Here is a 56985-nt window from a genome sequence, read left to right as displayed (position 1 = left end):
TCAGGACTACAACAGCTTTCCGCTGGGGGTTTTCACACCCCACCCCGTGCGTGACCTCTCCAAAGCGACGCTTGCCGATTTCTGGCATTTCGTGCGCACGGGCCAGACCCCGAACCTGCCCGTGCGTTCCTGGCAGGCGCAGTACGTGATCCTCGACCTCAAACGCCCCTGGTTCGTCCTGGACCAGGGCTGCGAATATCAAAACGGTGCCTGCCGCGACGAGGAAGTGGCCCGGGAATTCAATTCCCTGGTCATCCGCGCCCGTCAGGAGCTGGAAATCGTGCATGACGAAGGGGGGCTGCTCATCTTGCGCCGGCCGCAACCCGCCACGCCCGCGCCGGCCTCCGCCACGCCGGCCGAGCAGCCGGCTCCGGCGGCCGGGACCGCCCCTGAAGGCGCGCCCCAGCCGACAGCGCCCGTTGCGCCGGCCGTGGTTCCCGGTGTTGCGGGACAGGCCCCGCAGTCCGGCCAGCCACAGCAGCCGCCCTCTCCGGCGACACCCGGCGCGCCGCCGGCCGTGTCTTCCTCGCCGGCCCCGGATGCGGGTGATGTCGAGGTCGAGGTGCTCGACCGCTTTCCGAGCAATTATCCCGGCAAAAAGGGCCGGACCGCCGCGCCCATGACCCATGAGGGCCAGCCGGCTCCGGGGCAGGCCCCGGCCTCGGGCGCGCAGCCCGCTCCGGCCGCTCCGGCCACTTCGGGCGTCGCGTCGCCCGACGCCGCCGCGCCCGAGGCACAAGGCGTGCCGAAAAAGGAGCGCCGTTCCCGCCGCCATGAAGTCCCGGCCTCGGGCGTGCCGGCCACGGATGCGCCGGCGGCAGGCGCGCCGGCCGCGCCGGGTGCCGGCCTTGCGCCGACGACCGGGAGCCAGGGCGAAACCGTCGCGCCTGACGCTACGCCCGACGCCGCGCCGAAAAGGGAGCGTCGCTTGCGGCGGCAGAAAGCGCCGGCAGAGGCCGCGCCGGTCGAAGCCGCGCCCACCGATGCCGGACAGGTCACGGGCGCGCCGGCCGGCGAGACGCCGGCGGCCGAAACGCCGCCCCGCAGGGAGCGGCGCAGTCGGCATAAGGCAGCTCCCACCGAGGTTCCGGCCGGAGCGGACACCCCGGTCACTCAGGGCCCGGGCGAGGGGCAGACGGTCGCCCCGGCGGGCGACGCCACGGACGCGCCCAAGCCCGAGCGCCGCGTGCGGCGGCGCAAAGCCCCGGTCGAGGTCCCGGCCCCGTCGCCGGCCCCGGGCGAAGGAGGCGAGCGTGCGCCTGCGCCGTAGCCCTCTGCCGCTGCTTTCCTGGCTTGCGGCGGGTCTGCTCCTTTTGGGAGCCGCGCCGGCTGCGGCCATGCATCTCGATCCCAAACCCGAGCGCGCCCCGGTGCGTCTGCCGGACGGGCTTTTCGCCGCGCAGGGCGACGTGGAAGGACTCCTTCGCGTCAAGCTCTTCACCAAGAAGGTCAAATACTCCCGCGTGCTGGAGACCGCGCCGCTGGCCTGGGCGCAAAAAACCTCCCCGGACGGCTCGCTGGCCCTGAGCACGGCCCAGGGCAGGGAGGCCATCGCCTTCGGGCACTTCAACGAGGTGGCGCTCGACGTGCGCGACGCAAACCCCGGCAATCCCACCCTGGCCGCGCTCACCGTGCGCGCCCCGGACGGCCGGACGTTCGCCAGCGATCCCCTGGAATGCGTGGACCGCCTCGGCGCGGCCTACCTGGAAAGCGTCGCAGGCAAGGACGCTTCCGTACCCGTGGCCCGGGCCGAGTGGGCCGACAAGACGCCGCTGTACCTCCTGCGCCGCCTGCTCGACCTGCCCCACGACGCCGTCTGGCGCACGGCCGAGGACGGCCCCTCCACCTTCTTGCAGCGCCGCTTCGACCGCGACCTCCTCGACATCGGCGCGGTGGACCTCATCCTGCGCCGGCCGGCCCCGGTGCAGGTCAATCTCGTGGCCGCGCTGGACCCGGCGCAACCCCGCCAGCGCACCGTGCTCGACTGGTACGCCCTGGCCAAGCGCAGCTTCGAGCTGCCCGACGGCCGCACGGTGCTGCGCGTCTACGTCGGCCGCTATCTGCGCGCCCGCTATCCCGGGCTCAAGGCCGCCAAACTCAAGGAAATAAGCCTGATGTTCTTCCGCCAGGGCGAGGCGGAGGTCCGGCGCGACCGGGTGGTGGAGCGTCTGGTCTTCGTCCCCACGGGCCTCGACCCGGCCTGGATCGCGGCACACGGCCTGCCCGGGCGCTTGCCGACGCGCGTGCGCGAGCCGTTTCCCGGACTGCGCCGCGTCTTCGTCAACATCGCCCCGGCGGCCGCCGCCCTGGGCAGTGCCCCGGACGCGACGGCCACGACCGCGCTGCGCCTGACGCCCATGGCCCCGGGCCTCTCCGGCGGCGGCGCGCTCGAAAGCGCGGCCCTGGTCCTGGTTTCCCCGCGCCGCGACACCCCGGCGTTCCTGGCCGCCGCCGACGAGCTGGCTACCGGGCTCGGCGCGGCCCCGGACATCGACCGCGCCGACGGCGGCGTGACCGTCCAGGCGCTGTGGAGCCTCGCCTCGCCCTTCGAGGCGGTTTCCGGCCGCTCCCGCGTCGGGCAGGTCCGCGACGCCACGCCGGTTTTTCTTTCCGGCGGCGAGGGGCTGTTCAAGGCCCAGGGAGGGGTGCGCCTTTACCGCGAGCCGCGCGGGCTCGTGATCGAGGGCCGGGCCAGGGAACTGGCCATCCCCGTGGACGCGGCCTTTGCGCCGGCCCATGACGCCGCATACTTTTTTCGCCTGGACATCGGTGCCTGTCCGGGTCTGGCCGGTGTGAACCTCGACGTGTTCGCGCCGGGCTCCGGCGCGCCCCAAACCTACGCCCTGCGCCCGGGCGCGCCCACGCCCCTGCCCGATCTTCCGGCGCGGGTGGCCCGGGCCGAACTGCGTTTCACCTTCACAGGCCGGGAATTTTCCCTGCCGCTGAGCCGGGCCGTGCTCGCCGCCGTGCCCGCGGTCGCGCCCCACGAGGGGCTTTACGAAGCCAAGCTCCCCTGGCCCGTGGCCACGGCAGGCATCCTCGAGCAGACGGGGGAGGGGCGCTACGCGGCCACGCCGCTGACGCCGTTCGGCCGTTTTTCCTGGCTGACCGCTGCCTACGGCCTGATCGGCAATCCCGTGGCCATTTCCGTGGACGGCGGCGCGCCGGCCGTACCCGACACGCGTTCGGGCATCGTCGCCGGCCGGCTCCCGGACGGGGACGGCGCGGCGACCCTTGCCGTCTCGGGCCTGGGCGGCCGGGCCGCGAGCATGCTGGAACTGGCCGATCCGGGCTTTTCCGGGCAGGCCGCGGCGGGGTGGAAGGACTTTTTCGCGGCCGCGCCCCTGGCGGCGCTCGATGGCAGGCCGTACCGGCCGGGGCCGGTCTCCGGGGAGGAAGCCCGCCGCCTGCACGAGGCCGACGACTGGTTCTCCCTTGGTCAGGCATCCCTTGCGCCCAAGGCCGCTTCGGCGCGCTTTTTCGCCCATCCCTGGTACGGCGTGTCCGCGCTGTGCTTCGAGACGGACCGGCCCGTGGACCTTGCCCGTTTCGCGGCCGCGCCGCGCAGCGGATCGGGCGGTGGACCGGGCACGTTGTCGCGCGCGGTCGTCGCCCTGGTCGCGCTGCTCGCCCTTGGCCTTGGCCTGCGGCTTGCCGGGCGAGAGCGCCTTACGGCCCTGGCGCGCCGGCCGGCGGTCTGGCTGGCCGCGTTTCCGGGCAAGGGCCCGCGGGCGAGGCGGCAGTTTGCCTGGGGCCTTGGCGCATGCCTGTGCCTGGCCGCCGCCGGCCTGCTCCTCGGGGCCGTGCCGGGCAGGGTGGTGCTGGGGCTTGCGGCGGCCTGCCTGGTTCCGGTATGGCGGGTTGTCGCGCCGCTCGCCGCCGCGCGCGTGGCCGGAAAGTTGCCCGCTCTCGGCGGCTGGTTTTGCGGCGAACCGGGCCGGCTCTATTTCGGCGGCTTCGCCCTGTCCCTGATCCTGGCCGCCGTGCTGCGCGAGGCGATGCTGGCCCGGGCCTCGGAATTTCTGGTCCAGGCAGGGCTCTACTGTTTCCTGGCCGGCCTTTATCTCCAAGCCGTCCCAGGCCGGGACGCATCCCAGGCGGCCTCCCGCGCCGATACCCGCCCGTAAGGACGTGCACGCGTGAAACGCTTTCTTCGGCAGAACATCGTCATCCTCTTCCTGCTCAACTCCGGCAACCTGTTCAATTACCTGTTTCAGCTGGTGGTGGGCCGCAACATGAGCCCGGCCGATTTCGGCGGCTTCAACGCGCTCAATTCCACCATGGTCATCTTCGCCGCGCCGCTGGCCATCGTGCCCCTGGTCATGGCCCGCTTCACGGCGCGCTTCGCCATCGCCGACATGGGGCTCGTGCGTTCGCTGTTGTCCCGGGCCGGGCTTTGCGCCACGCTGCTCGCCATGGTGGCCTACGGCATCGGCGCGGCCTGCCTGCCGCTGCTCCAGGCGTTTCTGCACATCGACTCGGCCACGCCCGTGCTGCTCATGCTCGGGGTCATGGCCGGCTCGTTCGTGCTGCCCGTGCCCTGGGGCATGTTGCAGGGCTTGCAGCGCTTCACGGGCTACGGCATCGCCGGCGCGTCCAACGCGCTCTTTCGCCTCCTGGGCGCGCTCCTTTTCGTCATGGCTTTGTCGTGGGGCATCAACGGCGCGCTGCTTTCGAGCCTTGCCGGCATTGTCGCGGCCATCGCGGTCAACTGCGTTTTCTTGCGCGACGTCTTCCCCCTGCGCGGCTCGCCTCTGCCCAAGGGGCTGCTCAAGGAAGTGGGCACGTATTCCGTGGGCATGCTCGTCTCCTCGGTCATCGTCATGATCCTCGGCAACCTCGACCTCGTGCTCGTGCGCCACTACTGCGACGCCGAGGGGGCGGGGCTCTACGCCACGGCCGCGATCCTCGGGCGCATCGCCTTCTACCTGCCCTCGGTGCTCATGAGCGTGCTTTTCACCGAGGCGGCCACGGCCAAGGAGTCCGGACGCAACGACCTGTCGTCGCTGTGGATGTCCATGGGCCTCACGGCGCTTCTGGGCGGCGGCTTCGCGCTCTTCTGCCTTGTCGCGTCCTCGTTTGTGGTCAAGATTCTCTTCGGCGCGAGCTACACCGCGGCCGGGCCGCTGCTGACCGTCATCAGCGCGGCCATGGCCCTGCTCGCCGTGGCCAATATCCTCTTCGTCTATTTCCAGGCCCGCTCCGAATTCGGCTTCGTCTGGTTCCAGGTGGCCGGGGTGGGACTTTTCCTGGGGCTCGTCGCGGTCTACCACGACACCCCCATGACCGTGGCCTGGCTGCTTTTTTCCGGCATCGCCGTCATGCTCCTGGGCTCGCTCGGCTGGCTGCTGCTGCGCGTGCGCGCCCGCAATAAAACCAAGGAAGTCTCCCATGCAGGTTGAGTTCTACCGCCACAGCCTCGACGACAAGGACGTGGACAACGTCCTGTCCGTGCTGCGTTCCGTCTTCCTGACCTCCGGCCCCGTGGGGGCGAAGTTCGAAGCCAAGTTCGCCGCCTATACCGGACTGCCCCACGTGGTGGCGCTGTCCTCGTGCTCCGGGGCCATGCACCTGGCGCTGCTCGCCCTCGGCCTCAGGCCCGGGGACGAGGTCATCACCACGCCCATGACCTTCATCGCCACCTCCACGGTCATCATGCACTGCGGAGCGAAGCCCGTGTACGTGGACGTGGAGCCGGACACGGGGCTCCTCGACGCCGCGAAGGTCGCCGCGGCCGTCACCCCGCGCACCCGGGGCATCCTGCCCGTGCACCTCTACGGGGCCATGTGCGACATGCGCGCCCTGGCCGCCGTCGCCGAGGAGCACGGACTTTTCATCGTGGAGGACTGCGCCCACGCCATCGAGTGCTCGCGCGACGGCGTGCGCCCGGGCGAGCTCTCCGCCGCGGCCTGCTACAGCTTCTACGCCACGAAAAACCTCACCTGCGGCGAGGGCGGGGCCATCGCCTGGCACGACGCGGACAAGGCCGCGCTGTCGCGGCAGCTGGCCAACCACGGCATGAGCAAAAACGCCTCGGGCCGCTACCACGGCAAGTACGAGCACTGGGACATGGTGGCCGAGGGCTGGAAGTACAACCTCGACGACATCCGCGCGGCGCTGCTCGTGGACCAGCTCGACCGTCTGGACGGCCTGCATGCCCGCCGCCAGGAGATCGTGGCGCGCTACGACGCCGGTTTCGCCGGCGCGCCGGGCATCGTGCGGCCGCGCGCGCCCGGCGTTTCCGCCCACCACCTCTACACCTTGTGGGTTGATCCCGAGCGCCGTGACGCCATCCTGCACGAGCTCAAGGGCCGGGGTGTGGCCGTGGCCGTCAACTACCGCGCCATCCACACGCTTTCGTTTCTGCGCGACGCCCTGGGTCACGCGCCCGGGGACTTCCCCGAGGCCGACCGCATCGGGCGCTCGACCATCACCCTGCCCCTGTACCCCAAGCTCACGGACGAGCAGATCGACTACGTTGTTGAAACCGTGCGCGACGTGGCCAAATAGCGCGTTCCCGGAGGCACCATGCACGGCAGCACGTTCGGCGACCTTTTCCGCCTCACCACCTATGGCGAGTCCCACGGCCCCGCCCTTGGCGGCGTTATCGACGGCTGCCCCCCCGGCGTGCCGCTCGACGAGGCCGTGATCCAGCGCGACCTCGACCGCCGCCGCCCCGGTGCGGGCGGGCTCACGGGCACGGCGCGCAAGGAGCCCGACGCCGTGCGCCTGCTTTCCGGCGTGTTCGAGGGCGAGACCACGGGCACGCCCATCGGTTTCGTCATCGAAAACACCAACCAGCGCTCCGGGGATTACGAGGCGGCGAAAAACCTGCTGCGCCCGGGCCATGCCGACGGCACCTACCTGGCCAAGTACGGCCGGCGCGACTACCGTGGCGGCGGCCGGGCCTCGGCCCGGGAGACCGCGGCCCGGGTCGCGGGCGGGGCCGTGGCCGGGGCCATGCTGGCCGCGTGCGGCGTGACGGTCGTGGCCTACACGGTGGAATTCGGCGGCATCCCCTGCGCCGTGGCGGATGCCGACGGCGCGGCCGGGCGAGCCTTTTGCGCGGCCGATCCGGCCGTGGTTCCGGCCTGGGAGGCGCGGGCCAGGGAAGCCATGGCCTCGGGCGACAGCCTGGGTGGCATCGTCGAGGTACGGGCCACGGGCGTGCCCGCCGGGCTTGGCGAACCGGTCTTCGACAAACTCGACGCGCGGCTCGCCTACGCGCTCATGGGCGTGGGCGCGGTCAAGGGCGTGGAGATCGGCAACGGCTTCGCCGCGGCGCGCCTGACCGGCTCGACCAACAACGATCCCATCGTCACGCCGCCCGAGTCCAACAACGCCGGCGGCATCCTGGGCGGCATCTCCAATGGCCAGCCCGTGATCGCGCGCGCGGCGATAAAGCCCATCCCCTCCATCGCCGTGCCCCAGCGCACCTCGGACGTGGCCGGCAATCCGGCCGAGATTGTCGTCGGCGGCCGCCACGACCGCAGCGCCGTTCCGCGCGTGGTTCCGGTGCTGCGGGCCATGGTGCTGCTGACGCTGGCGGACATGGTGCTTCTCCAGCGTCGCGTGCGCGCCTGAGGCTTGCCTTGGATTCCCTGTAGACCATGCAAACATCTTGCGTCTCAGCGTCGCGTGCGGGCCCGAAGCTCGCCGGCCGGGTGCGAAATACGAAGCTGGCGTTCGTGTTCCGGTTCGGTGTCTTTTCCTGGAGCGGGCTGTTTCTTTTTGACCCGCAGAGGACTCCTTCTGCCCCAATTCTCCCCATATCTGATATTTTGTTGTAATAATTAACTATTATTTGTTTTCCCCGCATGCGTGTGCCTTCCTGAAGTCCCTGATCGTGCGATTTTGGCTTGAATTTTCTGCCATATTCTTCTAAGATTACAATAACCATCAGGTTTTGTGCAATTTTTTTCGTGGTGCGATCCTTGCTTGCTGTCTGAGGCATTCACACGAAAACGTTGCTCCGGGACTCCTCAGCGGGTCCAGGCCAGGTTCGGCCGTCGCGGGTTGGGTCGCAACGGAACGGGATTTCACGTAGAAGGAAGATCGCGCTGCCGCATAATGAAGGAGGCGAATATGGATGTACCCAGCAAGAGCAATCAGGCCTGGAAAGACATCATCACTGGGAAAAAGACGTATCAGCTCAAATTTCTGGCTGCGAAGATACTGCTTGGCAGGCTGACCAGAGCGGTCAAGGAAGATCCCTCGCCTGACAATATCAACGCCAGCGTCGATCAACTGTACGCGATTTTTGCCAACAACGTGAACATGCCGAGCGTTCAGGACGATCTGAAAACTATTTTCGGCTAGGAGGGCGATATGCGACAGACCATTTCCAGCGTAGCAGACGTCAAGCAGATGATCGAGTCGGGACGCAAGCTCCTTCTGGCCGGCGACGAGGACGCGTTGCAGCAGCTCCCCAAGGGCGATTGGATTGCCGGAACCATCCCCTATTTCATCTCCGCCGAGAAGGGCGGCATGGTCAGTCGTGACATGATCTGCGCCACCGATATCACCGATATCGTGGCCTCCATCGACATCGTCGCCTACGACGAAAACAGTCTGGCCCGGGTCTATGCCGAAGGACCCAAGCACGGCTTCAGCTTCATCATCATTCCCGCCGCCAGCAAGACCCATTTGGCCTTTGCGCTCAACGGCCCCAACTACAAGGATTTCGGCGTGCGTCCCCTCATCGGTTGGATCGCGGGCGTGCATCTGAGCGACCTCGGCAAGAAGACGCCCAAGGTCGTCAACGGCCAGACCGGCGAGATGCTGGAAGAAGGCGCCCTGGTGCTTCAGGCCCAGCTGCCCGAAGGCAAAGTGGCCGAGATCGGCATCATCAATCTCTTCGAGCAGGGCGACGGCGACATCCTCACCTTCAACGCCGACGGATTCGCCGCCAAGGAAGTGATGGTCAACGGCGAAAAGCGCAACTTCGCCGCCTACATCGTCAAGAACAAGCTCGACACCAAGCTGCCGCTCGTGGCCGACTACTACGGGGCCATGGTCAACATCAGCTTCCAGGACGTGGACGAGGTGGAAGGCCAGGTGAAGTTCTACGCCCCGGTCTTTTCGGGCATCCGCTACAAGCATGCCCGGCCCGTGGCCGACTACGTCAAGGGCTTCAACGACCGCCTGAGCAAGGAATGCTCCATCGAATCCAGCCGGGTGGCCTTCTCCTGCAACTGCATCCTGAACTACCTCTATTCCGAACTGGAAGGCAAAAAGACCGATCCCTTCACCGGGCCCGTGACCTACGGTGAGATCGCTTACCAGCTGCTCAACCAGACCCTGGTCTATCTGGAGATCATGGACGTCTAGCGCCTCCGAACGATGGCCCGGCCGGCACCTCGGCCGTCAGGGTCCGTTTCAGACGCTTTAGCCCAAGCCGCCACCGCCACCGGAAGGCGGGCCGACGTTTCCGCGGCGTCGGGGCGGTTGCCGGGCCAAGCGAGAGCCCTCGAGGAGTGGGAGGCTGGAACCCCGGTTGGCAGACCGGGGAGCCGGCCTCCCCTTTATTTGGTCCTGCGTGCGGTTCGCGGAGGGGGATTCAGGACGGGGATTCGTCGCGGCGCAGGGCGTTGATCTTGTCCACGAGGTAGTTCTCGAGCTCGCGGCGATCCTTGCGCAGGCGCACCAACTCCGTTTCGAGCAGGCGCATCTTCTCCGAAAGCGACGCGTTTTCCGCGCGCACGGCCGCCAGTTCCGACTCCAGGGCCGCCGCTTGCGCGCCGGAAAGGCCCGGATGGACGGGCGCGGCCAAGTCCTTCAAATGTACCGCCAGCGAGCGCGCGATTTCCGCCCCGATATGCGCGGCCATGGCCAGGGCGGCGTCCCTCGCGGGCGGCGTGGCCATGGCCGCGGGCTCGGAAACGGCCTCTGGCGCCGCCCCGGGCTCCACGGCGACGTTGACGGGATAGGTGCGCGCCAGGGTGGCGCGCACGTCCGCCGAGGACATGCCCTGGGCGAGCATGCGGCCGATGGCCCGAAAAATGTCCAGGGCTTCGGCCCGGAACCGCTTGCCCCGGCCGCGACCCACGCTCGGCAACACGTCGTCGAAACGGTTCTTCCAATAATGCAGGGTGGATTCCGGCACATCCAGCGCCTTGGCGATGGCGGCGATCGAATACAGGCGAGTCTCGGCCACGCAGCGTTTCCCCCTGGTGCAGACTGGGCGGGCGGCGGACACAGGCCGCGCCCCGTGCGCGTGGCCTGTGTCCCTTTCTGGAAAAAAAGAAGCTGTCGGGCCTGTTGTCGGCGAACAGGATTCCGTGCCCTTTGCCCCGCGCAACTTTGGGGACGGCCGGCGGCGGTGTCAAGCAGGTTGCCTGTTGCCTGGCGCGCGCGGAAGGGGTATGGGGGCAGATGTAACAAATCCGCCGCATGTGTCACGGATGCGCGTGTTGTCGTCCGCGATCGCCGCGCAATCTCCATGGGCTCGTAACCGGGACCGGCTAGAAGACGGAAGGTTTACTTGAAGGAAGTTTCCCCGTCGCCACGACACCGTCCCATGAGGTGATGCCATGGATGCCGCCTGCCGTTCACGTATTTTCGCGCTCAAGCCGCCCTTTGGCGGAACCCTGGCCCGACGCGCCCTGTCCCTGGTCGAGCCCGCTCTGTCCCGCCTGCTCTCCCTGGAGCCCATCGAAGCCCTGTACCGGTCCATCCCCCGGGGTCTGGCCGGCGGCGCATTCGTCGACGCCGTGCTCGCGGCCATGGACGTGCAGGTGCGCCTGGCACCCGAAGAGCTGGCGCGCATCCCCAAGACCGGACCCGTGGTCGTGGTCTCCAACCATCCCTTCGGGGGCCTGGAAGGCCTGATCCTGGCCAAGATGCTCCAGGCCGTGCGCCCGGACGCCCGGATCATGGCCAATTTCCTGCTCGCGCGCATCCCGGAGCTGCGGGAGCTCTTCGTCTTCGTCGATCCCTTCGGCGGCGCTTCGGCCACGGAAGGCAACGTGCGCCCGCTCAAGGAAAGCCTGCGCGTGCTGCGCGCGGGCGGCCTGCTCGGTATTTTTCCGGCCGGGGCCGTGTCCCATCCGTGCCTGCAAAACGGCCGCCTGACCGTGGCCGATCCGGCCTGGAACACCACCGTGGCCCGGCTGGCCCGCCGCACCGAGGCCACGGTCGTGCCCGTGCACTTCGATGGCCGCAACAGCCGCCTGTTCCAGGCGCTCGGCCTCGTGCATCCGTTGTTGCGCACGGCCATGCTGCCCCGGGAATTCATCAACAAATCCGGGCGCACCATCGTCGCCCGCGTCGGCAGCCCCATCACCCCCGCCCGTCTGGCCCGGGTCGCCTCGTGCGAAGCCGAGGCCGACGCCTGCGTCACGCGCTACCTGCGCCTGCGCACCGACCTGTTGCGCGACCGTCCCAACCGGCCCCGCCGCCGGCCGCCGCTTTTCCCGCACAAGAGCGCCGCGCGCCAGGAAGCGCTCATCGCCCCCATCGCGCCGGAACTGCTCGCCGACGAAATCGCCCGCCTGCCGGCCGACGCCGTGCTGCACCAAAGCGGCGAGTTCGTCGTCATCGAGGCCAAGGCCGAGGCGATTCCCCTGGCCCTTCGCGAAATCGGCCGCCTGCGCGAACTGACCTTCCGCCGCGTGGGCGAGGGCACGGGCAAGGCCTGCGACCTCGACGCCTACGATCCCTTCTACCGCCACCTGTTCCTCTGGAACGCCGAGAAAAAGGAGATCGCCGGCGCGTACCGCATCGGCCGCACCGACGAGCTGCTGGCGCAAAAGGGCGCGCAGGGCCTTTACACCAGCACGCTGTTCGTGCTCAAGGCCGAGTTCTTTTCCCGCATCAGCCCGGCGCTGGAGATGGGGCGTTCCTTCGTGCGCCCCGAATACCAGAAGAGCTATTCGCCGCTGCTGCTGTTGTGGAAGGGGCTTGCGCAGATGGTCGTGCGCGAACCGCGCTACCGCGTGCTGTTCGGGCCGGTCAGCATCACCAACGAATACAAGCACGCCTCGCGGCGGCTCATCGCCAGCTATTTCGAAGGCAACGTCAACAATCCCAACCTCGCCCGCCACGTGCGGCCCAAAACGCCCCTGCGCGGCCAGGGCTGGCTGGCCCGGGCGTCCCAGACCCTGGTCGGCGACCTCGACGACCTGCTGGCGCTGATCGACGACATCGAGGCCGACCGCAAGGGCATTCCGGTGCTGTTGCGCCAGTACCTGAAGCTCGGCGGCAAGGTGCTCGCCTTCAATGTGGACAAGGATTTCGCCGACTGCCTCGACGGCCTGATCGTCGTGGACCTGCTCCAGGCCGACCGCCGCCAGCTCGAACGCTACATGGGCAAGGGCGGACTCGCGGTCTTCAATGCCTACCACAAGGCCCGCGCCCAGGTCGAAACCGAGGACGCGGCCGAGGCCCCCCGCGGCACAGACGAGCGCTGCGCCTAAGAAAGCCCCTCGCGCTCCCCCGCCAAGCGGCCGGATACCGCCATTTCCCCGGCACCCCCCTTCGGGGAGGTCCAGGAGGGGATCATCCCCTCCTGGCCGTCGGAGGCATCTTCATCCTCTTTCTTCTCTCCCCATTCCCCCTTACAGGAGCCTGACCGCGACTTCCATGCCGCCGGGGAAGCCTTCGCGGTCGGCCGGGATGACGATGCAGCCGTCGGCGAGCAGCAGTGTCTTGAGCAGCCCGGATTTGCCGAGCACGGGGTGGGCCAGCGGCAGCTGGCCGGGTCGCGCTTCCAGGCGCACGCGCACGTGGTCTTCGCGGCCCTGTTTGGAGGCCACGTTTCGCGACAGCTCGGCCGGGAAGGTCCGCGGCGGGCGGTCGAAGGCGGCGGGATCGCCGGCGAGGTGGGCGAGCAGCGGCACGCCGAAGGCGAGCATGACCATTTGCGCCGAGGTGACCTGTCCGGGCAGGCCGATGACCGGCCTGCCGCCGAGGCTCGCCAGGATCGTCGGCTTGCCGGGGCTTATGGCCACGCCGTGGGCCAGGATGTCCGCGCCGAGCGCGCGCAGGGCGTCCAGGGTGAAGTCGCGCGCGCCGACCGAGCTGCCGCCGGAAAGGAGCGTCAGGTCGTTTTCCGCCGTGGCCGCGGCCAGGGCGGCGGTGATTCCGGCGAGGTCGTCGGGCACGAGGGCGTAGGTTCTGGGCGCGGCCCCGGCCGCGGCGACCATGGCCGAAAGGGTGTGGCTGTTGACGTCGCGGATCTGTCCGGGCCTTGGCGTCGCGGCCACGGGCACGAGCTCGTCGCCCGTGGAGAGCACGCCCACGCGGGGCCGCCCGCCGACGCCGGCGCGCTCGTGGCCAAGGGCCGCGAGCATGCCGATCTCCTGCGGCCGCAGCCGCGTGCCGGCGGGCAGCACGCACTGCCCGGGCGCCGCGTCCTCGCCGGCAAAGAGCATGTTGTCGCCAGGCGCCACGGAGCGGCGGATTTCCACGGCTCCGGCCCCCATGTCCTCGGTGTATTCCACCATGACCACGGCGTCGGCCCCTTGCGGCAGCACGGCCCCGGTAACGATGCGCGCGCAGCGCCCGGGGGGCAGCGGCGCGTCCGGGACCATGCCGATGGGGATGTCCATGGCGAGGTCGAGGTAGCCGGGGTTCGAATCCGTGGCCCCGAAGAGGTCGGCGGCGCGCACGGCGTAGCCGTCCATGGCGGCGCGGGGATTGGCTGGCAGGTTTTCGGTGGCCGTGACGTCCGCGGCGAGGAAACGGCCGCGCGCGGCGAGGAGGTCGACGGTTTCCGGGGCAAGCGGCGCGAAGGCGCGCAGCAGGTCGGTGAACTGGGCCGTGGACACGGCCCGGAAAAAGCCTTCGCGCATGGCGATGTTCCTTGTTCAGGCTGACGGTAAGAGATCCAGGGCGATCCGGGCCGCGCCGAAAAGCCCGACATGTTCGTGCCGGACCAGGCGTACCGGCGTTTTCCGCAAGAGTCCGCCATAGGTGGGGGAATCGTGAAATTCCCGGGAGAATTCCGGGTGCGTGACCAGCAGGGGGGTTTTGGCCGCCACGCCGCCGCTGACGTAGAGACCGCCCGCGGCCACGAGGCCAAGCACGTATTGCCGCGCCGCCCGGCCGTAGAAGCGGGCGAAGAGCGCCGTGGTCGGGTGCCCGGGCGTGAGGCGCGCGCTGATTGCCGCGGGGGAGAGGTCCTCGCCCGTGAGGAAGCGGTGCAGGCAGGCCAGCCCCGGCCCGGACACCACGGAATCGCCCCGGGCGTAGGATTCGCCGGTTGCCGCGCACAGGAAGCGGCCGAATTCGCGCTCCTGTCCGTCGGCAAATGGAAACGCCGCCTGGCCGGCCTCGGACGCCAGGGCCAGGACGCGCCCCCCTTCGACGGGGACCAGGGCGGCGTGCCCCAGGCCCGTGCCCGCGCCGATGACGGCCCGGACGAGCTGCGGGTTCATGCCCCCGGGCAGGACCGTTTCGGCCGTGTCGCCAAGGAGCAGGCAGCCGTGGGCCTGGGCCAGGAAATCGTTGACGCAGGCGCTTGCGGTCAGGCCGAAGGCGGCGGCCAGGACGTCGAGGTCGAGCGCCCAGTCGATGTTGGCGAAGGTGACGCTGCGGCCGACCACGGCCCCCGGCACGGCGAACACCGCGGCGTCGGCGGCGTCCGGGCGCAGGTCGAAACCCGCCTGGGGCAGGCGGCCAAGCAGGTCCACGAACGATTCCGCCGCAGCGGTTTCCAGCCGGGCCACGGCCGCAAGGGTGATCGAGCCGTCCGGCGCGGCGAGGAAATGGCCGAAGCGGCTGCTCGTGCCGCCGATGTCGGCGGCCAGGATATGTCGGTCATGTCGGTCGTGGCGGGCATGGCGAATGGGCCGTGCGGTGCGGTCGCCGGGACGGGGCATGCAACGCTCCTTGAAATGCGGCGGGGTTTGCGGCACGTTGCCTCACGCGCCGCCGGCAGTGTAGCCGGGGCCGGACCGGAAACGCAAGCAATGGCCCAATCCCTTCCCTCCCTGGCCCTGGCCGCCGCCGCGCTCGGGCTTTCCGCCGGGTTTTCGCCGGGACCGCTTTTTTCCCTGGTGCTGTCGCAGACCCTGCGCCACGGCACGGCCGAGGGCGTCAAGGTGGCCCTTGCCCCGGTCGTCACCGATGCGCCCATCATTCTCGCCTGCTGGCTCGCGCTGTCGGAATTTTCCGGCGCGCCCACGGTGCTCGGGCTGGTGTCCCTGGCCGGGGCGGCGTTGCTTGTGCGCTACGGCATCGCCTGCTTCACGACCGCGCCGCCCGCGGCGGAGGCGACGCGGGAAGCGCCCCGGTCGCTCTGGCGCGGCGTGGCCGCCAACTTCACCAATCCCCATCCGTATCTGTTCTGGACCGCCGTGGGCGTGCCCCTGCTCCTGGAGGCGCGGGCCGCGTCGGGCCTTGCCGGCGTGTGCGTCTTCCTGGCCCTTTTCTACGTCGCCATCGTCGGGGCCAAGGTCGCGGCCGCCGTGGTCACGGGACGGTGCGGCCGGTTCCTGTCGGGGCGGGCGTACAGGCTGCTTATGGGCGCGCTCGGGGTCTCGCTGCTCTATTTCGCCGCGACGTTCGTCATGCAGGGCGTCTCCCTTCTTCGTGGCGCATAATGCCGCATTGTTCTTTGCCCGGAAGCCCCGTATCATGCTAAACTGCACCGGTCGCAACGCATACCGCTTCGAAGGAGTCCCCATGGCCGCGCCGTTCACCCTTGGCCTTGTACAGATGTCCCCGGAAAAAACCGTGGCCGCTTCCCTGGAAAAGGCCGCCGCCCGCGTGACCGAGGCGGCCGGGCGCGGCGCGCAGGTGGTCTGTCTGCCGGAACTCTTCGCCACGCCCTATTTTTGCCGCAACCAGGACCATGCCGCCTTCGACCTGGCCGAGCCCATCCCCGGCCCGACCACGGACGCCATGGCCGCCGCGGCCAAGGCCGCCGGCGTGGCCGTGGTCGCGCCGCTGTTCGAGCGCCGCGGCGCCGGCTGCTACCAGAACTCCCTGGCCGTGCTCGGCCCGGACGGCGGGCTTCTCGGCATCTACCGCAAGATGCACATCCCCCACGACCCGGGTTTCGAGGAAAAATTCTACTTCGCCCCGGGCGACCTGGGGTTCAAGGCTTTCGCGACGCCTTTTGGCCGCATCGGCACGTGCATCTGCTGGGACCAGTGGTTCCCCGAGGCCGCCAGGGCCACGGCGCTGGCCGGGGCCATGGTCCTGCTCTATCCCACGGCCATCGGCTGGCATCCCTCGGAAAAGGCGCAGTACGGGGAGACCCAGCGCGATTCCTGGATCACGGTCCAGCGCGGCCACGCCATCGCCAACGGGGCCTATGTCGCGGCCGTCAACCGCGTGGGCGTCGAGGGCGGGGGCGCGGGCTACGGCGAAACATTGGAATTCTGGGGCTCTTCCTTCATCGCCGATCCTTCAGGGCGCATTGTGGCCCAGGCCGGCCTTGCGGAAGAGGAAATCGTCACCGCCGTCATCGACCCGCAGGTGGTGGAAACCACGCGGCGGCACTGGCCCTTCCTGCGCGACCGCCGCGTCGACGCCTACGGCGGGCTGTGCCGGCTGTACGGCGAGGAAACGGGAGGCAAGGCGTCGTGAAACGCAATATCTACCTGCGCACCATTCCCATCGAGGACGCCCTGGCCAAGGTCAAGGCCGTGCTCGACCGCAAGGCCCTTGTCGGCGTCGAGCGCATCGGCGCCGAGCATGCCGCCGGCCGCATCACGGCCGAGCCGGTCATCGCCCGCTATTCCTCGCCCACCTTCCACAGCGCGGCCATGGACGGCATCGCCGTGCGCGCCGCGGATACCTTTCTCGCCCGCGAGGGCGCGCCCGTGCGCCTGGCCCCGGGCGAGGGCTTCGTGTTCGTCAACACCGGCCACCCGCTGCCCCTGGCCTTCGACGCCGTGGTCATGATCGAGAATGTGGTCATGGACGGCGAGGTCGCGACCATCGAGTCCCCGGTGGCCCCGTTCGCCCATGTGCGGCGCATCGGCGAGGACATCGTGGCCACGGAGATGATCCTGCCGCGCCACAGGCGGGTGACGCCCTACGACGTGGGTGCGCTGCTCTCGTGCGGGGCATACGAGATTCCCGTCTACGAGAGGGTCCGCCTGCGGGTCATCCCCACCGGCGACGAGGTCATGGACTTCACGGCGCATCCCGAGCCCGGTCCCGGGCAGGTGGTGGAGAGCAACTCCATGTTGTTGCGCGCCCTGGCCGAAAGCTGGGGCATGGAGTGCACGCGCGTCGCCCCGGTGCGCGACGATCCCGAGGCCCTGGCCGCCGCCCTGGAGGAGGGGCTCGCCTCCGACGCCCACGTGGTGGTGATCGTGGCCGGCTCGTCCGCCGGCAGCAAGGATTTCACCCGGGCCACCATCGAGCGCGTGGGCGAGGTGCTGGTCCACGGCGTCGCGGCCATGCCGGGCAAGCCGTCGCTTCTCGGCCATGCCCGGGGCAAGCTCGTCGTGGGCGCGCCGGGCTATCCGGTCAGTTCCGTGGTCTGCTTCGAGCGGCTGCTCTACCCGCTGGCCTGTTGGCTCAGCCGGTCCGAGCCGCAGTCGCGCCAGAGAGTCCAGGCCACCCTGGCGCGCAGCGTGCCCTCGCGCATCGGCATGGTGGATTTCGTGCGCCTGGCCGTGGGCCAGGTCGGCAGCGCCTACGTGGCCCTGCCCCTGTCCCGGGGCGCGGGCAGCATTTCGAGCCTGACCAAGGCGCAAGCCGTGACCCAGCTCGCGCCCGAGGCCGAGGGCCTGGAATCCGGGGCCAGGATCACGGCGGAACTGCTCGTCGACGCCGGGGAGCTTTCGCGCACGCTCGTGTGCGTGGGCAGCCACGACAACACCCTGGACCTCCTGGCCGACATGCTCATGCGCCGCGACCCGTCCGTGCGCCTGGCCTCGAGCCATGTGGGCAGCATGGGCGGACTCATCGCGCTCAAAAACGGCGCGGCCATGCTGGCCGGCTCCCATCTGTTCGACCCGGCCACCGACGACTACAACTTCCCCTTCCTGGCCAAGTACCTGCCGGGGCTTGCCGTGACGGTCATCAACCTGGCCATCCGCCAGCAGGGGTTCATCGTGGCCCCGGGCAACCCCAAGGCCATCCGCGCCACGGCCGACCTCGCGCGCGACGACGTGCGCTTCATCAACCGCCAGCGCGGCGCGGGCACGCGCATCCTCCTCGACTACCACCTGGGCAAGGCCGGTCTTTCGCCCGAGCAGATCCAGGGCTACGGCCGCGAGGAGCACACCCACATGGCCGTGGCCGTCAACGTGAAGACCGGCGCGGCCGACTGCGGCCTGGGCGTTTTCGCGGCGGCGCGGGCGCTCGGGCTCGATTTCGTGCCCCTGGCCCGGGAGCGCTACGACCTCGTCATCCCGCAGGCCTTTGCCGCGGACGACAAGATCGCGGCCGTGCGCGAGGTGGTGGGCGCAACGGCCTTCCGGGACAGCGTGGAGGCCCTGGGCGGCTACGAAACCGATTGGACGGGCCGCGTCATGGAGCCGGGAATGGGCCTGCCCGGCGCGTAAGCGGCAGCCGGTCGCGGCTGCCAAGAGGGATGCATGGACTGGAAACTGCTTTTCACCACTTTCGCCACCATTTTCGTGGCCGAACTCGGCGACAAGACGCAGCTGGCCTGCGTGCTGACGGCGGCGGATTCGCGCAAGCCCTGGATCGTCTTCGCCGGCTCCTCGCTGGCGCTCGTGGCCACGAGCCTGCTCGGGGTCATTTTCGCGGAATTCATCTGCAACTTCGTCTCGCCCGACATCATCAAGAAGGTCGCTGCCGTGGCCTTCGTGGTCATGGGCGCGCTCATCTATTTCGACAAACTCTAGGGGACTGCCATGGACGACAAGCGCCTGACCCTCGATCTGCGCGACAAGTGCTGAGGCCTGGGCCTGGAGATAGGGTGGTATCTCCGTTTATCCCGCGCCCGGGAACTGGAATTCCTGGTTGCGCCGAGCGCGCGGGGCGTGCTCGAGGACCAGCTGGCCACGGTCTCGGGCTGGCGGCTTGAGGTCGCCGCGGAGGAGGGGTTCCTGCGGGCGCGCTACAGCCGCCTGCGGCCCGGCGGCGCAGCCGGGTAGAACCGCGCGGCAGGTTTCTTTCGCCTGGACTTTTGCCCCGGAATCCTGTCTATGACGGCAATGGGGAAACTGCTCGCCGGATTGCGGCGTTGGGTCTTCGGCCGCTCTCTCGCCACGCTCTTGACCGGCATCGTGCTTATGGCCGGGTTGCCCGCCATCGCCATCATCCTGGGCATGAGCTTCGAAAACAGGCGCGCCGGGGAACTCCTGGTCCGGGAGGACATGCGCAACCTGACCCAGGGGCTCGTCGCCATCCAGGACGGCGTCGGGAACCTGTCCCAGGCGCTGCTCGTCGCCCTGGCCCATACCGGGGAAATGCGCGGCCACAACCTGCCGGCGCTCAACCGCATGTTCGCCTCCCTGCTCGACGACCACCCGGAAATGTCCAACATTTTTCTGACCGATGCCGCCGGCAGGGTGGTGGCGTCGGGGCTGCCGGCCTTTCTCGGCGTGGACCTTTCGGATCGAGATTACTTCAAGGCCGCTCAGGGCAGCCGCGGCCTGGGCGTCAGCCGGTTCATCCTCGGCCGGGCCACGCACAAACCCATCGTGGCCTTTGCCCTGGCCCGCACGGACGCCGAGGGCGCCTTCGCCGGCGTCATCGGGCTGTCCTATTATCTCGAGGGCTACGAACGGTTTCTCAGAGGCCTCGAGCTGCCGCCCCACGCGCGGGTCACGCTCCTGGACACCGATGGCCGGCGCATGGTCGCCTATCCGACGGATTCCCGTTTCCCCCTGGGCGAAACGGCCACGCCCCACATCTGGGAACGCTGCAACGAGGCGGCGGAAGACGTCGGATTCTTCGTCGGCACGCGGCGCAGCGGCGAGGAGGGGCTGTTCAGTTTCGCGCGCCTGCGCCTGCAGCCGGACCAGCCGCCCTATATGACCATCATTGTGTCCAGCACCCGCGGCGAAGCCTACGCCCAGGCCGACGCGCAGTTGCTCCGGGGACTGGTCCAGGCCTTCCTGGCTCTTGTCCTGGCCCTTGTCATCGCCTGGGCCGCGGGCAGATACGCCATCGGCCAGGGCCTCGCCCGCCTTTCCGCCGCCGCCGCCCGGTTGGCCACAGGCGACCTGGAGGCCCGGGCCGGCGCGGACGGCGGAAGCCTGGAGGTCCGCCGCCTGGGCGCGAGCTTCGACGCCATGGCCGGGGCCCTGCAACAACGCGACCGGGAACTGGAGCAGGCCGTGACCGCGCTGGCCAAGATGCGCTCCATGCTGCACAACATCCTGGAATCCATGCCCTCGGCGATCATCGGCCTGGACGGCACGGGGCACGTCACCCACGTCAACGACACGGCCAGCCGCCTGTTCGGTCTGAACAGGGAAACGGCCATGGGACGCGACGTGGTCGCCTCCCTGCCGCTTTTGGGCGACTACATGCATGCCGTGGAACGGGCCCTGCATGAACGCCGGGCCCTGGTCGTGGAAAAGCTTTCCCTGCCCCAGGCGGGGGACATGCATTTCCTGGATATGCTGCTTTATCCGCTCATCGCCAACGGCGCTGACGGCGTGGTCATCCGCTTCGACGACGTCACGGACCGCGAGCGCGCCCTGGAGGAAAAGACCGTCCTGCTCAAGGAGATCCACCACCGGGTCAAGAACAACCTGCAAATCATCCTGAGCTTCATCGGCCTGCAGGCCGACGACGCCGAAAACCCGGCCGAGCGCGACCGGCTGCGCCGCCTGGAGATCCGCATCCGCTCCATGGCCCTGGTCCACCAGCAACTCTACAGTCACGGCGACTTCGCCGCCATAGACCTGGCCGAATACCTGCGGGTCCTGACCGAGGGCGTGTGCAACGTCTACGCGGACGTCGCGACCCGGGTGCGCCTGCGCCTGGAAACCGAGTCCGTGCGCCTGCCGCTGGACAAGGCCGTGCCCTGCGGCCTGCTTTGCAGCGAACTGCTCACCAACGCCTGCAAGCACGCCTTTCCCGGCGAGCGGACAGGCCACCTGCGCGTGGGCTGCCGTCAGGAAGGCGGGGTCGCCCGCATCTGGGTGGAGGACGACGGTCAGGGGCTGCCGCCGGGCTTCGATGCCACAGGGGCCGCCGGCATGGGCATGACGCTCGTCACGGAACTCACCCGCCAGCTCGAGGGCGAGGCATCGTTTACCACGCCGCCAGGCGGAGGGGTGCGCTTCGAGGCGACCTTTCCCGTGGAGCCGCCGCAGGACGCGGAAGAGGTGGTCCTCGCTACTCCTTGAGCGGCTCGATGTGCCAGATGTTGCGGGCGTATTCCATCACGGCGCGGTCGCTCGAGAAAAATCCCATGTTCGCGGTGTTAAGGATGGACTTGCGGCTCCAGGCGTCGGGGTCGAGGTAGAGGGCGTTGACCCGGTCCTGGGCTTCGATGCAGGCGCGGTAGTCGGCCGTGACGCAGTAGTAGTCGCCGCGGTCGAGCAGGCTTTCGATGACGGGCGTGAACAGCCCGGGGTCGTCCGGGGCGAAAAAGCCGCGCCCGATCATGTCCAGCGCCTCGGCCAGTTCGGGGTCGTCGCGCACGCGGCTGCGCGGGTCCACGCCCCGGGTCCGGGCGGCGGCCACTTCGTCGGCGGTCAGGCCGAAGATGAAGATGTTGTCTTCCCCCACTTCCTGCATGATCTCGATGTTGGCCCCGTCCAGGGTGCCGATGGTCAGCGCGCCGTTTAAGGCGAACTTCATGTTGCCCGTGCCCGAGGCCTCCATGCCGGCGGTGGAAATCTGCTGCGAGAGGTCTGCGGCGGGGATCACCTTTTCGGCCTGGGACACGCAGTAGTTGGGCAGGAAGAGCATGCGCAGGCGGCCGCGCATGGCCGGGTCGGTGTTTACTTTCTCGGCCACGGCCGTGATCAGCCGGATGATGCGCTTGGCCATGAAATAGCCCGGCGCGGCCTTGCCGCCGATCAGCACCGTGCGCGGCGGCACGGCGAGCCCCGGGTCGCGGCGCAGGCGGTTGTAGAGGGTCACGACGTGCAGGACATTCAGAAGCTGGCGCTTGTACTCGTGCATGCGCTTGACCTGGACGTCGAAGAGCGTGTCCGGGTTGATGCCGAGCCCGGCCTTGCGCAGCACGTAGCGGGCCAGGCGCTTTTTGTTGTCGCGTTTGGCCGTGCGCCAGGACTGGCGGAAGGCCGCGTCCTCGGCCAGGGGCGCGAGCCTGCGCAGCTCCGTCAGATCCCGGACCCAGTCCGGGCCGATGGCCTCGGTGATGAGCGCCGACAGGATGGGATTGGCCTGGAGCAGCCAGCGCCGGGGCGTGACGCCGTTGGTCACGTTGGTGAACTTGCCGGGATAGAAGGCGTCGAAATCCGGAAACACGTGCTCGCGCAGGATGTCGGAATGGAGTCTGGCCACGCCGTTGACGGCATGGCTGCCGACAATGGCCAGATGGGCCATGCGCACCCGGGAGCTGCCCCGGTCGATGATGGCCATGCGCGCGAGCTTGCCGCCGTCGCCGGGATGACGCGCGGCCACCTCGGCCTGGAAGCGGCGGTCGATCTCGACGATGATCTCCAGGTGGCGCGGCAGCACGCGCCCGAGCAGGTCCATGGGCCAGGTCTCGAGCGCCTCGGGCAGGACCGTGTGGTTGGTGTAGGCGAAGGTCTCCCGGCAGATGGCCCAGGCCTCGTCCCAGGGCAGGAATTCCTCGTCCACGAGGATGCGCATGAGCTCGGCCACGGCGATGGTCGGGTGGGTGTCGTTGAGCTGGATGGCGACCTGGTCGGCGAATCCCTCGAAGGCGGCCGGACCGGGTCTGCGGTGGCGGCGCACGATGTCGCGCAGCGTGGCCGCGACCAGGAAATACTGCTGCTTGAGGCGCAGTTCCTTGCCGGCCACGGGTTCGTCGTTGGGGTAGAGGACCTTGGAGATGTTTTCCGAGAGGATTTTCGCCTGCATGGCCCCGACGAAGTCGCCCTGGTTGAAGTCGCGCAGCGAAAATTCCTGGGACGAGGCCGCGGCCCACAACCGCATGTTGGTGACGTGGCCGCCGCCGTGGCCGGGCAGGAGGATGTCGCAGGGCATGGCCATGACCGTGTCCGCGTCCACCCAGCGGTAGCGCAGGTTGCCCTTGTCGTCGGTGTAGGCCTCGCTTCTGCCGTGGAAGCGCACCTCGTAGAGGTGCTCCATGCGGTCGATGACCCAGGGGCTGCCGTGACGCCGCCAGTTGTCGGCCTGTTCCTCCTGCCAGCCGTTCACGATGGTCTGGTGGAACAGGCCGTAGTCGTAGAGGATGCCGTAGCCGCAGCCGGGAATGCCGCAGGTGGCGATGGAGTCCATGTAGCACGAGGCCAGCCGCCCGAGGCCCCCGTTGCCGAGCCCGGCGTCGCGCTCCTCCTCGGCCAGGTCGTCCAGGGAAAAGCCCAGATCGGCCACCGTCTCCCGGCATCCCTGCTCCATGCCCATGTTGATGATGGCGTTCATGAGGAAGCGGCCGGGCAGGAACTCCATGGACAGGTAGTACACGCGCTTGCTCATGGAGTCGTAATAGGCGGTTTGCGTGGTCAGCCACATGCGGATGAGCCGGTCGCGCACGGCGTAGGCCAGGCCGCTGAAGTAGCGGAAGGGGTCGGGCGGGTAGAGGTCGTTGCCGAGGTTGGAGAGGATGTGGCGGCGGATGTCTTCGCCAAGCGATGCGAGGTCGTGGTAGTCCGTGACGCTTCCCTTGCCCATGGCGGCTCCCTGGGGACGGGGAAGGCGGTCCTGCGGACGCGTCTCTTCCCGCTTTTTCCCGTGGCTCGTGCATTGGTGCGCCAGGGCGCGGGAAGCCTTGCCCGGCAGCCATTTCCGGCGCTTTACAGTGTCTACGGAATGGGGCGGGCGTTGTCAAAGCGGCCCGGGGGAGGGCGGGGCCGCCGCTTTGCGGGCGCAAAAAAAGCCAGGGGGCGTTAGCGGCGGACGCCCCCTGGCTTGCCCCCGACCGTCCGTGTGGGTCGAACGGGTGGCCGGGAATCGGACGGCGGTGTGCCTATGCCGCCGCCCGGAGACGGTAGTTGCGCAGGGCGATGCGCAGGGCGGCCACGCACCAGTTGTCGCAACCGAGCTTCTCGATGACGCGGGTCATGCGAGGCTGGAAATCTTCGCTGGACACGGCCTGGGCGTCATAGGCGTTCATGCCCACGACCGTGGCGATGAGCGCGGCCATGCATTCGCGGCTGTAGCTACAGCTTTCGACCGTGCCGCCGGCATTGACGATGATGTCGTTTTCGATAAGCAGCTGGATCTTGACGGCCCGGCCGCATGCGGAGCATTCGCTCACGCCTTCGATGGTGTAGTGATCCAGGGGCGTTACAACCGGGCGGACCTTGGGGGTGTTCGGGGTGGCGTCCATGGTGGTCTCCTTGTATGTAAAAGGCAGTGGATTTCGGGTTTGGCCATTCGCTTTGTCTCTCTAGTAGCAACGTGCGTGCCATGTTTTTAATATACTGAAATTTCAGGATAAAAATAAAATGGTCTGATGAAAGCCGCAAAAGAAGCATGCCATGTTGCAAATTCGCACAGGGTTTCCCCACCCTTTGAGGATGGAAATGAATAAAATCAGCGTGTTGGCAAATTTGCAACATGTTGCATCTCTGCCACGAGTTGCGGTATTGCACAGGTGCGTTCGGGCGAGTTTGGGAAAAATGTGACGAACTCGAGGCAAAAAGGGGCCCGTAATGAGAAAAAAAGAACAACACCCCCCCGATCCCGTGGCCCGGCACCTCGACGCCATCCTCGACAGCATCGAGGATGGCGTGTTCATCGCCAACCGCGACGGCTACGCCCTCAAGGTCAACGCCGCCTACGAGCAGCTCACCGGCATGACCAAGGCCGAGCTCATCGGCAAGAACGTCGAGGAGCTCAAGAAGGCCGGCCTTTTCAACATCGCGCCCATCACCCCCGAGATCGTAGCCACGGGCCGGCCCGCCTCCTCCATCCAGGTCACCCGCGACAACCGCTCCATGACCATCGACGGCAAGCCCGTGCGCGACCCGGACGGCACCGTGAGCCTGGTCGTGGTCTACGCCCGCGACATCACGCTCATGGCCCGCATGCGCGAGCGCATCTCCCGCCAGCAGGAGCTGATCGAGACCTACCAGCACCAGATGGATTTCTTCATCCGCGAGGGCGGCGGCATCACCAATTTCATCGCGGAAAATTCCGCCATGAAGCGGCTGATGGACCTGCTGCGCCGCGTCGCGGCAACCGACGCCGTGGCTTTGGTGCTCGGCGAAACCGGCGTCGGCAAGGAGCTTTTCGCGCGCATGATCCACGAGGCCAGCCCCCGGCGCGAGAAGCCCTTCGTCAAGGTGGACTGCGCCTCGATTCCGGAGAACCTGATCGAGTCGGAGCTTTTTGGCTATGCGCCCGGGGCGTTCACCGGCGCGCATCCCAAGGGGCGGGTGGGTTTTTTCGAGATGGCCGAGGGCGGCACCATCTTTCTCGACGAGATCGGCGAGATGCCGCTTCTGTTGCAGTCCAAGCTCCTGCGCGTGCTCCAGGACCGGGAACTGACGCCCGTGGGGTCGAGCAAGGCGCGCAAGACCGACGTGCGCGTCATCGCCGCCACCAACCGCAACCTTGAGGCCGAGGCCCGGCTCGGCACGTTTCGCAGCGATCTTTTCTTCCGGCTGCGCGTGGCGGTGCTGGAGATTCCGCCCCTGCGCGATCGGCCCGACGACATCCTGCCCCTGGCCCGGCTTTTTTTGCAGCGCTTCGGCGCGCGCTACCGCAAGCGGGTGGCGTTTTCCCTCGAGGCCGAGCGGATCATGGCGCACTACAACTGGCCGGGCAACGTGCGCGAACTCGAGAACCTCATCGAGGGCCTGGTCATCACCTGCGACACCGAGATCACGGCCGAGGATCTGCCCACGGCCATGCGCGTCAAGGAATGCCTGCTGCCCGCCGCCGGGGCGGACGGTTCCGCCGCGGTTTCCTCGTCCGTGCAGGCCGCTGCCGCGGCCGTGAATTACGAGCGGCCCTACAAGGAAGTGCTGGCCTCCTTCGAGCGCGACTACCTGGAGCGGGCCATCGCCTACTTCGGCTCCGTGGGCGAGGCGGCCAAGCGCCTGGGCGTGGACCGCACCACGATCTTCCGCAAGATGAAGAAGACGGCCGGGGAGTAGGGCGGCTTACCTTTCCGGCGGCGGCGCGAGGTTAAAGGGCGTGAGCCCCTCGTGCGCCGCCTGCTTCTCAAGAAGCGCCGCGACTCCGGCGTCGGGCCTGGCCGGCGCGCCGCAGCAGCAGGAGCCTGCGCCGGCGTCGAAGGCCGGGTTGGCGATATCGCCGCCCGCGTCCAGGACGAAGAGGTTCTCGCCCGCAAGGTCCGCTTCCCATACGTCGATTTCCTTCACTTCGCCGGCGCGCAGCACCTCGCCCGAGGCCGTGACCACGGCGCGCAACGGTCCCCGGTAGAACACCTTGCACCGCCGCGGGGCAACCGGCGGACGGCGCGCCTCCATGGTCACCGAATAGAACCGGTGTCCCCGCACCAGTCGGTAGGGGAAGCGGCGCAGGAAACGGATGTCCGTAAACCCGGCCTCTTCCAGGATCGCGACAAGGTCTTTTTGCGTGAGCGTGCCGGAAATGCATTCCCCGCGCAGGCTCGGGTCGTTGCAGATGGTCGCCGACGCCGGCGTTTCCGTAGCCACGTCGGAAAAGACGATGCGCCCGCCGGGTTTCAAGATGCGGAATATCTCGGCGTAGAGCCGGCGCTTTCGCGTGGAGAGGTTGAGCACGCAGTTGGACGTCACGCAGTCGGCCGTGGCGTCACGCAGCGGCATGGCCTCCAGGTAGCCCTGGAAAAAAGCCGTGTTGGCGTAGCCGAGCACTTCGGCCGTGGCCCTGGCCGCGGCGCGCGCCCGGGAAAGCATGGGCGGCAGCATGTCGAGGCCGATCACCCGGCCCGCCGGCCCCACGCGCCTGGCCGCGATCAGGCACTCGACGCCCGCGCCGCAGCCGAGGTCCACCATGGTTTCGCCCGGGCGCAGGTCCGCGTCGGCGATGGGCGAGCCGCAGCCGTAGCCGCGCACGCGAAAGCGTTCGGGAATGTGCTCCACCATCTCCGCCGGGTAATGCACGGGATTGACGATGTCGCCTTTCTCCACGGCCGCCGCCTCGGTGTAAAAAGCCTTGATCTGCGCGAGGCTCCCTTCGCCGGCGAGCGAGAGCAGGCAGTTGGTGTGGGCCAGGGCCACCTCGCCATGGGCGTGGCAGCTCACGTGGGTTTCGCCCATTTTAAGAAGCAGCGCCGGCTGGGCGTCGGGCAGGGCGGGCGGCACGGCTTTGGCCTCGCGGACAATCAGGCGTGCGGCAAGACGCTCGAGCAGCGGCTGGTAGGGGTCGCGCCCCGTGAACGTGCCGGCGTGGCGAAAGGAATGGTCCGGGTCGCCGCCGCCGAGGACGTATTTCCAGGGCGATGCGCTCGATGCGCTGCTGGCCCGGCGCAGGGCGTCGAGCGCGGGGCTTTCCTTCCAGGCCGCTTCCAGGCCGCCGGCTGCGGGAAGGGGGGTGGCGAGGGCCTCCACGCCGATCAGCGCCGGGCTCGGGTAGAGCCTGTCGTCCGGGCCCACGGCCACGGATTCGTAGCCGGCGGTGGTGCCGTCGTGGCGCGTGCCCACAGGCGCGAACACCTGGGCGCGCAGGGCCTCGATGTTGTCGATGGCAAGCCCCAGCGCGTCCGCCCTGTCCCAGGCCGCGGCCACGGCGGCGTACAGCGCGTCCGTGTCCGGCGTGTCTTCCTCCCGGCCGCGCCCCACGGCGAAATGCCACATGAGGTGCAGGCCCGACGCGCCGCAGGCCGCGGCGAAGGAGGCGACATCGGGCAGGTCGGCCAGGTTGTCGCGCGTGGGGCAAAAGGACAGCGTCACCGGAAAACCGAGGTCCCGGGCGAGGCGTACGTCGGCGGCCAGACGCGAAAACGCGCCTTCGCCGCGCAGGGCGTCGTGGCGCGCGGCCAGGCCGTCGCAGCTCACCTGGAAATGCAGCCGCTCCCGGGGCCTGCGGGCCAGGTCCTCGCGCAGGGGGGAAAAGCCCGTGCCGTTGGTGAGCACCACCGCGTGGGCGGCGGGGTCGGCCAGGGCGAAGTCGAGCAGCGCGGGAAAGCCCGGATGCAGGAACGGTTCGCCGCCGGTCAGGGCGAACACGCGGCAGCCCAGTGCGCGCGCTTCGGCCATGCGCGAAAGCGCGACGTCGGTTGGCAGTTCGCGAGCGGCGGCCGGCCCCGAACAGAACAGGCAATGGCGGCAGGCGAGGTTGCAGCGGTCCGTGACGTGCAGCCACAGTTCCGCAAGCCGTGCCAGGGGCAGGGCGCAGAGGCGGCCGGCGTAGGGCGCGGGCTCGGCCTCGGGCAGGCGGGCGAGGAAGAGCCGCTCCCGGCAGTTTGGGGCCTGTCCGCGCGCGGTCGCGGCGATGGCGGCGTCGCCGGCGGCGTTGGGCACGAACCAGTCCGGCGCTTCGGGGCATAAATAGATGGAGGTATCCTCGTGGCGCACGCGGATCCAGGCGTCGGGAGAAAACGGCATGGCGCGATCCTTGGTCCTCGGGTTGGCGATGTTGCAGGAAAAGACGCGCCGTGGCGCGACCGCAGGAAGCCCATGAAATAGCCCATGGCGCGGGGCGGTGACAAGGGCGGCTGTCCCGGACCCGGCGGCGACAAAAAGGCCTTTCCGGGAGCGTCTTGCCGGTCGCCACCCCTTGCGCCGCGGGCGCGGATTCCTGTAGGACTTTTGGTGGAAGCAGGCCGGTCGGGCATGATGCGGGAGACGGCGACGGCTCTGCGATGCATGCTTGTTGCAGCGGCAGTGTGGCTGGTCTTGGGCGCGGAGCCCGCCCGGGCCGAATCCATGTGTCTTGCAAGCCCGGTTCCCGTGATCTGTCCCGCTTGCCTCGCGATGCTACGTTGTTGCGACGTCGTGGACTGGTTGGTTTTTTTCTGCCCGGCCGGGATGCGGGACAGCCCTTCCAAATGCGGCGACGGCCCTGGCGATACGGCGCGCTTGGCGCGCGAAACCTGATACGACGGGAAAAGGAGCACGGCATGATGCGGATTTTCTGGACTCTGGCGGTGGCGGTGACCCTTCTTGTTGCGGTGGGCGGCTGCGCCAAGAAAAAAAGCTATACGTCGCTGGATGAAGTCTACGCCAAGTACGACGTGAACAAGGACGGCAAGATCACCAAGGAAGAGTTCGTGGCGCAGTGGAAGGACAAGCAGAAGGCCGAGACGGCCTGGAAGAAGATCGACCGGAAGAACAACGGCTTCGTGGACCGCGTGCTCGACAACGACATGCCGCTCAACGTCTGGAGTGCCGTGGAAAGCAACGACACCCCGTATTAGCCTCGCCGGGACTCCTTTCCCCCTTGCGAGAGGGACCGGGGGGCTTCATGCCCCCCGGCGGGGCTCGGGACAGCGCCCCGATCTTCTCTTCCCCTCTCCCCTACCGTACCTTCGTCACAGGGCAGCGGCCGCAGACGATGCCGGCGCGCAGCGCGTTTTGCCGGGGATCGGCCAAAAGCGCCCGGGCGGCCTGGTATTTGGCGTTGTTCCAGACCTCGCGAAACGGCGTGGAGAGCACGTTGCCGAAATCCACGGACGGGTCGCGGGGGTCGCGGCAGCAGGGAATGAGCCCGCCGTCCCAGTTGACGTAGGCCGAGCGGTAGAGCCACGAGCAGCCGGGCGAGGGTGCCTGCGCGTCGGGGCGCAGGGTCTGGCGCGGAAATCGCGTGGAGAACCAGTCGTCCGGGGCGTCGGCCGGGAAAAAGGGCTTGATGAAGCGCACCTGGTCCACGCCGAGTTCCCGGGCCTTTTCGCGGGCCGCGGGAATTTCGTGTTCGTTGAACCCTGTGACGCAGTACTGCCAGTCGATAAAAGGCGTGGCGCTGCCGGCCTTGCGGCGTTCCTCGATGACGGCGCGAAGCGCGGCCAGGGCCACGTCGGGGTTGCCGCCGCGCATGAAGCGCCCGCTCGTCTCCTGGGACACGCCGTGGCAGGAGAAGATGAGCACCTCGAGCCCCGAAGCCACGATGCGCCGGGCAAGTTCCGGGTCGCGGTGGGTGAGGTTGGAGGAGACGCCCACGCCGATGTTGCGCGAGGCCGCCAGGCGGATCATGTCCAGGGTCTCGGGGAACAGGAACGGCTCGCCGAAGCCGTAGAGGTTGATCTTGAACAGGTACGCGCCCACGTCGTCGAGGATCTTGCGGAACTGTTCCAGGGTCATGCGGCCGAAGAGCCGTTCGTCGTCGCGGGGCGGGCGGCGGTCGTCGTAGCAGTAGGCGCAGCGCAGATTGCAGATATTGGTGCTCTCGATTTTGAGGATGTAGGGCATCGAGTCGAGGACCGTGCGCTTTTGCAGGCGGTTGCGTTCGGCGCGCGCGAAATTGAGCAGCCGCCGTGGCGTGGCGTGGCGCAGGAACGCCTGGGCGTGGCGCTTGAGGATTTTCAGGCGTTCGGCCGTGCCCGCGCCTTTGGTGGCCAGGGCGGAATCGAGCAGTCCCATGGGCGCTATGCTCCGTGTGTTGCGGTTTCGTCGAGAAGGTGCGCCGCCATCTTGAGCCCCTGCGTCACGGCGGCCGGGGTCAGGCAGAAGTAGAAGCCGCCCTGGCGGCCCACGGCATGGGCGTTGGCCAGGCCGCGCACGGGCGCGGCCGCCGCGGCAAGGCGCGCTTCGTAGTCCAGGGGATAGACGGGCATGGCCGCCGGCAGGGTCACGGCTTTGGCCTGGCGCAGGGCCGAGGCCGGGTACAGCCCCAGGCGCGCCACGTCGGCGATGGCCGCCGCGATGGTCTCTTCCTCGCTTGGCGGCGCGGCGTCGCCGGTTGCCACGTTGATTTCCAGGCACAGCCCCTCGCGGCCTGCCGGGCTGCGCTCGCGGAAAATGGAGCCGGGGTAGTAGACGCGGTTGGCCGTGAGCTCCGGGTCGGGATGGTAGGTGTAGACGAAGGGCCGAAAAGGCGGCGCGGGGCTTGCGTAGGTGAGCATGACCAGACGCATGTTCACCGTGGGCAGGGTCGGCGCCTGTGCGCCGAGCGCGGCATTGAGCGCATTAAGCGGTGCGGTCCAGACCAGATGGCGCGCGGCGATCTCGCGGCCGTCGGCGACGACCGCCGCGACGCGCTCCCCGTCGCGGGTCAGGGAGATTGCTCCCACACCGGTGACGATTTCGCCCCCGGCCCGCCGGATGCGCGTGGCCAGCAGGGCCGGCACGTCGCCGAGGCCCCCGGCCGGGTAGGTGTAGCGTTGGCGCAGGCGGAAAAGCGCGCCGAGCACGGCCGCGGCCTTGCCGCGCCGCACGAAGGGCTCCTTTTCGTTGTCGATGGTGCGGTCCACGCGGGCCAGCCAGTGGTGGTGCAGCTCCTGCGGCGGCATGAGCGCCTTTTTGGCGAACAGGTCGCGAAAGAGCAGGGCGTAGAGCCCCGGCCCGCTTTTTTCCGCAAGCTCGAGCGACGCCGGGATGGGTTCCGGCGGCGGCGCGCCCCGGCGTTTGGTCGCCGCGCGCAGCGCCTCGATCTTGTAGCGCAGGGGGTAGCGCAGGAAATCGAAATGGTTGGGAAATTTCCAGTACCGTCCGTCCGCCGCGATGGCGAAGGCGAAGGGATGGCGGATGACGGGCTGCCCGGCCAGGGTCTCGCGCAGGAAGGCCTCGCCCGGGCCGTCGTGCTCCAGAAAAAGCACGTGGGGACCGAGGTCGAACACGACGTCGTCCAGGGTGAAGGAGCGCAAGAGCCCCCCCACCTCGGGTTCGCGTTCGAGGACGACGACCGGCAGGCCTGCTTCGGCAAGGCGCACGGCGCAGGTCAATCCGGCCACGCCGCCGCCGACGATGACGTGCTTGTCCATGGCGGCGCTCATGACGGCCGGATATTCCGGGGGAAAGGGAGCGTGAGCATGGGAAAACCTAGCATGTCCGGCGCGGGCGGGCAATCGGTCGGCTGGCGTGCCGGACGCTTCCCCGCTATCATGCGTCGCAAACGCAAGGAGCAGGGCAGGTGAACGCGCCAAGGGACGTCTTCGTGCATGCGGCGGGAATTTGCGAATCGGCATCCGTGGGGCCGGGAACGCGCATCTGGGCGTTTGCCCACGTGCTGCCGGGCGCGGTCATCGGCCGCGACGCCAATATCTGCGACCATGTTTTCATCGAGGGCGGGGTAACGCTCGGCGACCGGGTCACGGTCAAGTGCCACGTCGCCTTGTGGGATGGGGTGGCCGTCGGCGACGATGTGTTCATCGGCCCGTCCGCGGCGTTCGCCAACGACCGCTATCCCCGCAGCGGACGACACGTGCCGTCGGTGCGCACGGTGCTGGAAAAGGGCTGTTCCATCGGTGCCGGCGCGGTGGTCGTGCCCGGGGTGACGGTGGGGGCGTATGCGCTCGTCGGTGCCGGCGCGGTGGTCACGCGCGACGTCGCGCCGTTTACGCTGGTGCTGGGCAATCCGGCCCGGGCGGCGGGGCTGGTCTGCCGTTGCGGCGGCCGGCTGCTGCCCGCGCCGATGGGCTTGCGCTGTTCCCAGGGGGACTGGGCCGGTGAGGCGCCCCACGAGGGCATGGTGTGCAGCGCGGCGATCGTCTTGTGTGGACAATGAAAAAGGCGGTCCTGGCAAGAAGCGGGAACCGCCTGAAATACCTGGCGCGCCCGGAGCGATTCGAACGCCCGACCGTCGGATTCGAAGTCCGATGCTCTATCCGGCTGAGCTACGGGCGCGCAGTGACCCACTACTGACTCCCGGCCGCTTCCGTCAAGCCGGCCGGGTCGTCCCTGCCCGCATGGCACGCCGCGCCGAAACGGTGGTTGCGGGGCTCCCCAAAAAACAATACCCCTTTCGCAGGGGCGTGATTTTTTCGCGCGGTCCCGCCCCATGCCGTTGCCTTCAGGGGAGTACTGTCATGCGCTTTCTCATCGTGGATGACGATGAAAGCATCATCCTCTTTTTGCGCACGTTTCTTTCCGCCTATGCCGAATGCCTCACTGCGGGCGACGGCCTGGAAGCCATGGCAGCGTTCGAAGCCGCGCTCGAAGAAGAAAAGCCCTTCACCGCCGTCTTCATGGATATCCTCATGCCGGGCATGGACGGCAACGAGGTCGTCCAGGCCCTGCGCCGCATGGAAGACGCCGCCAATCCCCGGCAGCGCTTCAAGCTCATCATGATCTCCGTGCTCACGGACACCAAAAACGTCAGCGAATCCTTCTTTCACGGCCGTGCCGACGCCTACCTGCCCAAACCCCTGCGCCGCGAGGTGCTGCTCTCGGAACTGGCCAAGCTCGGCCTCATCGACGCGCCTGTCCTGCCGCACTGACTCCCCCGCGCCCGCGCGCGCTTGCCACAGGGCTGGTGCATGGTGCGGCCGGCGTTTGCGCATGCGCCGGACGGCATGTTTCCCTCAACGTCGCCGCGGCGGCGTCGCCGGCTCGGGCGCGGCGTGCTGGGTGGCGAAAAACGCCCCGCTCCAGGCCATGGCCTCGCTCGCGCAGGTCTTGACCGTCTCCAGATCGAAGCCCAGGTTTTGCGTAAGCTCCTCCAGGCGCGTCCAGTCCGCGTCCTCGATGCAGCCCACGAGTTCGAGCAGCGGCTCGTATTCGCTTTGCGTGTCGCGCCGCAGCGCCGCCTTGAGCTTTTCCTCCAGGGGCAAAAGCTCCGTCACCTTGGCCATGGGCATGCCGAGGATGGCGTCGAGGAGCGAAAAAAGCCCGAGCAGAAACAGTGAGCCCGGATTGAAATCCCAATAATCGTAGCGCGTGGCCACCTGCTCCAGGAACCGCGCCCGCTGGAGCGAGAGCTCGGCCAACTCCCGGGGCATGTCGCCGTGCTGCGCCATGTCGGCGAGAAGCACGGCCCGCAGCCAGTTGCGCATCTTCACCGACCCGAGGATCATGATGGCCTGGCGGATGGACTGGATTTTTTGGGGAAAGCCGAAGGCGGCGGAATTGAGGTAGGAAAGCAGCCGGAAGCTCACGGACACGTCCGACGAAATGGCCTCGGCCAGGGCGTCCACGTCCGGGTCTTCCGTCTCGATCAGGCGCATGAGCTGGAACCGGCTCATCTGGTGGGACGTGAACTTGCGTTCGGCAAGAACCTCGGGCTCCTTGAAAAAACGTCCCTGGAACAGCGTGAAGCCGGCGTTTTTGAGCGCCTCGAACTGTTCGAGGCCCTGCACGCGGGAGGCCAGCAGCATGACCTTGCGGCCCTTGGCCCGGTCCAGGAAATCCCGCGGGTCGGCCCCGTTCCCGGCGTTGAAGCACAGCACGTCGGCCATGTGCGCCAGCTCCGGCACGGCGGCCATGCCCGGGCCGTCCTCCAGGGCCAGGATGTAGCCGTCGGCGCGCAACTGGCGCGCCGCGGCCACCACCGCCTCGGGCGAACGCACCGCGCCCACGGCCTTGACCACCCCGTGCTGGGGCGGCAGGGCGTACGGCGCCTTGGCGAGCAGCCCCGCCTCGTCGAAGGGGGCCACGACCTTCTTGCCGCGCTCCACGGCATGCTGCACGCCCATGTAGGACGACGACGCCAGCGAGTCGGCCACGTGCTCGCGGTCGGCAAAGCAGGTCAGGGCGGCGCAGGCGTCGTTGCCGCCCTGGATTTCATAGCCCCACAGCTTGCGCTTGACGTCGAAAAGGGCCTGTTTGGTGAAGAAAAAAGGGGTGGCGCTGGCCGCGTCCTGTTCGCTCATGGCGCATTCCCGGGTTGGCGGTTGGAGGGAAAAGACGCAGGGCATGACGGGTTTGTCCCCAACATGCCCCAGCTAGCCCGGGATGACAATGCTTTTCGGCCGTCGCCCGCCAGGTCTTCGCCGCGCGGCCGGTCGCTACAGGGACGCGGCGTCGGCGGCCGCGGGCAGGGTGAAGGTGAAAAGACTGCCCTTGCCGGGGGCGCTTTGCACGTCGATGGCGCCGCCGTGGGCGTGGAGCACCGCGCGCACCAGGGAGAGCCCCAGGCCCAGGCCACGCTGGGACCGGCTCTTGTCGGCCCGGTAGAGGCGGTCGAAGATGCGCGGGATGTCGTCGGCGCCGATCCCCTCGCCGGTGTCGGCCACGCGCACCGCCACGGCCTCGCCCGCGCGCCAGGCCGAAACGTCCACACGGCCGCCGGCCGGCGTGTACTTGACGGCGTTGTCGAGCAGATTGCCGAGCACTTGGCGCATCCGGTCGGCGTCGGCCGTCACCGGTAGCCGGTCCATGGGGGCCACGGCGAGCAGCACGCCCTTTTCCTCGGCCACATACTGGTAGATTTCCACCATCTCGGCAATGAGCGCCGCCATGTCCGTCCGGCCCAGATGCAGGCGCATGGCCCCGGTTTCGGCTTCGGAGATGTCCATGAGGATGCCGAGCATGGACACCATGCGCCGCGTTTCCTCGGCGCAGTCGAGCAGGGCTTCGCGCAGGGCCTCGGGGTCGCTTTTCGTGGACGCGGCCATTTCCACGGCGGCCAGGGTGCGGGTGGCCGGGGTGCGCAGGTCGTGTGCCACGTTGTCGAGGGCCTCGCGCATGCCGCTGATAAGGCTCTTGATCTTGTCGAGCATGGCGTTGAACAGCCGCGCCAGCTCGTTGAGTTCGTCGTCGGCCCCTTCGTCCGGCACGCGGGCGTCCATGCGGCCGGTGTCGATGGCCCGCACCGTGTCGATGAGTCCCTGGATGGGCTTGAGCGTGCGCCGGGCGAGCAGGAAGCCCGCGGTCAGCCCGACCAGGGCGACCAGGGCCATGATGCCGGCGAAAATGATCCGGAACTGGCGCAGCAGACGTTCGCGGTCGCTTGCGTCCTTGCCCATGTACACCGTGCCGCCGCCGGGCAGGCTGCGGCAGGCCAGTTCGATGAGGCCCTTGCCTTCCGGTTTGGGCAGAAACGTCCACTGGATGCCCGGCCCCAGGTCGCGGGGCAGGTCGTCCGGCAGGGGCGCGGCGTCGGTGGGGGCGATCTGGGTCAGGGCCTGTCCGTCCGGGGAGTCCAGGCGCAGGTAGTACTCGTCGGATTCGAAGTCCTCGCGCTCCATGCGCATGAACTCGACCAGGGCCGGCAATCCGCGCTTGAGCGCGATGGAGGCGTATTCGCGCACCTTCTGCGCCATGGCCAGGCGGTCGCCTTCGCGCACGGCGTCGGAGAGCAACGAATAGGCCAGAAGGAACAGGATCAGGGCGCTCGAGATGAAGATGAGGGAATACTGCGCGGTCAGCCGGAAGATGGTCGAGCGGAAAAAGGCCCTACTCTTTAAGGACATACCCGACCCCGCGCAGGGTATGCAGCATCTTTTTCTCCCAGTCCCGGTCGATCTTGTTGCGCAACCGGCACACCAGCACGTCCACCAGGTTGGTCTGGGGATCGAAGTGGTAGTCCCAGACGTGCTCCATGATCATGGTCTTGGAGAGCACCTTGCCGGGGTTGCGCATGAAGTACTCGAGCAGCGCGAATTCCCGTGGCTGGAGCTGCACCGCGGTCTCGCCCCGGCGGACCTCGCGGGTGAGCAGGTTCATGGACAGCTCGCCCACGGTCAGGCGCGTGGGTTCGGACACGCTCGACGAACGGCGGATGAGCGCCTGGACCCGGGCCAGCAGTTCCGAAAAGGAGAAGGGCTTGGACAGGTAGTCGTCGCTGCCGGTCTCGAGGCCGCGCACCCTGTCTTCCACAGACCGCTTGGCCGAGAGGATGATGATGGGGGTGTTGATGCCGCGCCGGCGCAGTTCCTCGATGACCTTGAGCCCGTCGAGCCCGGGCAGCATGACGTCGATGACCGCCACGGCGTAGGGCTCCGTGGAGGCCAGGTGCAGGCCATCCACGCCGTTGGCGGCGTGATCCACGGCGAAGCCGCTTTGCCGCAGACCGCCGATGATGAAAGAGGCGATTTTCTCGTCATCCTCGACGAGCAGAATCCGCATGGGCCGTGTTTCCTTTCGCCGGTCGCCATCGGGGCGGCGGCCGGACGATTCGGGCTTTGGGTGCGCGATGTACATGCAACGCCTCATAAAGGCCAGAAGGGCCGTGGCGCTACGGATTTTCCTTGTTTTTCATATCTGTCATGGACTGGCAAGGTTGTTGTAACAGCTTGGAATCGCGAATCTTTCGTGTTTCAAGTCTGTAATGTGAGGGTAAGAGGCCGGAAAGGAGGACGGGAATAAACGGTTTACGTCGGCCCGGGGGAAAGCATCCGGTCGGCGACCGGGGAACGGTCCGTGGGGAACGGGCCCTGTCGGCCGGAAACTGGCCAGGACCAAATTACCGCTCAAGGAGCTCATATCATGAAAAAGATCGTCGTCTTCACCGTTATTTCCTGCCTGCTCGCCACCTCCATGGCTTTCGCCGGCACCAAGAAGAAAAAGAAAAAGACCACCAAGGCCGACAGCTACTCGGTCGTCGAGATCCTCAAGGCCAAGAAGAAGGCCAAAAAGGCCGCTCCCGCCCAATAGCATCGTTCGCACATCAGTATCCGTCGCGAAAGGCCGGGGTTTTCCCGGCCTTTCGTCGTTTCGGGCCGGGCGCGCGGAGCGCTGGCTTGACTTGGGGCCGGGCATCGGCAAGGATGCGGGGAATGGCGCATATTGCCGCCGCAACGCCTCGTTCGGAGAACCCCCATGCGCGTCGCCGATCTCATGACCAGCCAGTTGCGCTGCCTGCGCGAAACGGACAGCCTCGCCGACGCCATGGCCGCCATGCAGGAGCTTTTCATCCGCCACATCCCTGTCGTGGACGAAGGGGGCGGGCTCGTGGGCATCGTCACCCAGCGCGACCTGCTTTCCCTGGAGCACAAAAAGGATCCGGTCACGCAGCTGCGCGACGTGATGCGCACGGACGTGGTCACGGTGACGCCGGACACGCCGCTGCGCACCGCAGCCGAAACCATGATATACAACAAGTACGGCTGCTTGCCCGTGGTCAGCGACAGCGAACTGGTGGGTATCATCACCGAAACCGATTTTCTCAAGCTGGCTATTTTCCCCATCGCCCCCCGGCGCGGCGACTGACCGCGCCGGGGCGCATCGCCACTCGAAACGGAGGGAGCCGCCCCATGACCCGGCCTGGCGTTTTTTCGTTTCTGCTCGCATGCGCCTTGCTGTTCGCCGCCCCGTTCGCGTCCCCGGCCGCGAACCTCGAGCTTTCGCGCTACAAGGACCTGCGCAACCCCTACATGAAAGTGACGGACATCCAGGAGCGGGAGCGCTTCGAGGAGAAGTATGTGCCTTCCGGGGGCAAGGTGACGCTGCAAAAAGTGCCCTACAAGGAAGTCGTCGTGACCGGGGAACTGCGGCAAAAGCCCCCGGCGAGCATGGACGCCATGTTCGGCGGCGGCGAGGGCCAGCCCCTGCTCAAGGTCTGCATGGCGCGCTACGATGCGGCGGGCGCGCAGATCGAAGAGGAATGCCAGGGACTGCGCTTCGAGAGCATGGTCAAGGGCAACGTCGGCACGGCGCTGTTCCGCCTTCCCGAGGGCACGGCCCGCTACGAGTTCCGCCTGCCGGAAGCCAAGGGCGACAAGGGGTCGGCCATCAAGCTCTGGTATCCCACGAACTGACGGCGCACGAACGGGCCAATTTCATTGCCTTTTGAAAGCGTCCTGGTTACAGGTGGCTTTCGTTGGGATACGCGGCAAGGTTCGGCCGCGTTTCGCCCCGGGCATGCACGGGTGATCCCAGCGGCAGGGGGTTTTCATGACGCCGCCCCGCATCCTCGTCGTCGAAAAGGACCGCGCCGCGGCCGCCGCGCTGGCGGAGACGCTCGTCGCGCACGGTTACGATACGCTCGGCCCGGTCGCGTCCTGCCGCGAGGCTCTGGAAGCCGTCGAGGCCCTGCGGCCCGATCTGGCCGTCATGGAACTCCGCCTGGAGGGCGCCTGCGACGGTGCCGACGCTGCCGCGCTGCTGCATGAAGGCCACGCCATCCCCGTCATCCTGCTTTCCCGAAACGGCGATGCAAACCGTCTGGAAGCGGCGCAAAAAGCCGCCGTGTCCTGCTTCCTGCCCAATCCGCCGGACGGCGTGCGTCTGGTCGCGGCCATAGAAAAGGCCCTGGCCCGCAGCCGCCTCGAACGCGCCCGGCAACAGCTCGAAAGCCAATGCCGCGCGCTTTTCGCGGCCACGCCCACCGCATTGCTGCTTTTGACCGGCGACGGTGTCGTGTGCGACGCCAACGCGGCCGCACTGGAACTTTTCGGCTGCGGCCGGGAAGGGCTTGGCGGCGCGTCCCTGGCCGGCCTGCTCGCCCCCGGGGAGCGGGAGCTGGCCGCGGAACTGCTCGACGCGGCCCGGGGCGGCGAGACGGGACGCGTCGTGGGCCGGGGCCTGCGCCAGGACGGCTCGGTCTTTCCCGTGGCTCTGACCCTGGTGCCCCGCGTCAGCGGCGAGGACGCCCGGTTGCTGCTCGAGGCCCGCCCTGCCCGCCAGTCCGGCGTCCGGCCCGATCTGCCGGACATCGACCTGGCCGCTTCGCCCGAAGGGTTCTTCGTCGTCGACGCCAAGGACCGGCTGCGCCTGGCCAACGCCGCCGCGGGCCACGTCTTCGGCCTTTGCAGCGCGCCGCCCGCGGGCACGCCCCTTTGCGAGGCCCTGCCCGAGGAACTCGCGGCCACGCTTTCGCGCGACGCGGCCCGGGTCGTCGCCTGGAACGAGCCGGTCAAAAAAGAGATGACCGTCACCATCGACGGCGCGGACAAGACCCTGCTCGTGTGCCTGTTCCCCATGGGCCACGACGAGGGTTCGCGCATGGCCGCCGGGCTGGTCACGGACATCACCGACCGCAAGCTCCTGGAAAGCCAGCTGGCGCACATGGCCTTCCACGACCCCCTGACGGGCCTGCCCAACCGCAGCCTGTGCCTGGACCGCATCCGCCAGGCCATCGAACGCTCCAAACGGCGCGACAATTACCAGTACGCGGTCATCTTCCTGGACCTCGACCGCTTCAAGGTCATCAACGACAGCCTGGGCCACCACATGGGCGACCGGCTGCTGGAGGGGGTGGCCAAGCGGCTGCGCGAATGCGTGCGCGGCCTCGACACCGTGGCGCGCCTGGGCGGGGACGAGTTCGTGGTGCTGCTCGAGGAGACGGGCTCGTACCGGGAGATCATCCGCATCGTCAAACGCATCCGCGTCGCCATCGGCGAGGTGTTCACGCTGTGCGAGCACGACGTCCACGTCACCTGCTCCATGGGCATCGTCATAAGCCCCTGCCTCTACGAAAAACCCGAGGAGCTCCTGCGCAACGCCAACATCGCCCTGCACCGGGCCAAGGGCGAGGGCCGCAACCGCTTCAAGGTCTTCAACACGCGCATGCTGGAAGACGCCATCCGGCTCATGGACCTGGAAAACGACCTGCGCCTGGCGCTGAAGCGCGGGGAATTTTTCCTGGACTACCAGCCGATCCTGGCGCTGCGCGACCGACGACTGACGGGCTTCGAGGCCCTCGTGCGCTGGCGGCGGCCGGGCAAGGGCGTGGCCTCGCCCATGGAGTTCATCCCGGTGGCCGAGGACACCGGGCTCATCGTGCCGCTCGGGGCCTGGGTGCTGACCGAGGCCTGCCGGACCATGGCCGCCTGGCAGCGGCGCTTTCCCGAGGCGCGGGCCATGTCCATGAGCGTGAACCTGTCGGCCAAGCAGCTGGCCCAGCCCATGCTCGTGGAAGAGGTGACGCGCATCCTGCGCGAGACCGGCCTCGATCCCCACGCGCTCAAGCTCGAGATCACCGAGACGGTCATCATGGACAACCCCGAGGTGTCGATCCTCCGCCTCAAACGCCTCAAGGAACTCGGGGTGCGTCTGTCCGTGGACGATTTCGGCACGGGCTATTCCTCGCTTTCCTACCTGCAACGTTTTCCCATCGATACGCTCAAGGTGGACCGGGCTTTCGTCAGCGACATCGAGGCCCGCGAGAACCGCAAGATCGTGGGCGCGGTGGTGGCCCTGGCGCACAGCCTGGGGCTCGACGTGGTGGCCGAGGGCGTGGAGCTCGAGACGCAGTCCGACGTGCTCACGGGCTTCGCCTGCGAGGCCGGGCAGGGGTTCCTGTTCTCCCGTCCCGTCTGCGGCGACGAAGTCGAGCGGATGCTCGGCGCGGCCGCATGCCCCGGGGAAACGTCCGTTTCCTGAACGCGCTTCCCACAGCGGCCCCGTCAGGGGCGCAGTTTTTCCAAACGCATCGGGCGCGGGCGCATGCTCCCGTGGCGGCCTGCCGCCACGTTGTTTCCCCTGTGTGGGCCTGAAGGGCTGAAGGCTGCTTTTGCGGTGACGCCATAAGACTGTTGCAGTCGACAAGACGCGAAGGTAAAATATTCAAGATATCGGAGTAATAATATCTTGTTTATATGGTTATGGATGGCGTCGGCATGAGGCCTCTGGCAGGTTTGTATAAGGAAATAGATATGAAAAATTTGAAACTTGGCTTCAAGATCGGCATGGGTTTCGGCGGCCTCATTCTCATCGCCTGCGCCCTCGGCCTGCTTGGGGTGTTCAACATGCGCAGCGTGGAAACGACTTCTGCGTCGCTCTCGCAGCAGTATATCCCGGAAACGGGTATCGCCAACGAAATCGAGCGCACGTCCATGTTGACCATGCACGCCATGCGCAGCTACGCCCTGAGCCTGGACCAGAAATACAGGGATCAGGCCAAGACCGAAACCGAGGCCGTACGCAAGGCACTGGCCCAGGCCAGGGAGCTTTCGGCCAAGTATCCCTCGCTCGTGCGCCTCAAGGCCGACATTCCCAAAGCCGAGGCCGCGGCCGAATCCTATTTCGCCCTGGCCGCGGAAACGGAAACACGCATCAAGTCCCTGGCCGATTCGCGAAAGGCCATGGATGCGGCGGCAACTGATTTCGTCAAAAGCGTGGACTTGTTGTCGGAAAGCCAAAGAAAGCTGTTCGCCCAGGAGATCCGGAACGACGCCGGGACGGCGAACCTCCAGGATCGCCTGGAGAAGCTGGCCGACGTCGCCGCGATCACCGAAATCGGCTTCGACATCCGGGTGCGCAATTTCAAGGCCCAGGCCATGAACGACCGGACAATCCGCCAGCAGGCGTTACAACTGTTTCCCAAGGTCGAGGCCATGGTCGGCAAGTTGGCCGGTGCCATGCGCACTGCGGAAAACAAGAAGGAAGCCGCCGATGTGGAACAGTCCCTGGGGCTGTACAAAAAGTCGATGACGACGTTCGACGCCGATATGGCCGCTCTGGACGAACTCGGTGCCAAGCGCAACCAGGCGGCTTCGCGGATCGAGGAATTGGCCAAGGAAATGGCCCAGGCAGGCATGACCAATACCCAGCGTCTGGCCGACGCGGCCGTGTCCGAACTCTCCATGGCCAGCACGATCCTGGTGTCGGGCCTGGCCGTCGCCCTGGTCGTGTGCGTGGGCATCGCCATGTACCTGACCCGGGCCATCACCCGGCCCATCCTTATGTCCGTGGCCTTTGCCGACCGGGTGGCAGGCGGCGACCTCGACGGGGTCCTCGACGTGCGCCAGGGCGACGAGGTGGGCAAGCTCGCGGACAGCCTGCGGGCCATGGTCGAGCGGCTCAAGGAGCGCATCCGCGAGGCGGACGTCCGCTCGGCCGAGGCCGCCGAGGAGGCGCGCAAGGCCCGTGAGGCGATGGCGCAGGCCGAGGCGGCCGAGCGCGACGCCATGGCCAAGCGCGACGCATGCTCGCCGCCGCCGCCACCTTGCAGGAAGTGGCGCAGGCTACGGCCGCGGCCTCGGAAGAGCTTTCGGCACAGATCGAGCAGGCGAGCAACGGGGCGCAGCAGCAGTCCCAGAGCGCCGGCGAGACCGCCACGGCCATGGAAGAGATGAATTCCACCGTACTCGAGGTGGCCAAAAACGCCTCCAGCGCCGCGGGCACGGCCGAGCAGGCCAAGGAAAAGGCCACGCGCGGCAAGGCGGTCGTGGGTGAAGTCGTACACGGCATCGCCGAAGTGCAAAACCACGCCCAGGAGTTGCAACAGGACATGGAGGCGCTCGGCGAACGGGCCAAGGGTATCGGCGCGATCATGAACGTGATTTCCGACATCGCGGACCAGACGAACCTGCTTGCGCTCAACGCCGCCATCGAGGCCGCCCGCGCCGGCGAGGCCGGCCGGGGGTTCGCCGTGGTCGCCGACGAGGTGCGAAAGCTCGCCGAGAAGACCATGAGCGCGACCAAGGAGGTCGGCGAGGCCGTGACCGGCATCCAGCAGGGCACGGCCGGCAATGTGGCGAAGGTGAAGAAGACCGTGGAGACCATCGCGCACACCACGAGCCTGGCCAACCAGTCCGGCGAGGCCCTCAATGAGATCGTGACCCTGGCCGACATGGTGGCGAACCAGATTCAGTCCATCGCCACGGCTTCGGAGCAGCAGTCGGCCACGAGCGAGGAGATCAACCGCAGCATCGAGTCCATCAACCGCATTTCCCTGGAGGCTTCGGAGGGCATGCGGCAATCGGCGCAGGCCGTGGGCGAGATGGCCGAGCAGTCGAGCGTGCTCACGCGCCTGATCGCCGAGATGCGCGGCGGGGAGGCCCCGGCCGCGCCCGCGCACGCCAAAAAGGCCCGCGCGCTGCCCAGGGGATAGGCGGCCGCGCCGCCGCAGGATCGTTTCCGCTTTTTCACGGGGGCGCGGCGAGGGCCCGCGCCCCCCGTTTTTTTTGAGAGAAGGCCGGGCGGCGTGCGCGATCGCCGTCGCAACCACGCCAGAACGCACGCCATGTTGGCGGGCGCATCCCGGCGTTCAGGGAACGGATGCGCTCGGGAGGGGGATGCGGGCCTTGCGCGGCGTGCGGAGGGGGATTACATATATGCCTTGTGCATATGGTATGCACTGTATGCATTGCTCCCCTGCGCATGAGGTAACCACAATGGCCATGCCGATCAAGCCCACCCCTGTCCTCTACGACCGGGAGGCGCAAAATTTTGAGCGGAAGATCGCGGAGGACGTTGGTTCTCCGATGAAGGTGACGTGCGCCCCAAGCCTCGACAAAGCCAAGTCCCTGGTCTTTGGTCGTGACAAGCAGCCCGCGAAATAGCTACGAAGATTCCGACTGCATCTTGAAGCCCGTGAATGACTTTGCGTTGTTCGCGGGCTTTTCATGTGGCGATGCGGACCTTGACGATTTTTTTAATAACGAAGCAAAACCGCACGACGACCAGCTTCTGGCGAAGATCTACTCGTTTCATCTCAAGGGCGAGAAGTCCGTGTCCGATGCCGTGGCCTTTTGCAGCATGTCAAACGACTCGGTTAAGCTGTCCAACAGGAAAAAAAGCCGGACATTCCCTGAAGGCAAGCGCTACAAGTCGTATCCCACCGTGAAGATTGGACGCCTGGGGACACGTAGCGAGTACCAGGGCAAAAGCATCGGCTCGCGCCTTCTGTGGGCCATCAAGGTTCTCTTTATAACGGACAACCGGACGGGCTGCCGTTTCGTTACGGTTGATGCCTACAATAATCTAAGAGCGATAAGTTTTTATATGAAAAACGACTTCATCTTCCTCACCGATGAAGACAAATCGGACCAGAGCAGGTCCATGTACTGTGACTTGCTCAGGTTTAAGAACAGCTTGGCGGACACCGGTTAACCCAGCGAAGTCCGCAACCCTTTGTTCATGCAGCCGATGCCAAAACGCCGGGCGGCCCCTTGCGGAGCCGCCCGGCGTTTTTGTGCGCTATCGCGATGGCCGGCTATTCGGCCATCAGCTTCTTGATGCGGTCCTTGAGCTCGCGCAGCCGCGCCAGGCGTTCGCCGAGCGCTTCCTGCTTCTCGCGCTCCTTGGCCACCACTTCGGCCGGGGCGCGGGAGACGAAGTCGTCGTTGCCGAGCTTTTTTTCCACGACGGTCAGCTCCTTGACCGTCTTCACCTCTTCTTTCGACAGGCGCAGGTACTCCACGTCGAAATCCACCGCGCCGGAAAGCGGCACGAAAAGCGCGCACGTGCCCGCCGCCGTCGAGGCCGAGGCCCTCGGCGCGGTGACCTCCGGGCCGGCCTCGAACCGCTCGAGCTTGGCCAGGAAGGAAATCATGGCCGCGTTGGCCGAAAGCGCCGCCGCCTGCGCCTCGTTTTCCGTGTGCACCAAAGCCGTGAGCTTGATCCCGGGATTGATGTTGAGCTCGGCCCGGATGTTGCGCACGCCGACCACAACGGCCTTTACAAGCTCCATGTCCGCCTCGGCCGCGTCGGAGACGAGCTCCGGCCGCGCCGGCGGATAGGGCATGCGGGCGAGGTTGGGGTCGGCCGTTTCCGGCAGCTTGCTCCAGATTTCCTGCGTCACGAAGGGGATGATGGGATGGAGCAGGGTGAGGACTTCCGAAAGGACGGTTAAAAGCACGCGCTTGGCCGCGCCCTTTTTCGCCGCGTCCTCGCCGCCGAGGTCCACCTTGGCCATCTCCAGATACCAGTCGCAGAATTCGCGCCAGAAAAAGCCATAGAGCTCCTGCGCCGCCTCGTTGAACTGGTAGCCCTCGATGGCCCGGGAAACCGTCCCCTTGAGGCGTTCCAGGCGCGAAAGGATCATGGCGTGGCACAGTCCGGCCTCGGCCGCCTCGGCCAGGGGCGTCGCCGGCGCGCCGTCGCCCACGTGCATGAGCGCGAAGCGGGCCGCGTTCCACAGCTTGTTGATGAAGTGGCGGTAGCCCTCGATGCGCTCCTCGGACAGCTTGATGTCGCGGCCCATGGCGGCGAACGCGGCCAAGGTGAAGCGCAGGGAGTCCGTGCCGTAGCGGTCCACCATGACGAGCGGGTCGATCACGTTGCCGAGCGACTTGCTCATCTTCTTGCCCTCGGCGTCGCGCACCAGGGCGTGGATGTAGACCTGCTTAAACGGCACCTCGTGCATGAAGTGCAGGCCCATCATCATCATGCGGGCCACCCAGAAGAAAAGGATGTCGAAGGCCGTGACCAGCACCGAGGTGGGGTAGAACGTCTTGAGTTCCCTGGTCTCGTCCGGCCAGCCCATCGTGGAAAAGGGCCACAGCGCCGAGGAGAACCAGGTGTCGAGCACGTCCGGGTCGCGTGTGAGCAATGTGCCGCCGCAGGCCGGGCATTCCGTCGGGTCCTCGCGCGAGACGATCAGCTCGCCGCAGGCGTCGCAGGTCCAGGCCGGAATGCGGTGGCCCCACCAGATCTGGCGCGAGACGCACCAGTCGCGGATGTTGTCGAGCCAGTCGTAATAGACCTTGGTCCACTGGTCGGGCAGGATGGCGGTGCGGCCGTGTTCCACGGCTTCGCGCGCCGCTTTGGCCAGGGGCCCGGTTTTGACGAACCACTGCTTGGACACGTAGGGCTCGATGACCGTGCGGCAGCGGTAGCACTCACCCACGTTGTGCTCGTAGTCGCGGATGTCGTCGAGGAGCTTGAGTTCCTTGAGGTCCTCGATCACGGCCTTGCGCGCCTCGAGCCGATCGAGGCCGCGGTATTTTTCGGGCGCGTTTTCGTTGATGCGCCCGGCCTCGTCCTGCACGGCGATGACGTCGAGGCCGTGTTTGCGCCCGAGCTCGAAGTCGTTCATGTCGTGGGCCGGCGTGACTTTGAGGCACCCCGTGCCGAATTCGCGCTCCACGTAGGCGTCGGCGATGATGGGCAGGCGCCGGCCGACCAGCGGCAGGATGACATGCTTGCCGACAAACTCCTTGTAGCGCTCGTCTTCGGGGTGCACGGCCACGGCCGTGTCGCCAAGGAGCGTCTCCGGGCGGGTGGTGGCGATGGTGACGAACGTGTCTTCCATGCCCTCCACGGGATAGCGGATGTGGTAGAGCTTGCCGATGTGCGGGGCGTATTCCACTTCGAGGTCGGCCAGGGCGGTGTGGCAGCGCGGGCACCAGTTGATGATGTAGTCGCCCCGGTAGATGAGCCCCTCTTCGTAGAGGCGCACGAACACCTCGCGCACGGCGCGGGAGAGTCCCTCGTCGAAGGTGAAGCGTTCCCGGGTCCAGTCCACGGACGCGCCCAGCCGTTTGATCTGGTTGAGGATCTTGCCGCCGTATTCCTCGCGCCAGGCCCAGACGCGCTCGACGAAGGCCTCGCGGCCCAGGGCCTCGCGGGACGTGCCTTCCGCGGCGAGCTTGCGCTCGACCACGTTTTGCGTGGCGATGCCGGCGTGGTCCGTGCCGGGCACCCACAGGACCTTGCGGCCGCGCTGGCGGTGGTAGCGGCACAGGATGTCCTGGATGGTGACGTTGAGGGCATGGCCCATGTGCAGGGCGCCGGTGACGTTGGGCGGCGGGATGACGATGCTGTAGGGCTCGCCCGGGCCGTCGGGGTCCGGGGTGAATGTCTTTTCGTCCTGCCAGTACGCGATCCAACGGGCTTCGACGTCGGCCGGCTCGTATCCCTTGGAGAGGGCCTCGCTGGTCATTGTGCGCTCCTTCGAAAAAACGCGGCGCGTTGCGCCGCTTCGGCCGCCCTGGATACAAAAGATCGGGGCCGATGTCACGGCCCGGCCCCCATGGCGGCTTCGTACGGCTTGCCGGCCGTCCGCTCTCCCGATAGGCTTTTCCCATGGCCGCGTCCATCCGGGTCCTGTGGGACCATTCGCAGTTGTGGGGTTTGCTCGTCTGCCGGGGGCTCGCCGCCGTGGGCGCGGATTTCGCCCCCGTGACCTGCCGGGAGGTGGCCGATGGGGCGCTTTCCCGCGAGACGCCACGGCTTTTGCTCGTGCCCGGCGGGTTCGCCAAACGCAAATTCGCGGCTCTTGGGCCGCACGGCGCGCGCGCCGTGCGGGAATACGTCACCCGGGGCGGCTCCTATTTCGGGATCTGCGGCGGGGCGGGACTGGCGCTGTCCCATGCCGACGGGCTGCGGCTTTGCTCCTGGACGCGGCGCACCTTCACGGACCGGCTCGACCATCTGGTCAGCGGCCACGTGCGCCTGCGCCTCGACCCGGACTCGGCCCTGTGCCCGGCGTCTCTGCCGGTAGGGCTTTGCGTGCCGGTATGGTGGCCGGCCGGGTTCGCGCCTCCCCTTGGCGGAAGCGACCCCGACGTGGCCGTGGCCGCCGCCTACGACGGGCCGGGGCCGGACCTGATGCTCGCCGATATTCCCCTGGGCGCGATGCCCGAGGCGCAGCTCGCCGCCTGCCGGGAGCGTTTCGGCGTGCGCCTGCCGCCCGCCTTCCTCGACGGCGCGGCCTGCGTGCTGACCGGCAGCAGCGGCCGCGGGCGCTACGTCCTGTCGCACGCCCACCTGGAGACGCCGGATTCGCCCGAGGCCAACGCCTGGTTTGCCCGCATCCTGGGGGTGCTGACCCGGGAGGGCCGCCTGGAGACGGGCGTGCCGGCCTGGGACCCGGATACGGAGCCCGTGCGCTTCGACGACCCGCATCTTGCCGCCGCCAGGGAGGCCCTGGCCGGGGCCGTGGACGCGGGGCTCGCGTCCCGGTTGCTGTTTCGACGAAACACCTGGCTGCTCGGCTGGCGTCCGGGCATGCCCGGCTTCTCCCTGTCGAGCCTGTCGGGCATGCTCGCCGGCGCGGCCGCCGCGCGGCCGAACGACGCGGCCCTTGCCTACTGGCGGCAGGCGGGGCCGGATTTCGCCGCGCGCATGCAGGCCTTTGCCGCGCGGCTGCGCATCTTCTTCCCGGCCAAGCGCCTGGCCATCACCCTGTCGCTCGTGGACGGACCGGAGCGCACGCCTCCGGACCTCGCCGCCGAGCGCCGTGAGCTTTTTGGCGCGTCGCCCGGCGGCGGCGGGCTCTGCGGCGAACTGGCCGACATCCTCGACGGCCTGCTGCTGCGGCTTTTTGCCTGAATTCCCGCCATGTTCGCCTCAGCGCAGGGCGCAGGCCCGGGCGCAGCGCTCCCGCATCACTGCTTCGGGAAGCCCCAGGTGGGCGGCGACGCAGGCCTGGCACAGGGTCGGCGGCTCGCCAAGAGCCATGCCGCCGGCCCGAGCGTTTTCCAGCACCATCTCGAAGACCGCCTCGGCCAGATCGGCCCGGGCCGGGGTTTGCGCGACGGATCGGCCGGGTGAAACCGGGCTTGCCGCAGGATGTTCTGTAAAGGCCAGCGCCAGGCAAACGAAGGCGACGAGGGCCGCGCCCGCAAGGATTTTCTTGACAACGGACATGCTGTGCCTCCCGGAGAAAAGGGGTTGCGCCCGGCCTTTACGAGGGCACGGGCGTATGCCATAGGCCAGGAAGCATCGGATGTAGCAGGCCGGCGGGGAGGCGATCCAATCGCAATGACGGAAGCGGTGCTTCCGTTTCCCTGAAGGCCGGGCGACGCGACGCCGGGAGGGGCGTTGTGGAATACTACCATCTGCGGACCTTCGTGGCCGTGGCCGAAGAAGAGCACCTGACCCGGGCGGCCGAGCGCCTGCATGCCAGCCTGCCGGCCGTCAGCGCCCATGTGCGCGGGCTGGAGGACGAGCTCGGCGTGCCGCTTTTCGTGCGCACGCCGAAAGGCATGCGCCTGACGGACGAGGGCAAGGCGCTCTTGGCCGAGGCCAGACGGGCGCTGTCGGGCCTCGACGCCGTGCTCAAACGGGCCGGGGCGCTCAAGCGCGAAGTCACGGGCGTGGCCCGCATCGGGCTCAACAACGAAGCGGCCCGGATGCGGGTGCCGGAACTGTTGGCCGTGCTCGGCCGGCGGCATCCCGGGGTGGAAGTGCATCTGGTCAATTCCAGTTCGCCGCGCATCCTGGACGCCGTGCGCCAGGACAAGCTCGACCTGGGATTCGTCTACGACAACATCATCGAGCCGGGTGACGGGGTGGCGGCCCTGAACCTCGAGAACGTGCCCATGGCCGTGGTCGGCCCCACCTCCTTCGCCGCGCGGATGCGCCAGGCGGACTGGGAGGCTCTGGCGGGCATGCCATGGGTCTGGTTCTCGGACCGCTGCCCGTTCCAGTACCTGCTCGAGACGTCGTTTTCCTGCCGGTCCCTGGCCATCAACAAGGTCATGGTCGGGGACAACGACGCCACGCTGCGCACCCTGGTCGCGGCCGGCATCGGGCTCACGCTCCTGCGCCGCGACGACGCCCTGGACGCCGCCGCCGCCGGCGAGGTCTGCCTGTGGGAGTGCGCGGAGTTGTCGCTGACGCTGTCGCTGGTGCATCGCCGGGACCGGGCCGGGGACCGGGTCATCGCGGCCGTGGCCGCGGCCGTGGCCGAGGTCTGGGGGCTGCCGGGACATCGGCGCTGACCGCCGAATAGGCGCATTGGGATTTTATTGCGGGAGAAGGAAACGTATATGGGCGAGACGGCGACGCCCGGCCAGGGTTCGTTTTCCTGGCGGGTCGCGTTCGGTTTGGCGGTCCTGGGACTGACCCTTGCGGTCATGGCCCTGGCCCAGTCGAGTCACGACGAGGACGATCCCACGGCCAACCAGGTCTTTTCCGGCGGCGCGTTCGGCTATGCCGATCCGGCGGGCAGGCAGGTGCTCGTGCCCGTGGAAACGGGACTGGCCCGGGGCATGAAGGGCTTTCGCCAGGCCGTGGCCGCGCCCGGCCGGATCGTACCCCTGACCTTTGCCGGGGTACGCCGGGGCGGCGACGCCGACCGGGACGGGATCACGGAATTTCACGAGACGCCCGGCGCGCTTTTCGCGGCCGGGGGCCAGATCGGGGCGGGCGGCGACGTGTTCGTGGCCACGGACGGATTTCTGGCCGCGCGCCGCGTGCTCGGCGTCACGCCTCTTGCCGGCGAAGGCGACGGGCGGGAATGCCCGGCCGCGCTGCGCGACACCCTTGCCGCCCGGGCGGGGCGGCCCGTGCTGTGGTGCCGCAACGTGGCCGCGGTGGAAGGCGGCGGCGTGCTGCACCTGGCCCGGTTCGCGCCGCGGGGCCGCGACGAGCTGGTCACGCTGGCCTATGCCGACCGCCAGGGCCTCGTGTACCTCGATTACCCGGCGACGACCGACCCGGGCGGCACTTGGCGCGAGGACGACGGCGGGGAATTCCCGGTCGCGGGCTACACGCCCCTTTTCGCCTTCCGCACCGCCGACGGCCTGGAACTCGCCGTGCGCGTGGCCGGCAGCGAAGGCGCGGCCATGGACCTCTACCGCCAGGAAGGCGACGCGTTCGTGCCGTTCGTGGCCGCGTCCTGGCCAAGGCCGTGATCGCCATGCAGCATGACGACACTCCGGGGCGGCCGGAAACCCCGGCCGAGGTGGCCTGGTTGCGACGGGACGGATTTTCGGCCATTCGGGCCTGGCGGGAGCACCTGGGCGTGTCGCGGGAAGAGCTGGCCTTGCGCCTTGGCGTGTCGCCGCCGGCCGTGGCCCAGTTCGAAGCGGCCAAGGCGAGGCCCCGTGCGGCCATGCTCAAAAAGGTCGCCGCCGCCCTGGGTATATCCTGGGAACTCTTGCGCGAGGATGGCTGAACCGGCCGGAATCGGCCGCAGGAAATTATGCGCGCCGCGCCGCCTTCCGGGCGGCGCGGCGCGTTTCGTTTTTTACTGCTGCGGGTTGAAGACCTGGAAGGTCTTCTTGATCTGGGAGCCGTCTTCGGCGGTGGCAGTCAGGGTCCAGTCGCCGCTGGCCATCTCCCATTCCTTCTCGAAGGTGAACGTGCAGTTGTATTCCTTGCCCGTGACCACGTCGACCGTGGACTCGGTATTGAAGACCACGGCGTTTTTCGCCGGGTCGATGATGCCGGGCGAGGCGGTGACGACCTTGACCTTGGAGGCGCCGCCTTCGGGCTTCAAGGTGCGGAAGCGCATGCCGAAGGTGGTGCCCAGCTTGCGGGGCACGGAGGTGGTGGCGAGCGTCAGGGCGCCGCTGGCGTCATAGATGCCGTAGTCCACCAGCACGATGGTCGGTTCCTTCGGTTTCTCGTCCTTGCCCCCGAAGCCGAAGAAATTGAGCGTCGAGGAACAGGAAGCAAGAAGCAGGCACAACACGGGCAATATCGCAAGCAGGCGTTTCACGCGCATCCTCCAGGGCGGCACAGGCCGTTATGTTCTTTATGTCTGCCCACATGACCCCAAGCGTCGCCTGTGTCAAGGGAAGTCCCGGGCCGCGTCAGGCCCGGGCGGGCTCTCCGAAGCACAGGGAGGCCAGGGGCGTGGTCTCCGCAAAAAAGGCGTCCAGGGCCTCGCGCTGCGCCGCGGCGAGGCGCAGGCCGGACACGGGCAACGGTCCCGGGCTGCCGCCGTACAGCACCACGGCCCGGTCGATGCAGGCCGCGGGCACGAAATCCGCGGTCAGTTGCAGGCGCGTGCCCGTGCTTTCCTCGAAGACCGCAAGGGGCCGGGGATAGCGGGTCTTTCCCGGGCCGAGCACGAGGTTGCCCGTGCGGATGAGCGTCTCCTCGACCCGCGTCGGCGGCACGGCCGCCCATTTGCCGAGCAGTTCGAAAAAAAGCGGGCGCAGTGCCAGATAGTAATACGGGTCCAGCTTGAGCGCCGCAGAGGCCCCGGGGACGTTCAAGATCGCTGGGGATTCCGCGTAGCTGCGGCCCAGGCCCCGTTCGAGCCGGGTCAGGATGTCGGCGTAGTCCACGAGCATGACGGCGCACCTCCACGGTTGCGGGCCGCGTCGAGCAGATAGGCGGACAACCCGCCCAGGTCCCGGGGCGTGCGCCCGAAAACCTCACGCCAGACCTCGTCGGATTCCATACAGAAATACAGCCCCCGGGTGAAGCCATGCCGGGCGAGTCTGCCTGCCATGAAACGGAATTGTCGCACGCGAAGGGGCCGCAGCAGCCGTTTCTTGCCGTCCGCGCCGAGGGTGAATTCGCCGAGCATGTACAGCGGCAGTTCCCGGCCTTCGGCGGCAAGCCTGCCCGGAAGCTCCGGCAGGCAGCGAAACGACCCGAGGCTCATGTAGGCGATGTCTTCCGGGCGCAGGAAATCGAAAATCATGTCCACGGCGGCGGCGTAGCCAGCCTCCCAGCCGGGGAAAAAGCAGATCGGATCGAAGTGCAGGCAGACGCGGTAGCCCGCGGCGACGCAGGTTTTCGCGGCGGCGAGTCGCGCTTCGAGGGACGCCGTGTCCCGCTCCTCCCGGGCCACGATGGCCGGAGCGTTGAACGACCAGGCCGGCAGCACCCGGTCCGGCCTGGGATCGGCTTCCATCCAGCCGAGGTCCGCGGTCTTGGACTTGAGCTCCAACGTCACGTTGTCGAAGCCCTTGAGAAACCCGAGTATCTCCCGCGTGTGCCCGGTGACGGGCTCGAGCGCCAGCGAATCGGCGAACTGCCCGGTGCCCACGCGGAAAGGGCGCGTGCGGTCGCGGCCGAAGATGCCCCCGAGCTCGTCGAACATGGCGTCGGTATTGGCAAAGGCCGTGAGCGTGCGGTCGCGGAAATAGGCGCGCAGGATGCAGTACGAGCAGTCCATGGGGCAGTTCTCGCCGATGTGCACGATCTGGTAGCCGCAGCAGCGGTAATGGCGCGTTGCCGGGCAGGGGCGCAAAAACCGCCCCCTGTGCGCCTTGACGTGCAGTGCCCGCCCGCCGCCCGGGGCCTTGGGCAGGGCGTCGCCGGGCGCAAGGACCACATGGGCGGCCTGCGGCAGGGCCGCCGCGGCCCGTGCGGCCATGGCCGTGCCCGCGACGGAAGCGTCCACGGCAAGCAGCGTGATGTCCCAGGGCGCGCCGCTCATGCGGGATCGTCCTCATGGGCCACGCGCAAAAGGCGCGGCAGGTCGGGCGCGGCGGCCATGGCCGCGATGTCCGCGGCGATGCGCGCGAGTTCGGCCGGGCTTTTTGCCGTGGCGGTCACGATAACGGCGTCGGCCTCGAAGCCCTGGCTTGGCGACAGGCGCGCCTTGCTGCCCTTGGGCGTCACGGTGCGGCTGAGGGCCGCGAAACGCGCCTCGAGCGTGGTCGTGGCCGGATAGCGCGCCCGGCGCAGCGCCGCGAGCACGCCTGCGGCCAAATCATTGGGGGAAAGCCCCCGGCCGGGCAAATCCAGCGCGCCGCTGCGGCCAAGGGTCGCCTCGGGCGCTTCCCCGGCCAGCCGCGCGGCTTCGCTCAGCCAGGTGAGGGCATTGCCGAGGTTGGCCCGGGACCAGCGCACGGCGGTCAGCAGCGGCCAAAGGGCATCGAGCGTGGCCGCACTGAGCGCCGCGAGCGCGCCGGCCGCGCCGAGCGGCACATGGCCCGCTTCGAGCAGGGCGTCGAGGGCCGGCGGCAACGCCAGCCAGCGGGAAACGAGCGCCCCGCGCCGGTCGCCGTCCGGGAACAGTCGTGGCGCGGCCAGGGTTTCGTAGGCCTCCGGGCCGCCTGCCGCGACGAAATAGCGCGCGGCGGCCACGGCCATGGCGTCGGTCACGGCGCGGCCGAGGTTGGAGGCCAGGTAGACCGCACCCAGGCGCAGGGGCTCGGGCAGGGCGGCCAGTTCCGGTTCCATGTCCTGGGGTTCCACTGCCACGGCGCAAAGCGTGCGGCCGCGCAGCGTGCGCAGCACGGCGGCCCTGCGCGCGCCCGCGGCCAGCACGGGCCGGCCTTCGCCAGTGAATACCAGGGCCGGGGTCGTCTGGCCGATTGAGGCCAACGACGCGGTCAGGGCGTCGTCCGGCGGTGTCGCCCAGAACAGGTGCGGCGCGTCGAGGTCCAGATCACGCGGGTGTAAAAAGAGTGGCTGCACGGTGTCGTTTTTATTACGGTTTTTCCGTAGATTTTGTGATTTCAAGGAGTTGGCGTCTTGACAAGGGGGTGACGCCTGCCTCACTATGCCTAAACTCGTGCAAAAGCCAAGGGCCGCAAGCGGCCCGGAAACGCGCGCTCCGTTCTTTCTCTTGGTTTGCAAAGACTCCACGCCGCCTTCCCCGGCGGTTGGCCATACGGCGCTTGCGGCCCGCTCCCGCGCGGCCCCGCCCCGCGATGCCCCCTGCGTCGCCCTCGCACGAAACCGCGTTTCCTGCGCGGATGCGCCATTTGCGTCTTTGGGTTGCACTCATGTCGGCATGCTTTGCAGTTACCGAACGCGACAACAAGGGAGAAGGGAATGTCGGACAACCTTGCCAGCCAACGCACCTATGCCCTGATCGGCCACGGCGGATGCGGCAAAACCTCGGTGGCCGAAATGCTCCTTTTTACCACCGGAGCCGTGGGGCGCCTTGGCAAGATCGAGGAGGGAACCACGGCGCTCGACTACGAGCCCGAGGAAATCAAACGCCGGGGCAGCACGCAGCCGGGCCTGGCCACCTACCAGTTCAATAAAAACCGCCATTTTCTCCTGGACGTCCCGGGCGACGGCAGCTTCAACGGCGACCTGCCCTTTCTGCTGCGCGCCGTGGACGGCGTCGTGTTCGTCGTCGATGCCGTGGACGGCGTCAAGCCGCTGACCAAGAAACTCTGGGGCGAGGTCGTCAAGCTCGGCCTGCCCGCCGTCTTTTTCATCAATAAAATGGACCGCGACCGCGCCGATTTCGACATGGCGCTTTCCGGCATCCGCGAGAAGCTCGGGGTCAAGACCTACGTCCAGAACCTGCCCATCGGCGCCAAGGAAGCGTTTACGGGCGTGGTCAACGTCCTGGAGGGCAAGGCCTATCTCTTCGACGACAAGGGCGGCGTGACCGAAGGCCCCATTCCCGACGACATGGCCGACGAGGTCGAGACCCTGCGCGAGACCATGGTCGAGGAAATCGCCGTTGCCGACGAACAGCTCATGGAGCGCTACCTCGAAGGCGAGGAGATTTCCACCGAGGAACTGCTCGCCACGGTGCACAAGGCCACGCTTTCCGGCCAACTGTGCCCGGTATGCTGCGGTTCGGCGCTCAAAAACATGGGCGGCGCGCGCCTTTTGGCCGCCGTGCAGAATTTCCTGCCCGGCCCCCTGGAAGGGGCTGACGGCCCGAAAATCGTCACCACGGAAAGCGGCGACATCCCCGTTTCCGAATCCGGCCCGGTGGTGGCCTTCGTCTTCAAGACGCTTTTCGATCCCTTCGCGGGCCAGCTGTCCATGACCCGTGTGCTCACGGGCACGCTCAATACGAACCAGGACCTGCAAAATCCCGTCACCGACACCCTGGAGCGCGCCGGCCAGATCCTTTTGCCGCTCGGCAAGGAGACCGTCATCTCCAAGGAGCCGGCCGGCCCCGGCTCCATCGTCGCCCTGGCCAAGCTCAAGGACACGGCCACCGGGAACACCCTGTGCGACCCGAAAAAGCCCGTGATCGTGCCCGCGCCGGTCCTGCCGCCGCCCATGATTTCCTACGCCCTGGCCCCTGCCGAAAAGGGCGACGAGGACAAGGTGTTCGCGGCCATGACAAAGCTCCTTGACGAGGACATCACGCTCTCCATCACCCGCGACGAGGAGACCGGCGACATCCTGCTTTCCGGCATGGGCCAGACGCACCTGGAAACGGCCGTGGAAAAGGCCAAGCGCCGCTTCAAGGTCAGCCCGGTCCTCAAGGCTCCCAAGATTCCCTACCGCGAATCCGTCAAAGGCAAGGTCGAGGTGCAGGGCCGGCACAAGAAGCAGACCGGCGGCCGCGGCCAGTTCGGCGACTGCTGGATCCGCATGGAAGGCCAGGCGCGCGGCGCGGGCTACGAGTTCGTGGACGCCATCGTCGGCGGCGCGATTCCGCGCCAGTACATCCCGGCCGTGGACAAGGGCGTCGTGGAATCCGCCGCGCGCGGCTACGTCGCCGGCTATCCCATGGTGGACTTCAAGGTGACGCTCTACGACGGCTCCTTCCACACCGTGGACTCGTCGGAAATGGCGTTCAAGATCGCCGGTTCCATCGCCTTCAAGGCGGCCTGCGAAAAGCTCAAGATATCGCTGCTCGAACCCATCGTGCTCGTGTCCGTGAGCTGCCCGGACGAATACATGGGCGACATCATCGGCGACCTCTCCAGCCGGCGCGGCAAGGTGCTGGGCTCGGATTCCACGGGCGGCATCACCGAAATCCAGGCCCACGTGCCCATGGCCGAGATGCAGGAATACGCCAAGACGCTCAGTTCCATGACCGGCGGCCAGGGCGCGTTCACCATGGCCTTCGACCACTACGAGGAATGCCCGCCGCCGATCGCCGAAAAGGTGATCGCGGAGAGCAGGAAGAAGGAAGAGTAGGAAGGAATCGGGGCGCTGCCCCGAACCCCCCGGGGGGCATGATGCCCCCCGGACCCCCTCGGTGGCGGGGTTGGAAACGCGGCGACGCGTCCGACGGCTTTGCGGCGGTCGCGTC

At 67.9% G+C, this 56985-nt stretch carries 47 protein-coding genes and 1 tRNA gene (1 of these 48 only partly in view); 30 read left to right on the top strand and 18 right to left on the bottom strand.

The genetic code is table 11. From position 1 onward, the window contains the following. The 7 genes from Q368_RS22800 to Q368_RS0100215 form a co-directional block, all read left to right on the top strand. Positions 1-1270, top strand: partial view of a DUF2079 domain-containing protein gene (locus Q368_RS22800; protein WP_084158625.1) — the 3' portion only. It extends 1256 nt beyond the left edge of the window; 1270 of the gene's 2526 nt are visible here — the last part of the coding sequence; the start codon falls outside the window, past its left edge; it ends in the stop codon at positions 1268-1270. Beyond that, on the top strand, positions 1254-4127 hold the full coding sequence (locus tag Q368_RS0100240) for a hypothetical protein (RefSeq protein WP_052359944.1): 2874 nt from the start codon (positions 1254-1256) through the stop codon (positions 4125-4127). The genes Q368_RS22800 and Q368_RS0100240 overlap by 17 nt, the downstream gene beginning before the upstream one ends. A gap of 12 nt (positions 4128-4139) precedes the next feature. Beyond that, positions 4140-5402 carry an MATE family efflux transporter gene (locus tag Q368_RS0100235; RefSeq protein ID WP_029456721.1) on the top strand — a complete coding sequence of 421 codons (1263 nt, stop codon included), beginning with the start codon at positions 4140-4142 and terminating at the stop codon, positions 5400-5402. Continuing rightward, complete coding sequence (locus Q368_RS0100230) at positions 5392-6510, top strand: DegT/DnrJ/EryC1/StrS family aminotransferase (RefSeq protein ID WP_029456720.1); 1119 nt, start codon at positions 5392-5394, stop codon at positions 6508-6510. The genes Q368_RS0100235 and Q368_RS0100230 overlap by 11 nt, the downstream gene beginning before the upstream one ends. A gap of 18 nt (positions 6511-6528) precedes the next feature. After that, a complete protein-coding gene (gene aroC / locus Q368_RS0100225; protein WP_029456719.1) occupies positions 6529-7584 on the top strand; it encodes a chorismate synthase in 1056 nt (351 codons plus the stop codon). 501 nt (positions 7585-8085) lie between these two features. After that, positions 8086-8319 (top strand): hypothetical protein, encoded by a 234-nt coding sequence (locus Q368_RS0100220; protein ID WP_029456718.1) that lies wholly within the window; start codon positions 8086-8088, stop codon positions 8317-8319. Between the two features lie 9 nt (positions 8320-8328). Beyond that, positions 8329-9330: a DUF6976 family protein gene (locus Q368_RS0100215; RefSeq protein ID WP_029456717.1), complete on the top strand. Its 1002-nt coding sequence runs from the start codon at positions 8329-8331 to the stop codon at positions 9328-9330. Positions 9331-9559: 229 nt separating this feature from the next. Here Q368_RS0100215 and Q368_RS0100210 read toward each other — a convergent pair whose 3' ends face one another. Then, entirely contained in the window at positions 9560-10156 is a 597-nt protein-coding gene (locus Q368_RS0100210) for a helix-turn-helix domain-containing protein (protein WP_029456716.1), read from the bottom strand. A 376-nt stretch (positions 10157-10532) separates the two neighbouring features. Here Q368_RS0100210 and Q368_RS0100205 point away from each other — a divergent pair, with 376 nt between their 5' ends. After that, positions 10533-12416 carry a bifunctional lysophospholipid acyltransferase family protein/GNAT family N-acetyltransferase gene (locus Q368_RS0100205; RefSeq protein WP_029456715.1) on the top strand — a complete coding sequence of 628 codons (1884 nt, stop codon included), beginning with the start codon at positions 10533-10535 and terminating at the stop codon, positions 12414-12416. A 141-nt stretch (positions 12417-12557) separates the two neighbouring features. On the opposite strand, the gene Q368_RS0100195 is transcribed toward Q368_RS0100205, so the two are convergent. Together Q368_RS0100195 and Q368_RS0100190 are read right to left on the bottom strand one after the other, a co-directional pair. Further along, positions 12558-13793, bottom strand: coding sequence for a molybdopterin molybdotransferase MoeA (locus Q368_RS0100195; RefSeq protein ID WP_029456714.1), 1236 nt, complete (start codon positions 13791-13793; stop codon positions 12558-12560). Between the two features lie 15 nt (positions 13794-13808). Then, entirely contained in the window at positions 13809-14822 is a 1014-nt protein-coding gene (locus Q368_RS0100190) for a glucokinase (RefSeq protein WP_052359943.1), read from the bottom strand. Between the two features lie 90 nt (positions 14823-14912). On the opposite strand from Q368_RS0100190, the gene Q368_RS0100185 reads away from it, so the two are divergent. From Q368_RS0100185 to Q368_RS0100160, 5 genes are all read left to right on the top strand, one after another. Then, positions 14913-15545, top strand: coding sequence for a LysE family transporter (locus tag Q368_RS0100185; RefSeq protein WP_029456712.1), 633 nt, complete (start codon positions 14913-14915; stop codon positions 15543-15545). 82 nt (positions 15546-15627) lie between these two features. After that, entirely contained in the window at positions 15628-16536 is a 909-nt protein-coding gene (locus tag Q368_RS0100180; protein ID WP_029456711.1) for a carbon-nitrogen hydrolase, read from the top strand. After that, positions 16533-18470 (top strand): molybdopterin biosynthesis protein, encoded by a 1938-nt coding sequence (locus Q368_RS0100175; RefSeq protein ID WP_029456710.1) that lies wholly within the window; start codon positions 16533-16535, stop codon positions 18468-18470. The genes Q368_RS0100180 and Q368_RS0100175 overlap by 4 nt, the downstream gene beginning before the upstream one ends. A gap of 33 nt (positions 18471-18503) precedes the next feature. After that, positions 18504-18776, top strand: coding sequence for a TMEM165/GDT1 family protein (locus Q368_RS0100170; protein ID WP_029456709.1), 273 nt, complete (start codon positions 18504-18506; stop codon positions 18774-18776). A gap of 303 nt (positions 18777-19079) precedes the next feature. Continuing rightward, positions 19080-21236, top strand: a complete 2157-nt coding sequence (locus Q368_RS0100160) for a sensor histidine kinase (protein WP_245611250.1) — start codon at positions 19080-19082, stop codon at positions 21234-21236. On the opposite strand, the gene Q368_RS0100155 is transcribed toward Q368_RS0100160, so the two are convergent. Both Q368_RS0100155 and Q368_RS0100150 read right to left on the bottom strand, forming a co-directional pair. Next, on the bottom strand, positions 21226-23682 hold the full coding sequence (locus tag Q368_RS0100155) for a glycogen/starch/alpha-glucan phosphorylase (protein ID WP_029456706.1): 2457 nt from the start codon (positions 23680-23682) through the stop codon (positions 21226-21228). The genes Q368_RS0100160 and Q368_RS0100155 overlap by 11 nt on opposite strands. A 295-nt stretch (positions 23683-23977) precedes the next feature. Further along, positions 23978-24367: an iron-sulfur cluster assembly scaffold protein gene (locus Q368_RS0100150; protein WP_281174584.1), complete on the bottom strand. Its 390-nt coding sequence runs from the start codon at positions 24365-24367 to the stop codon at positions 23978-23980. 298 nt (positions 24368-24665) lie between these two features. On the opposite strand from Q368_RS0100150, the gene Q368_RS0100145 reads away from it, so the two are divergent. Continuing rightward, complete coding sequence (locus Q368_RS0100145) at positions 24666-26114, top strand: sigma-54 interaction domain-containing protein (protein WP_029456704.1); 1449 nt, start codon at positions 24666-24668, stop codon at positions 26112-26114. A 6-nt stretch (positions 26115-26120) separates the two neighbouring features. On the opposite strand, the gene Q368_RS0100140 is transcribed toward Q368_RS0100145, so the two are convergent. Then, complete coding sequence (locus Q368_RS0100140; protein ID WP_029456703.1) at positions 26121-28511, bottom strand: methyltransferase domain-containing protein; 2391 nt, start codon at positions 28509-28511, stop codon at positions 26121-26123. Between the two features lie 515 nt (positions 28512-29026). Between Q368_RS0100140 and Q368_RS0100135 the strand changes: the two genes are divergently transcribed. Next, a complete protein-coding gene (locus tag Q368_RS0100135) occupies positions 29027-29323 on the top strand; it encodes an EF-hand domain-containing protein (protein ID WP_029456702.1) in 297 nt (98 codons plus the stop codon). Positions 29324-29423: 100 nt separating this feature from the next. Here the strand turns inward: Q368_RS0100135 and Q368_RS0100130 are convergent, their stop codons facing one another. Together Q368_RS0100130 and Q368_RS0100125 are read right to left on the bottom strand one after the other, a co-directional pair. Next, positions 29424-30482 carry a radical SAM/SPASM domain-containing protein gene (locus tag Q368_RS0100130; RefSeq protein WP_029456701.1) on the bottom strand — a complete coding sequence of 353 codons (1059 nt, stop codon included), beginning with the start codon at positions 30480-30482 and terminating at the stop codon, positions 29424-29426. A gap of 5 nt (positions 30483-30487) precedes the next feature. Next, entirely contained in the window at positions 30488-31834 is a 1347-nt protein-coding gene (locus tag Q368_RS0100125) for a protoporphyrinogen/coproporphyrinogen oxidase (RefSeq protein WP_029456700.1), read from the bottom strand. 137 nt (positions 31835-31971) lie between these two features. On the opposite strand from Q368_RS0100125, the gene Q368_RS27240 reads away from it, so the two are divergent. Then, the gene (locus Q368_RS27240; RefSeq protein WP_029456699.1) at positions 31972-32565 is read left to right on the top strand and encodes an acyltransferase; all 594 of its coding nucleotides are present in this window, start codon (positions 31972-31974) and stop codon (positions 32563-32565) included. Positions 32566-32607: 42 nt separating this feature from the next. Here Q368_RS27240 and Q368_RS0100115 read toward each other — a convergent pair. Continuing rightward, positions 32608-32684 (bottom strand) — tRNA-Arg (locus tag Q368_RS0100115). A gap of 182 nt (positions 32685-32866) precedes the next feature. On the opposite strand from Q368_RS0100115, the gene Q368_RS0100110 reads away from it, so the two are divergent. Then, the gene (locus tag Q368_RS0100110) at positions 32867-33277 is read left to right on the top strand and encodes a response regulator (RefSeq protein ID WP_029456698.1); all 411 of its coding nucleotides are present in this window, start codon (positions 32867-32869) and stop codon (positions 33275-33277) included. Positions 33278-33361: 84 nt separating this feature from the next. Here the strand turns inward: Q368_RS0100110 and Q368_RS0100105 are convergent, their stop codons facing one another. The 3 genes from Q368_RS0100105 to Q368_RS0100095 form a co-directional block, all read right to left on the bottom strand. Next, positions 33362-34648, bottom strand: a complete 1287-nt coding sequence (locus tag Q368_RS0100105; protein WP_029456697.1) for an EAL and HDOD domain-containing protein — start codon at positions 34646-34648, stop codon at positions 33362-33364. Positions 34649-34783: 135 nt separating this feature from the next. Further along, positions 34784-36190, bottom strand: coding sequence for a sensor histidine kinase (locus Q368_RS0100100; RefSeq protein WP_029456696.1), 1407 nt, complete (start codon positions 36188-36190; stop codon positions 34784-34786). Further along, positions 36174-36845 (bottom strand): winged helix-turn-helix domain-containing protein, encoded by a 672-nt coding sequence (locus tag Q368_RS0100095; RefSeq protein ID WP_029457297.1) that lies wholly within the window; start codon positions 36843-36845, stop codon positions 36174-36176. Before Q368_RS0100095 ends, Q368_RS0100100 begins: the two co-directional genes overlap by 17 nt. Before the next feature lie 360 nt (positions 36846-37205). Here Q368_RS0100095 and Q368_RS26555 point away from each other — a divergent pair, with 360 nt between their 5' ends. From Q368_RS26555 to Q368_RS0100060, 8 genes are all read left to right on the top strand, one after another. After that, a complete protein-coding gene (locus Q368_RS26555; protein WP_169740584.1) occupies positions 37206-37373 on the top strand; it encodes a hypothetical protein in 168 nt (55 codons plus the stop codon). A gap of 165 nt (positions 37374-37538) precedes the next feature. After that, the gene (locus Q368_RS0100085; RefSeq protein ID WP_029456695.1) at positions 37539-37928 is read left to right on the top strand and encodes a CBS domain-containing protein; all 390 of its coding nucleotides are present in this window, start codon (positions 37539-37541) and stop codon (positions 37926-37928) included. Between the two features lie 44 nt (positions 37929-37972). Continuing rightward, positions 37973-38476, top strand: coding sequence for a hypothetical protein (locus Q368_RS0100080; RefSeq protein WP_029456694.1), 504 nt, complete (start codon positions 37973-37975; stop codon positions 38474-38476). Between the two features lie 136 nt (positions 38477-38612). Further along, the gene (locus tag Q368_RS0100075; RefSeq protein ID WP_029456693.1) at positions 38613-41042 is read left to right on the top strand and encodes an EAL domain-containing protein; all 2430 of its coding nucleotides are present in this window, start codon (positions 38613-38615) and stop codon (positions 41040-41042) included. A 272-nt stretch (positions 41043-41314) separates the two neighbouring features. Further along, positions 41315-42736, top strand: coding sequence for a HAMP domain-containing protein (locus tag Q368_RS22795; RefSeq protein WP_245611249.1), 1422 nt, complete (start codon positions 41315-41317; stop codon positions 42734-42736). Beyond that, positions 42724-43494: a methyl-accepting chemotaxis protein gene (locus Q368_RS26860; RefSeq protein WP_342665687.1), complete on the top strand. Its 771-nt coding sequence runs from the start codon at positions 42724-42726 to the stop codon at positions 43492-43494. Before Q368_RS22795 ends, Q368_RS26860 begins: the two co-directional genes overlap by 13 nt. A 283-nt stretch (positions 43495-43777) precedes the next feature. Then, positions 43778-43945 carry a hypothetical protein gene (locus tag Q368_RS25440; protein WP_156955611.1) on the top strand — a complete coding sequence of 56 codons (168 nt, stop codon included), beginning with the start codon at positions 43778-43780 and terminating at the stop codon, positions 43943-43945. A gap of 31 nt (positions 43946-43976) precedes the next feature. Continuing rightward, positions 43977-44495, top strand: coding sequence for a GNAT family N-acetyltransferase (locus Q368_RS0100060; RefSeq protein WP_043784777.1), 519 nt, complete (start codon positions 43977-43979; stop codon positions 44493-44495). A 103-nt stretch (positions 44496-44598) separates the two neighbouring features. Here the strand turns inward: Q368_RS0100060 and Q368_RS0100055 are convergent, their stop codons facing one another. After that, the gene (locus Q368_RS0100055) at positions 44599-47268 is read right to left on the bottom strand and encodes a valine--tRNA ligase (RefSeq protein ID WP_029456691.1); all 2670 of its coding nucleotides are present in this window, start codon (positions 47266-47268) and stop codon (positions 44599-44601) included. A 143-nt stretch (positions 47269-47411) separates the two neighbouring features. On the opposite strand from Q368_RS0100055, the gene Q368_RS0100050 reads away from it, so the two are divergent. Beyond that, positions 47412-48659 (top strand): BPL-N domain-containing protein, encoded by a 1248-nt coding sequence (locus tag Q368_RS0100050; RefSeq protein WP_029456690.1) that lies wholly within the window; start codon positions 47412-47414, stop codon positions 48657-48659. 18 nt (positions 48660-48677) lie between these two features. On the opposite strand, the gene Q368_RS0100045 is transcribed toward Q368_RS0100050, so the two are convergent. Continuing rightward, positions 48678-48977, bottom strand: a complete 300-nt coding sequence (locus tag Q368_RS0100045) for a hypothetical protein (RefSeq protein WP_029456689.1) — start codon at positions 48975-48977, stop codon at positions 48678-48680. Positions 48978-49153: 176 nt separating this feature from the next. On the opposite strand from Q368_RS0100045, the gene Q368_RS0100040 reads away from it, so the two are divergent. From Q368_RS0100040 to Q368_RS0100030, 3 genes are read left to right on the top strand one after another with little or no spacing between them, the layout of a single operon-like run. Then, on the top strand, positions 49154-50053 hold the full coding sequence (locus Q368_RS0100040; RefSeq protein ID WP_029456688.1) for a LysR family transcriptional regulator: 900 nt from the start codon (positions 49154-49156) through the stop codon (positions 50051-50053). 48 nt (positions 50054-50101) lie between these two features. After that, positions 50102-50968: a hypothetical protein gene (locus Q368_RS0100035; protein ID WP_029456687.1), complete on the top strand. Its 867-nt coding sequence runs from the start codon at positions 50102-50104 to the stop codon at positions 50966-50968. 5 nt (positions 50969-50973) lie between these two features. After that, positions 50974-51231, top strand: coding sequence for a helix-turn-helix domain-containing protein (locus Q368_RS0100030; RefSeq protein ID WP_029456686.1), 258 nt, complete (start codon positions 50974-50976; stop codon positions 51229-51231). 72 nt (positions 51232-51303) lie between these two features. On the opposite strand, the gene Q368_RS0100025 is transcribed toward Q368_RS0100030, so the two are convergent. The 4 genes from Q368_RS0100025 to Q368_RS0100010 all read right to left on the bottom strand — a co-directional run bounded on the left by Q368_RS0100025 (position 51304) and on the right by Q368_RS0100010 (position 54440). Further along, the gene (locus tag Q368_RS0100025; protein WP_245611248.1) at positions 51304-51783 is read right to left on the bottom strand and encodes a DUF3859 domain-containing protein; all 480 of its coding nucleotides are present in this window, start codon (positions 51781-51783) and stop codon (positions 51304-51306) included. Positions 51784-51871: 88 nt separating this feature from the next. Further along, positions 51872-52357: a hypothetical protein gene (locus Q368_RS0100020; RefSeq protein WP_029456684.1), complete on the bottom strand. Its 486-nt coding sequence runs from the start codon at positions 52355-52357 to the stop codon at positions 51872-51874. Continuing rightward, on the bottom strand, positions 52330-53454 hold the full coding sequence (locus Q368_RS0100015) for an SPL family radical SAM protein (RefSeq protein ID WP_029456683.1): 1125 nt from the start codon (positions 53452-53454) through the stop codon (positions 52330-52332). Before Q368_RS0100015 ends, Q368_RS0100020 begins: the two co-directional genes overlap by 28 nt. Beyond that, a complete protein-coding gene (locus tag Q368_RS0100010; protein WP_029456682.1) occupies positions 53451-54440 on the bottom strand; it encodes a hypothetical protein in 990 nt (329 codons plus the stop codon). The genes Q368_RS0100015 and Q368_RS0100010 overlap by 4 nt, the downstream gene beginning before the upstream one ends. 360 nt (positions 54441-54800) lie before the next feature. Here Q368_RS0100010 and Q368_RS0100005 point away from each other — a divergent pair, with 360 nt between their 5' ends. Continuing rightward, a complete protein-coding gene (locus Q368_RS0100005) occupies positions 54801-56870 on the top strand; it encodes an elongation factor G (RefSeq protein WP_029456681.1) in 2070 nt (689 codons plus the stop codon). Positions 56871-56985 lie beyond the last annotated feature (115 nt).

Origin of the sequence: Solidesulfovibrio alcoholivorans DSM 5433 (assembly GCF_000702665.1) — a bacterium.
GTDB lineage: Bacteria > Desulfobacterota > Desulfovibrionia > Desulfovibrionales > Desulfovibrionaceae > Solidesulfovibrio > Solidesulfovibrio alcoholivorans.
This window is presented reverse-complemented; position numbering and strand designations above follow the sequence as displayed.

Coding starts and splice junctions, on each gene's coding strand:
- Q368_RS0100230 (WP_029456720.1), top strand. CDS start 5,392: ATGCAGGTTGAGTTCTACCGCCACAGCCTCGACGACAAGGACGTGGAC.
- aroC (WP_029456719.1), top strand. CDS start 6,529: ATGCACGGCAGCACGTTCGGCGACCTTTTCCGCCTCACCACCTATGGC.
- Q368_RS0100220 (WP_029456718.1), top strand. CDS start 8,086: ATGGATGTACCCAGCAAGAGCAATCAGGCCTGGAAAGACATCATCACT.
- Q368_RS0100215 (WP_029456717.1), top strand. CDS start 8,329: ATGCGACAGACCATTTCCAGCGTAGCAGACGTCAAGCAGATGATCGAG.
- Q368_RS0100205 (WP_029456715.1), top strand. CDS start 10,533: ATGGATGCCGCCTGCCGTTCACGTATTTTCGCGCTCAAGCCGCCCTTT.
- Q368_RS0100195 (WP_029456714.1), bottom strand. CDS start 13,793: ATGCGCGAAGGCTTTTTCCGGGCCGTGTCCACGGCCCAGTTCACCGAC.
- Q368_RS0100190 (WP_052359943.1), bottom strand. CDS start 14,822: ATGCCCCGTCCCGGCGACCGCACCGCACGGCCCATTCGCCATGCCCGC.
- Q368_RS0100185 (WP_029456712.1), top strand. CDS start 14,913: ATGGCCCAATCCCTTCCCTCCCTGGCCCTGGCCGCCGCCGCGCTCGGG.
- Q368_RS0100180 (WP_029456711.1), top strand. CDS start 15,628: ATGGCCGCGCCGTTCACCCTTGGCCTTGTACAGATGTCCCCGGAAAAA.
- Q368_RS0100170 (WP_029456709.1), top strand. CDS start 18,504: ATGGACTGGAAACTGCTTTTCACCACTTTCGCCACCATTTTCGTGGCC.
- Q368_RS0100160 (WP_245611250.1), top strand. CDS start 19,080: ATGACGGCAATGGGGAAACTGCTCGCCGGATTGCGGCGTTGGGTCTTC.
- Q368_RS0100155 (WP_029456706.1), bottom strand. CDS start 23,682: ATGGGCAAGGGAAGCGTCACGGACTACCACGACCTCGCATCGCTTGGC.
- Q368_RS0100145 (WP_029456704.1), top strand. CDS start 24,666: ATGAGAAAAAAAGAACAACACCCCCCCGATCCCGTGGCCCGGCACCTC.
- Q368_RS0100140 (WP_029456703.1), bottom strand. CDS start 28,511: ATGCCGTTTTCTCCCGACGCCTGGATCCGCGTGCGCCACGAGGATACC.
- Q368_RS0100135 (WP_029456702.1), top strand. CDS start 29,027: ATGATGCGGATTTTCTGGACTCTGGCGGTGGCGGTGACCCTTCTTGTT.
- Q368_RS0100130 (WP_029456701.1), bottom strand. CDS start 30,482: ATGGGACTGCTCGATTCCGCCCTGGCCACCAAAGGCGCGGGCACGGCC.
- Q368_RS0100125 (WP_029456700.1), bottom strand. CDS start 31,834: ATGAGCGCCGCCATGGACAAGCACGTCATCGTCGGCGGCGGCGTGGCC.
- Q368_RS0100110 (WP_029456698.1), top strand. CDS start 32,867: ATGCGCTTTCTCATCGTGGATGACGATGAAAGCATCATCCTCTTTTTG.
- Q368_RS0100105 (WP_029456697.1), bottom strand. CDS start 34,648: ATGAGCGAACAGGACGCGGCCAGCGCCACCCCTTTTTTCTTCACCAAA.
- Q368_RS0100100 (WP_029456696.1), bottom strand. CDS start 36,190: ATGTCCTTAAAGAGTAGGGCCTTTTTCCGCTCGACCATCTTCCGGCTG.
- Q368_RS0100095 (WP_029457297.1), bottom strand. CDS start 36,845: ATGCGGATTCTGCTCGTCGAGGATGACGAGAAAATCGCCTCTTTCATC.
- Q368_RS26555 (WP_169740584.1), top strand. CDS start 37,206: ATGAAAAAGATCGTCGTCTTCACCGTTATTTCCTGCCTGCTCGCCACC.
- Q368_RS0100085 (WP_029456695.1), top strand. CDS start 37,539: ATGCGCGTCGCCGATCTCATGACCAGCCAGTTGCGCTGCCTGCGCGAA.
- Q368_RS0100080 (WP_029456694.1), top strand. CDS start 37,973: ATGACCCGGCCTGGCGTTTTTTCGTTTCTGCTCGCATGCGCCTTGCTG.
- Q368_RS0100075 (WP_029456693.1), top strand. CDS start 38,613: ATGACGCCGCCCCGCATCCTCGTCGTCGAAAAGGACCGCGCCGCGGCC.
- Q368_RS22795 (WP_245611249.1), top strand. CDS start 41,315: ATGAAAAATTTGAAACTTGGCTTCAAGATCGGCATGGGTTTCGGCGGC.
- Q368_RS26860 (WP_342665687.1), top strand. CDS start 42,724: ATGGAAGAGATGAATTCCACCGTACTCGAGGTGGCCAAAAACGCCTCC.
- Q368_RS25440 (WP_156955611.1), top strand. CDS start 43,778: ATGGCCATGCCGATCAAGCCCACCCCTGTCCTCTACGACCGGGAGGCG.
- Q368_RS0100055 (WP_029456691.1), bottom strand. CDS start 47,268: ATGACCAGCGAGGCCCTCTCCAAGGGATACGAGCCGGCCGACGTCGAA.
- Q368_RS0100050 (WP_029456690.1), top strand. CDS start 47,412: ATGGCCGCGTCCATCCGGGTCCTGTGGGACCATTCGCAGTTGTGGGGT.
- Q368_RS0100045 (WP_029456689.1), bottom strand. CDS start 48,977: ATGTCCGTTGTCAAGAAAATCCTTGCGGGCGCGGCCCTCGTCGCCTTC.
- Q368_RS0100035 (WP_029456687.1), top strand. CDS start 50,102: ATGGGCGAGACGGCGACGCCCGGCCAGGGTTCGTTTTCCTGGCGGGTC.
- Q368_RS0100030 (WP_029456686.1), top strand. CDS start 50,974: ATGCAGCATGACGACACTCCGGGGCGGCCGGAAACCCCGGCCGAGGTG.
- Q368_RS0100025 (WP_245611248.1), bottom strand. CDS start 51,783: ATGCGCGTGAAACGCCTGCTTGCGATATTGCCCGTGTTGTGCCTGCTT.
- Q368_RS0100020 (WP_029456684.1), bottom strand. CDS start 52,357: ATGCTCGTGGACTACGCCGACATCCTGACCCGGCTCGAACGGGGCCTG.
- Q368_RS0100015 (WP_029456683.1), bottom strand. CDS start 53,454: ATGAGCGGCGCGCCCTGGGACATCACGCTGCTTGCCGTGGACGCTTCC.
- Q368_RS0100005 (WP_029456681.1), top strand. CDS start 54,801: ATGTCGGACAACCTTGCCAGCCAACGCACCTATGCCCTGATCGGCCAC.